This is a genomic window from Curtobacterium sp. AC273 (assembly GCF_979253735.1).
Genome location: NZ_CEEDDU010000008.1, coordinates 54876 through 111396, shown reverse-complemented (window position 1 = coordinate 111396; position 56521 = coordinate 54876). Strand labels below are relative to the sequence as shown.

Sequence of the window (56521 nt, the reverse complement as noted above, 5' to 3'; positions counted from 1 at the left end):
AGCGCCCCGTGCCGCTGCGTCGACCGCTGCCGCCCGGACGGTCTCGAGGTTGGCGTCTGGGTCGTCCCCGGGCGCGAACTCCGCCGCTGCGATCGTTGAGGGTGCCCATGCGCAGAGCGTACTGGCGGACCGCGCCCGAGTCTCGCGCACGCCGGCCCGAGACTCGTGCTGAGCGACGTCTCGCGCGCTCCGGAGCCCGAAGGTGTCGCTCAGGCCGAGAATCGGGCCCACGAATGAGTGCGCGCGTCCGACGCGGCACGCCGCGGCACGGCGGGCCGGGTGCCGGGCACACGAAGAAGGCCCCGGTCCAGTGGACCGGGGCCTTCTTCTTCGTGACGCTTGGTTGCGGGGGCAGGTTGAACCTACGACCTCTGGGTTATGAGCCCAGGCTACCGAACTGCTCCCACCCGCGGCACGTTGATAAGCCTACACGGGCCGTGGCGGGGCACAAATCGAGTGCCCCGCCACGGTGGCCAGTTCCCGTTCTCGGCTTCGGTGGCCGCCTGGATCGCGTCCTGCAGGCGCTGGTCAGCCTCGGCAGCGGCGACCAGGTCGTTGTCCGCGTAGGCGTCCTGACGGTCCTGCAGCGCCTGCTTGGCGTCGCTCAGGGCCTTCTGCAGCGCCTCCTTGTCGACGGTGCCGGTCGAGCCGCCGGTCGAGCCACCCGTCGAACCGGAGTCGGACGAACCACCGGTCGAACCGGAATCCGAGGCCCGAGTCGGACGACCCGGAGTCGGACGAACCCGAACCCGAACCCGAGTCCGACCCGCCCGCAGCGCCCTGGTCACCCGCGGCAGCGCCGAGGTCACCGCCGAACAGGCTGTTGAGCGCCTCGTCGAGGGTGTCCTCGAACGCGATCTTGTCGCCGAACGCCACGAGGACCTTCTGCAGCAGCGGGTACGAGCCGCTCGACGTCGACTGCACGTACACCGGCTGGACGTAGAGGAACCCGCCACCGACCGGGAGCGTCAGCAGGTTGCCCTGCTTCACGGTCGAGTTGCCCCGCTTCAGGATGTTCAGCTCCTGCGACACCGTGGTGTCCGAGTTGAACAGGTTCTGCACCTGCGCCGGGCCCGGGATGTTGTCCGTCTTCGGCATCGTCAACAGCGTGAGCTTGCCGTAGCCGGACCCCTTCTTCCCTTTGCCGGCACCACCGGCGTCGGAAGTCGACCGCCAGGTACCCGGTCAGCACGTTGCGGTTGTTCGCCAGCGGCTGCTGCGGGATGTAGGTCGTGTACAGCGTGTACGCGGTCCCCTGCCCCGGCACCTTCATCGTGAGGTAGTACGGGTCCTGCAGGTTCGCCCGTGGCGTGGTGGTCGTGCCGAGGGCGTTCGTGCCCGAGTTCGTCGTGGTCGACGTGTCGGCGGTGTCCGACGTGTCGTTCGTCCCCGAGGTCGGTTCCTGCGGCGTGTTCCACGCGTCGTCACCCGAGTAGAACGAGTTCGCGTTCGTCACGTGGTACGTGCCGAGGATGGACCGCTGCACCTTGAACAGGTCGGTCGGGTACCGGACGTGGTCGAGCAGCTGCGCACTCATCTGCGACACCGGCTTGACCGAGGTCGGGAAGATCTTCTGCCACGTCTTCAGCACCGGGTCCTTGGTGTCCCACGAGTAGAGGGTCACCTTGCCCGTGTACGCGTCGACGGTGGCCTTCACCGAAGTTCCGGATGTAGTTCACCTGGTCGGTGCGGTACGCCGAGCTCTCGGCGCCGGCGATGCTGTCCGACAGGCTCTGGCTCTGCGAGTACGGGTAGGCGTCGCTCGTCGTGTAGCCGTCGACGACCCACTGGATGCGGTGGTCGACGATGGCCGGGTACGCGTCGCTGTCGGTCGTCAGGTACGGCGCGACCTTCTGCACGCGCGCGATCGGGTCGCGGTCGTAGAGGATCTGCGAGTCCTTGTTCACCGCGTCCGACAGCAGGATCTGCTCCGACTGGAACTTCGCCGCGTAGACGAGGCGGTTGAAGAAGTTGCCGAGACTCGGACCACCGTTGCCGGCGTACGTCGTCGTGGCGTTGCCGCCGTTGTCGTCGTCCGAGCCGGACAGGTAGTCGAGCTCGACGTTCTTCGAGCCCTTCGGCGCACCGACGATCGAGTACGCCGGCGAGGTCTCGCCGAAGTACACGCGCTGCTGGAAGTCGCCCAGGGCGCCGTTCGACGGGATGCCCGACTCGAGGAACACCGGCTTGCCGTCGCTCGCGCGCTGGTTGCCGAAGGCCGCGGTGACGCCGTAGCCGTGGGTGTACACGGAACGCACGGTTGTACGGCGTGTTGGCCTGCGAGCTGAGGCCGTCGAGGTCGATGTCGCGGACCGCGATCACGGTGTCCTCGGTCTCGCCCTTCACGTCGTAGCGGTCGACGTCGAGCTCGTCCGGGAACTGGTAGTACTGCCGGTACTGCTGCAACTGGCTGAACGTGTCGGACACGATCTTCGGGTCGATCAGGCGGATGTTCGCCGTGGTCTGGGCGTCCTGCGCGAGGGCGCCGGAGCTCGCCTCGGTCGTGGCGTCGTAGTTCTGCTCCTGCACGCCGGAGACGCCGTACGCGTCACGGGTGGCCTTGATGTTCCGCTCGATGTACGCGGACTCGAAGGTGCGCTCGGACGGCTTCACCTGCAGGCGCTGGACGATCCACGGGTAGATGCCGCCGATGACGATCGCCGCGACGAGCAGCAGCCCGGTCCCGACGATCGAGATGCGCCAGCGGCCGATGACCGCGGTGACGATGAACAGGATCGCGACGATCGCCGCGATGCCGGCCATGATCTCGCGACCGGGGATGACCGCGTTCACCTCGGTGTACTGGGCACCGGTGATGAGCGAGTTCGACTTGGTCAGCGCCGCGTACTGGTCGAGCCAGAGGCTGACGGCTTGCAGGGCGATGTAGACGGCCGCGGTGATCGCCGAGCTGGACCCGCGCGGCCTTCGAGATGCGGACCTCGCGACCGCCGAAGCGCATCGCGCCGTAGAGGTAGCAGGCGGCGAGCGCGGCGAGGCCGGCGATGAGCACGACGGCGGACGAGTACGCCACGATCGAGCGCCAGAACGGCAGCTCGAACACGTAGAAGCCGATGTCGAGCCCGAACTGCGGGTCGGTCTTGCCGAACGGCGTCCGGTTGAAGTACTCGAGCACCATGCTCCAGCGCCCCGCGGTCGACCAGTCCGGCGAAGATGCCGAGGACGACCGGGATGCCGATCATCACGGCACGCCGCAGCGGCTCGATGACCTGCTGGTAGCGGTCCAGCTGCGAGTTCAGCTTTGCGTACACCGGCCGGAACCGGAACGCGATCGCGATGCTCGCGTACACGGGTACCGCCATGCCGAGGAAGCCGGCCAGGAACATCAGTGTCCCGGCGATCCACCGCGTGGTGAGGACCTGCTGGAAGCCGAGCTGCGCGAACCACGCGTAGTCGGTGTACAGGCTGGCGAAGATGAAGAAGGCGATCACCAGTGCTGCCAGCACGATGATCGTGACCACGATCGGGACCCGCGGCGATCGCCGCCCGGAAGGAGAAGAACCCGAGGTGGACGAGGTTGTCGTCACTTGATGTGCTCCAGACGTGTCGAACCGGCGGGCCCGGCGCGGCGGGCCGTCAGTGCATCGATCTTATGTGGCCCGACCTCGTCTGAAACTGTACGGCGACTCAGGAAGGCGACCCGCGCCTCCCGTCAGACCGCCTGGAGGGACGGATCGCGACCCGCACGCGCGTCGCGTGGACCGCGTGGCCGGCCCTACGACGTGCAGCGCGCGAGCTTCGCGGTGCTCTTCCCGGAGGCGATCGTCTGCAGGTCGGTGACCGCCTGGTCGAGGGTGGACACCTTGTAGACGTCGAGTCCGTCCGGGACGTGGCCGACGACCTCGCCGCAGTTGTCGGCGGGTGCCAGGAACACGGTCGCGCCGGCGTCGCGGGCCCCGTACAGCTTCTGACGGATGCCGCCGGATCGCACCGACCTCGCCGTCGGCGCTGATGGTGCCGGTGCCGGCGACGTGCTTGCCGCCGTTGAGCTTGCCCGGGGTGATCTCGTCGATGATCCCGAGGCGCGAACATCATGCCGGCGGACGGTCCGCCGACGTCCTGCAACTTGATGGAGACCGTGAAGGGGAAGTCGTACTGCTCGGTCACGCCGACGCCGATGAGCGCGGTGCCCTGCTCGCTGCGCGGGGTGAGCTCGACCGTCTTCTCGGAGCCGTCGCGCTCGACGACGACGGTGGCCGGCCCGGAGGTGCCGTGCTTCGCCACGAGTTCCCGCAGCGTCGTCGCATCGGCGTTGGTCGTGAGGGAGGTGCCGTCGAACGACCGGATGACGTCACCCTCCTCGATGACCCCGTCGGCCGCCGAGCCCTTCTGGACGGTCCCGACCTCGAGGTCGGTCGGCAGCTCGTAGCCCTGCTGGATGAGCGCCGCGGCGACCGCGGACTGCTGCGACTGCTGCATGTCGGCGGCGTCCTGCTGGTTCACCTGGTCCGTCGTCGTGCCGGTCGGGTAGATCGCCTCCGCCGGGATGACCGCCTGCGAGCGGCTGAACAGGGCACGGATCACGCTCGTCCAGGACGGCCGGTTCGTGGCGTCGCCCTGGATCCCCACCGTGAGCATGTCGAGCGCGCCCGCCGTCGGGTAGGTCGGGTGTCCACTGACCTGGATGAGCTCGACGTCCTTCGCGTCCTTGCCGGTGCCCTGCTTCTGCGTGCCGATGGTGTTGTACACGGGGCCTGGAACCTCGATGAGGTACGGGCTCGGCAGGATGCTCGCGAGCAACCCGAGGACCACGGCGCCGATCACGAACGCCCACCCGACCGTCCGGGTGCGCGAACGGCGACGGGGCTCGGCGGCGAAGAGGGTCACGGACGTCCTTCCAGGAGCGGGGTGTTCGCCCTCGGCGCAGCAGTTCGGGCGTTCCCACGGGGGCGTCCCAGGTGCGGCCCCGTGAGCAGCGATTAGCGTAGTCGTCATGCCTGATGAACCGCAGCCGGGGCCGGACGACGACTTCCAGGAGATGCTCCGGGAAGCTCCTGTCCGGCGAGGGCCAGATCGACCCGTCGCAGCTCGCCGGTGCCGCCGGCCTCGCCGAACGACCCGGCCTTCGTGGCGAACCTCATGAGCCAGCTGCAGCGTGCCGCGCAGTCCGGCGGGGACGGCATCGACTTCTCCGTGGCCGCCGAGCGCGCCACCGCCATCGCGCGGGACGGCGGGCACCCGTCGATCCCGCCACGTCGCAGGCTTCCGACCAGGCGTTCCAGGTCGCCGCCCTCTGGCTGGACGAGGCGACCACGGTCGCCGAACTCACCGCGACCCCGAGCCTGTACACCCGCGAGCAGTGGGCGAAGGCGACCACTCCGGTCTGGGCGCAGATCGCCGAGCCGGTGGCCCTGAGCATCGCCAACGCCCTGACCGAGGCGATCGAGCAGCGCGCCCCGGAGCAGCTGAAGGCGATGCTCGGCGACGTGTCGAAGGCGATGCGCGGCGTCGGTGGCGCGCTCTTCGCGATCCAGCTCGGCCAGGTCGTCGGGCAGCTCTCGAAGGAGGTCGTGTCCGGCGGCGACGTCGGCGTGCCGCTCCTCGACGAGCAGGTCGCCGCACTCCTGCCGCAGAACGTGGCCGAGTTCGCCGAGGGCCTCGACGTCCCCGAGGACGAGGTCCGCATCTACCTGGCGGTCCGAGAACTCGCGCACGCCCGGCTCTTCCGCTCCGCGCGCTGGCTCCGGCTGCACATCATCTCGTCGATCACCGACTACGCGCGGGGCATCCACATCCCGTTCGACCGGGTCGAGGAACTCGCGTCCGAGATCGACCCCACGAACCAGGAGCAGCTCCGCGACGCGCTCGCCTCCGGCGCGCTCATCCCGCCCCGCACCGACGAACAAGAGGCAGCGCTCGCCCGCCTCGAGGCGATGCTCGCGCTCGTCGAGGGCTGGGTCGACACGGTGACCGCCGCGGCCACCGCACGCCTGCCGAAGTCCGGCGCGATCGCGGAGATGGTCCGCCGACGTCGTGCGGCCGGCGGTCGGCGAGTCCGCGTTCGCCACCCTCGTCGGGTTGGAGCTGCGTCCCCGTCGTCTGCGCGAGGCCGCGGCGAGTGTGGCAGCACCTCACCGACGAGCTCGGCGCCGAGCAGCGTGACGCGCTCTGGTCGCACTTCGACGCCGTCCCGACCTCCGAGGACATCGACGCTCCGGAGGCCTTCGTGCTCCGGCTGCGGAACCCCGGGCGCTCCGCCGAGGACGACGAGTTCGACAAGGCACTCGAGGACCTGCTCAACGACACGACCGGCGACCGTCCCCGCGAGGACGAGGGCGGCCACGTCGACGAGACCGGCGACGATGGCGACGCTGGGTCCCGGTAGTCCTCCGGTTCTCCACAGATCGGCACCCGGCGCCCCACGCAGACGGCCCGGTCCGCCAGCGTGGGGGCCTGGGCATCCGCATCGATCCGACGCTCGAGTTCGTCTGGCGTGACCCGGCCACCGTCCAGCTCGGGGTCGACCCGCCGCGCGCGTCGTGGCCGTCCCGACCACCGCTGAGGAACGGTTCCACGGGCGCGCTGCGCCGCGAGACCGGCCGTGATGCCCTGTCCGGTGTCGCTGCGACGACCAGGTGCTCCGCCGGAGGTCGCCGCCCGCATCCTCGGTGCAGCGTCCCCGGCCGTCGTCGACGTGTTGCCGGAACCCTCGCCCGTGTCGAGGTGCACGGCACCGGTGCGTTGCCGGACGCGCTGGCGGAGCTCCTCTCCGGCGAGGGCGTGACGGTCGCCCGCACCCGGGCTCCCCGCGGCAGCCCGGTCTGTCCTGCCCGAGCAGGAACCGCGGCTCGCCGTCGTCGTCGCCGACCACGTCGTCGACCCGGCGCTCCGCGCGGCGTGGACGCGCCGGGGCGTGCCGCACCTGTCGGTCGTCGTCGGGGACGGTCGGGTCCGCGTCGGCCCGTTCGTCGTCCCCGGCGCCGGCCCCTGCCTGCAGTGCGTCAGTACGCGCGCGCCGACGAGGACCCCGCGTGGCCGGCGATCGCCGCGCAGGTCTGGGGCCGACCGGTGGCACCGCTCTCGCCCTACCGGATCGCGGCGGTCGCGGTCGCTGCCACCCGCCTGCTCGTCGAGCGGCTCCCCCGCACGACACAGCGACCGCGGGCCGAGCAGCTGGTGTTCGCGCGACGACCTGTCGGTCAGCCTCCAGCCGGTGCCGACCATCCGCGGTGTGCGTGCCGAGCGCTGCAGGAACCGACTCGCCGCCCGGGCGCCCCACGCGTGGAACCCAGTCGCGACCACGTGATCGTCACCGAGCGGCGGGCACGGGTCAGGCCGACGTAGAACAGCCGGCGCTCCTCGTCCACCGCGGTGTCAGCGGTGGCCTACGAGATCGGCAGCAGGCCCTCGGCCGCCCCGATCACCACGACGTTCGGCCACTCCAGGCCCTTCGACGAGTGCAGCGTGGCCAGCGTGACGGCGTCGAGCTCGGGCTCGTGGTGCGTCGCAGCGCGGTCGACGAGGTCCTGGGTGAACTGCTGCATCGTCGCCCCGGCCGGTACGTCCTCGGCGAAGGCCCATGATCGCCTGCAGCGCCTCCCACTGCTCGCGGACCGCGCCGGTGCCCTCGGGCAGGGTCGGGGTCCACCCGCTGACCGCCGCGCGAGGCCGACCCGCCGGGTGAGTTCGTCGTCGAGTCTGCCGGACGCCTCGCCGCGCATGTGGTGGACCGCGAGCTTGACCTCGGGACGGTCGAAGAACCGCTGCCGCCCTGCACCCGGTACGGGATGCCCGCGCGGCCGAGGGCCGACTCGATCGCCGCCGACTGGGCGCCGAGCCGGTAGAGCACGGCGCAGTCACCGTACGCCGCACCGCCGCCGACGAGCTCCGCGATCCGTCGGGCGACCGTCTGCGCCTCCTCGCCGTCGTGGGCGCAGGCGATCACGACGGGCTCAGGTCCGGGCTCGGGGTGCTGGGCGACGAGGTCGAGCGCGCCGGGCTGTCCGCGCATCAGCGCGTTCGCGGCGTGACGACCTCCGGGGTGGACCGGTAGTTCCGCTCGAGCCGCACCACCGACCCGCGCGGGAACTCCGACCCGAAGCCGAGCAGGTAGCGACTCGAGGCGCCGGCGAACGAGGTAGATGGTCTGGCTGGCGTCGCCGACCACGCAGAGGTCGTCGCGACCGCCGAGCCACGCCGCAGCAGGTCGTGCTGCACGGGCGAGACGTCCTGGTACTCGTCGACCACGAAGAACCGGTACTGCTGCCGGACGTACGAGGCCACGCGGGGTTCCGACTCGACCATGCCGAGGGTGGCGAGCAGGACGTCTCGAAGTCGATCTGCCGCCGGTCGTCCTTGAGTTGCTCGTACGCGCGCGCAGCGAGGGTCGAGCACCCGGCGCGGCGGGGTGTCCCGCGGCATCACGCGCTCGGCCGCCGCGGCCTCGTAGCTCCTCGTACGAGAGCATCTGCACCTTGCGCCACTCGACCTCGCCGGCCAGGTCGCGCAGCTTCGAGGCGTCCACCTGCAAGCCGACCGTGTCGGCCGCGTGCACGATCATCCGGCCCTTCGACTCGACGATCCGCGCGGGCGTGGCCGCAGGACGGTGTCCGGCCAGAAGCTGAGCTGCGCTATCGCCGCGGCGTGGAAGGTGCGCGCCTGCACGGTGCCGGCGCCGAGCGTGCGGAGCCGCGAGCGGAGTTCTCCGCGGCGCGGGTCGTGAAGGTCAGCGCGAGGACGTGGTTCGGGGCGTAGGTCCCCGTCGCGACGCCGTACGCGATGCGGTGGGTGATCGCGCGGGTCTTGCCGGTGCCGGCGCCGGCGAGGACGGCGACGGGGCCGAGCAGGGTGCGTGCGACGGTCTGCTGCTCGGCGTCGAGGGCGGCGAGGGCTCGTCCGGCGACGGTGGGCGGACGTCACCGGCAGCGCCACCACCGGCAGCGCGGGTACCGGCAGCGCGGGCACCGGCAGCGCGCCGCCGTCACCACGGGCAGGACCGGCACCGCGGGCAGCGCCGCCGCGCACGGGGTCGATCACGGCAGGTCCAGCGGCCCGCCGTACCACTCCTCGATGATGGCGCGGGCGATCGACGTCCGGCCGGGCAGCAGCAGGGTGTCCCCGGCGCGCTCACGGACGTCCTGGCGGGAGAACCAGCGGACGTCGAGGATCTCCACGCCGTCGGGTCGCGCGGTCGTCGGGTCGCCGTCGACGGCGCGGGCCCGGAAGCCGACCATGAGCGACGCCGGGAACGGCCACGGCTGCGACCCCAGGTACTCGGGCTCCTCCACGTGGACGCCGGACTCCTCGAGGACCTCGCGGCGGACGGCGTCCTCCAGGGACTCCCCCGGCTCGACGAAGCCCGCCGGCAGCGAGTACCGGTTCGCGTCCCACGCGGCGTTCGAGGCCGAGCAGGATGCGGTCGTCGGCGTCCGTCACGCCGACGATGATCGCGGCGTCGGTGCGCGGGAAGTGCTCGTGGCCCTCGGGATCACGGCGGACCCAGCCGCCGGTGACGACGTCGGTGGGCGAGCCGGTGCGCGGGGAGAACCCGTGGACGGCGTGCCAGTTCGCCATGGCGACCGCCTCGACCGCCAGCCCCTGGTCGCGCGCGGACAGCTCGGTGCCGAACCATCCGGAGGCTCACGCGTCGTCGTCCGGCTCGATCGCGGTCGCGGTCGCCGCGTCGACGAAGGCGGCGACGAAGCGGGTGCCGGCAGGCGCGTCCGGGGGCGTCGGACACCGCGCGGCCGAGGTAGAGGGTCACGGTGTCCGCCGGGACCTCGGCGGCCGTGACGAACCGCAGCGTGCCGTCCGCGTTCCGGAGCATCTCCGACCCGCACGGGCGGGAAGCCGCGTCTCAGGGGTCGTCCCGCAGCACCCGGTCGAGGTCGGCGGTCGCGCGGAACTCGCCGTCGCGGTCGAGTTCGTTTCGGGAGAGGGGCAGCCGGCTGGCGAACTCGACGGTCACGGCAGGGGGCTCCTCGGGTCGGATCTGGTCGGGCGAGTGCGGGACACCGCCCGCTCCGGCCGACGCGGGGGCCAGCGTGGCGCACGCTCGACCGCGGTCTGCGGACCTACCTCGATGTGCTGGCGGGATCCCAGTTCACTCTAGCCGCGTTGGCGACCACGGCCGTCCCCGGTCTCGTCGTCACGGGCACGCGCACGCTCGGCTCGGCGGCGTCCGGGGACTACGAATCGGCCGTCCTCCGCGACGCCGGCGGCGCTGGACGGCGATCCGCCGTCCACGCAACCAGCGGGCCGAGGCCCGGCAGTCGGCCGACCTCGTCGCGATCCGCGCGCTGAGCGCCGGGATCCGCACGCGCCTCCCGTTCGACGTGGCCGAGTACCGCGGCCAGGCGCCGATCGGCTCGACCCGCGCCATCGTCACCACCTACCTGCCGGGCTCGCACCCGACCCTCGGGACCCTCGTCGAGCGCCCCGAGCTCGCCACGAGCGTCGGCCGGGCGATCGCCGCGATCCACCAGCTGCCCACGAGCTTCGTCACCGACGCCGGGCTGCCGTCGCTCACGCCCTTCGAGGTGCTGCGCTCCGCCGTCTCCGTGATGGACCGCGCGGTCGCCACGAAGCTCGTGCCTGCCGCGCCAAGGAGCGCTGGGAGGGTGCCGCCCGCGACCAGCAGCTCTGGCAGTTCACGCCGACCGTCGTGCACGGTTCGATCGGCACCGAGACGATCCTCGTCGAGGGCGACGCGGTGTCCGCGGTCATCGACTGGGGCGAGCTGCGGCTCGGCGACCCGGCGAAGGACCTCGCCTGGGTGCTCGCCGGCCGGAAGGACGCGTTCGACACGGTCCTCAGCGCGTACGAGGCCAACGGCGGCGGCCGTGACCGTCAGCTCGCACAGCGCGCACGGGTGCACCACGAGCTCGAGACCGCGCAGTGGCTGCTGCACGGCGTCCAGGCGAAGAGCACCGAGGTCGTCGACGACGCGGTCGCGATGATGCACCGGCTGGTCGACGCGGTGCACGCGCCCAGCGCCGCCCCGGCTGCAGTCCGTCTCCCCGGAGACGATGGAGATCGGCGAGGTCGAGCAGCTGCTGTCGTCGACCGAGCGTCGGCACGGCTGACGGGACCATCCGCCCGTCGTGACCGTCGGGTGGTCGAGACGCACCCGTCTGCCCGGCCGGGAGGCGCGGTGCGGGCCCGCCACGCGCCTCCAGGCCCCGCAGCTGGTCGCGTCGCACCCGCGCGCGCTCAGCCGATCGCGCTCAGCCGATCGCGTTGAGCCAGGCCTGCTCGAGACCGGCGCGGTCGAGGAGTTCGCGGGGCCGGACCTCGAGGTCGTCGGCCACGAAGTAGAACACCGCGTCGACCTCGTCGAGTCGGCCGCCCGGTGAACTCCGCGTACGCCACCCGGTACAGGGCGAGCTGCAGCTGCCGCTTCGCGAGGTCGTCGGCACCCTTCGGCGCCTTGCCGGTCTTCCAGTCGACGACCTCGGCCCGGCCGTCGATCTCGTAGACGGCGTCCAGCTTGCAGACGACGCTGTGGCCGAGGAACGGGATGTGGATCTCCCGCTCGACCTCGATCGGGGTGAGTCCGGCCCACCGTGACCGGGCGAAGGTCGCCTGGAAGTCCGCCAGCCGTCGTGCGTCGTCGTCGGTGACCGCCGCGTCCGTCGACGCGTCCACCACGTCGTCGACGTCGAGGTCGAGTTCGCCGTCCCAGACGTCGAGCGTCTCGAGCGAGCCGCCGCTCCGGAGCGCGCTGCTCGACCCACTGGTGGAAGAGCGTGCCGAGCCGGGTCGCGCGGTACGGCCGTTCCGGCATCGGCCGGCGGAGTCGCTCGGCCACGGCGTCGGGCTCGGCGAGGTAGTCCTTGAAGCCGGACGCGGGCACGCGGTGCGGGACGACGACCCGGTGCCGGGCGCTGCGGTTCGCGGTCCGCTCGGCGAGCAGCAGGTCGATGTCCGCGGCGAACCGGCCGGCGGCGCCGGGGTTGGCGTTCCGCACCCGGTCGGCAGCGGCGACGACCCGGGCGGCGCGGTGCCCGAACGGCACGTGCGGCCACGACTGGGTGGCGCCGGCGTCGCCCAGGGGGTTCTCCTCGTGCTCGGTGGTGTCCGGGATCGCCGCAGCGTCGACGATACCCGCTTCGACCAGGTCGCGGAGGTACCGGCTCGGCTCGGTCGGCCGGACCCCCCCCGCCCAGAACGACCCGCTCACGAGCAGGTCGTGCTTGGCGCGGGTCAGGGCCACGTAGGTCAGCCGGCGCTCCTCGTCCTCGTTGCGGGCCTTCACCTGCTCCTTGTAGGCGTCAATCGCGAGTGTGACGTCCTTCTGGTTGTCGTGCCCGCGCCAGTCGAGCCGCGGGAGCTCCTCGGCGTCGCCGCGGAACTCGTACGGCAGCCGCCCGAAGCCGATCCAGCCGGACGAGCCCTCCTGCGGACGGGCCGGCAGCGCACCTCGACCAGGCGCGGCACCGCGACCGCGTCCCACTCGAGGCCCTTCGAGCCGTGGATGGTCAGGATCTGCACCGTGCCGGCCTCGGGCTCCTCGGGCGGGGGCCCATGTCGTCACGGCGGGCGGCGGCGTCGATCCAGCCGAGGAAGGCTCCGAGGTCGGCGCGCTCGTCGGTCGTGACGAAGCCGGCCAGCTCGTCGATGAACGCGTCGAGGAACGACTGCCCTGCTCGTGGGCGGCGACCTCGATGTCGAGGCGCATCTCCTGCACGACCAGGGTCACGAAGTCCACGAGGTCACCCGCGGCACGCGATCGCAGCGACGCGAGCTGCTGCCCGAGCTCGCGCATCCGGCGGCGACCGACGTCGCTGATCTCCGCAGGGCGCCGTGCTGGTCAGGTGCCGTGGCGACGAAGTCGAGCGCGTCGACGATCGACCCGTGCTCCCCGCCGCGACCGGCGCCCGGAACGCCGCGGTGAGGAGTCGTCGTCGAGGCGCTGCTGCGTGTGGTCGCGGCCGAACAGCCGCACCGGGCGAGGGCGTGCAGGGCGGCGATGTCCGCCATGGCGATCCGCCACCGCGCCCCGGCGCGGCAGCCGGATCAGGTCGTTGCCCGCGGGCCGGTCGTGGAGGCACTCGCGGGCGCGCGTCGGGATCGACGATCTCCGGGCCGCTTGAGCAGGCCTGCCCGTCCCGACGCACGTCGGCAGCGGCACGCGGCGCGGATCGCCGGGCGCAGCCCTTGGCGAAGGCGGCGAGGTCCTTTCCGGGAGCGCACGCAGCGGGCGTGAGCGACCCGCCCAGGTCGGCGGCGCGACGCTCGGTCGAACCTCTCGGCGAACGGCTGCGGCCTCTTCCGGTGAGGGTCTCCGGGAACACCGCATGGACGTTGCCGGCACGGTCGCCCGAGGGCGCGGGGACGAGCCGTTCGACGTCGACCTCGGAGGCCTCGGACAGCAGCGCGGCGACCGCGTTCGCCCCGGCGAGGACGTCGACGGGGTTCCGCCAGCTCGATCGAGAGCGCGAGGAGGTGGCCGGTCGCTCCCCCCGCTCGGGCTCGCCGAAGTCGCGGGGGACCCGGGCGAGGATTCGCCGCACTCGCGCCGCGGAAGCCTGTAGATGGACTGGTGCGGGTCGCCGACGGCCATCACCGGGTGTCCGCGGAACAGTCGGGCGAGGAACCGGGTCTGCACGACCGAGGTGTCCTGGTACTCGTCGAGCAGCACGACCTTGTAGCGCTGCCGCAGGTCGTGACCACGCTCGACCGGGGCCGACTCGGCCGCGGCGAGGGCCAGCGCGATCTGGTCGGAGAACTCCACGAAGCCGCGGTCGACCTTCTGCCGACGGAACTCCTCGACCAGGTCGACGAGCGGTTCGAGGGCGCCGATCGCGGCGACGGCGTCGGTGACGGCCTTGTACGGGGTGCCGCCCCGGGAGCTGCCGGGCGGTTCGAGCAGGCCGGCGAAGTCGATCGCGAACCGACGCAGTCGCTCGGGCTCGACCAGGTGCTCGGACACCGCTCCGGCGAGCGCCACGACCGCCGCGGTCACCGTGTCGACGTCGCGGTCGAGTCCGGCCAGTCGGTCGTCGCGCGCGCTGACGACCACCCGGCGGGCGAGCTGCACGCGGACGGCTCGGTGAGCACCTGCGATTCGCCGTCGCGGCCGACCAGCAACGCGTTCTCGCGGAAGACGGAGTTCGCGAAGGCGTTGTAGGTGGACACCGTGGGGGCCTCGAACGCGTCGCCGGCGTCGAGCAGTCCGACGTCCTCGAGCGCGCGGATGCGGTCGTTGATGCGGACCGACAGCTCGCCGGCGGCCTTGCGCGTGAAGGTGAGTCCGAGGATCCCGTCGGGGCGGACCATGCCGTTCGCGAGCAGCCACACCACGCGGGACGCCATGGTCTCGGTCTTCCGCTGCCGGCACCGGCCACCGAGCGCGGGCTGCAGCGGCGACTCGATCACGGCGCGCTGCTGGGCCGTAGGACGCGGGCGGCCGAGGGCGTCCGCGATGGTGTCGGCGTCGTGCAGCGGCCCGCTCGCGACTGCGGGCGCGGTCGCCGGTCCAGGCCGCGGGCGCGGGCGCGGAGGGCTCGATCACCTGTTCCTCGTTCACCAGGTCACCTCGCCGACGACGTGGATCCGGCGCTCGACGCCGGTCCGGGCCTTCTCGCAGTGGCCGTCGACGTTCGCCAGGAACGTCCGGCCGGCCATCCCCCGGGGCGACGGTGTGCAGTCGCTCGCGGTAGGCGTCACGGGCGTCGGCGTCGAACGCCTGCTGGGTGCGCTCGGAGAACGCGTGTCCGCCGCGGGGGTTCTGCACGAACACCAGGCGGGCGTCGGCCATCACGGACCCGGCGGGCACGCCCTCGACCGCGCCGTCCTCGACGGCCAGCTGGTACGCCCCGAGCTGCGGGTGCTCCGGCATGTCCTTCTTCTCGCTCGGCATCGACCGTCCGGTCTTCAGGTCCACGACGCTGACGCGCCCGTCGGGGTCGACCTCGATCCGGTCGATGCTGCCGCGCATCCGGGCCGGACCGGTGACGAGGGCGAACGACGTCTCCGCACCGAGCAGCCGACGTCCGGCACTGGCGAAGGTGCGGAGGTAGTCGCTCAGTCCCTCGACCATCCGACGGGTCCGCGCACGCTCGCGGTCGGCCACCCACGGCGACTCGAACGTGAGCTCGTCCCAGCGTCCTTCCACGTGGGCCCACAACGACTCGACGTCGACCTCGGTCGCGTGCTCCATCGCCTCGTGCACGATCGTCCCGATTCCCATCGCCGGGCTCGGAGCGCTGCCGCCGAACGTCTGCACGAACCAGTGCACGGGGCACTCCTCGAAGGTGCCGATGCGGGACGGGGACACCGACACGGTCAGGGCCACCGGCTCGCCGCCCTCGGGGTCGTCCGGGTCGGGGAGCGGCTCGGCGTCGAGGTCGACGAGTGGCGTCTCGGTCGAGGGCTCGGCCAGGCCGTACCAGTCGTCCGGCGACGCCCCCGGTACCTCGGCCTCGGACAGGCGCGCGAGTGCCGAGGCGGCCTCGTGGTCGCCCACGCGACGACCCGGCGCCGGAGCGAACCCGCCAGACCGCGCAGGGACAACGGGTGGGCGGTCGGCTGGCGGTCGGGCGGGACCGGCACGAGGCGCACGAACGGCGATGGAGCCTCGTCGTCGTTCGCGACCGTGCCGATGACGACCTGGGTGGTGGCGCGCGAGGCGGCCCGCGCGAAGAGCCGGAGTTCGTCGGCGATCACGGCGGCGGCGGTCGTCGACGGCGGCGTGGTCGATGCCGCCGCCGCCCGGACCAAGCCGTCCGGGTCGAGCAGGCTGCCCCGCACCCGGGTGTTCGGCCAGACGCCGTCCTGCAACCCGAGGACGACGACGACGTCGCACTCGAGGCCGATGGTCGCCGACGGGGTCAGCACGCGCACCTGACCCGCGGTCCGGTCGGGACCGATCGAGTCCTCGGGCAGGTCGGAGCCGAGCAGGTCGTCGACGAACACCCGGGCCGGGGCGTCCGGCGTGCGCTCGACGAAGCGCTTCGCCGCGGTGAAGAGCCCGACCACGGCGTCGAGGTGGCGGTCGGCCTCGGCCGCCGACCCCCACCGGATGCGGATTGCGCACCCCAGCTGCCGGCCAGTCCGCTGCGCTCCCAGAGCCCCCAGAGGATCTCCTCGATGCTGGCGTCGGCCGGCGTCGGCCCGTGCCTGCACCAGGCTCCGTGCGAGCCGGGTCGCCCGCCGCGCGAACCCGGCGTCGACCGTCGCGAGCCGCTCGGGCGCCCCGAGTGCGTCGACCAGCAGTTCGTCGGCGTGCGACTGCCCCCGCCGGCGAGCTCCTCGCGACGCAGCGCGAGCCGAGGGTCGGCGCATCGCCAGGGTGTCCAGGCCACCGAGCGGACCGGTCGCGAAGGCGGTCGCGAGGACCGCGTCCAGCGGCAGCACCCCGAGCGCCACGGCAGCGGCGTCGAGGAGCGACCGGGCGGCGGTGTCGTCGCGGGGACGGACGGGCGCGGCGCCGGCGGTCGCCGGGACCTCGGCCACGGAGAGCGCCCGGACCAGTTCGGGGATCGCGGCGCCGCTGCGGGTCACGACGGCCATCCGGTGCCACGGCACGCCGTCGAGCAGCCGGTGTTCGCGGAGCCGCCGAGCGACCGCGACGACGAGGGCCGCGCGGCTCGCGCCCTCGAGGTGGACCACGGCGTCGGGGCGGGCGTCCTCCGTCGTCGCCGTCGCCGTGCGCTGCCGTCCGGCAGCGGCCGTGCCGATGCGCGCGGTGATGCCGGCGACGAGGCGCCCGGATCGGCTCGGGGTACCGGTGCACCGTCGTCAGCACGACGTCATCCACGCGGTCGACGCCGAGCCGCACCGCCAGCCGCCCCAGGACGTCGGGCTCGGCACCGCGGAACGCCGAGGCGGCGATGTCCGGGTCGCCGAACGCCACGACCTGCACGCCGGACCGTGCGAGGGCCCCGAGCAGTGCGATCTCGCCCTCGACCAGCTCTTGGGTGTCGTCCACGACGACGAGCCGAGTGCCGCGACGCTCGCCGGGACCTGCCCGCGCAGGACGGCCGCGGTGGCGTACGCCACGAGCTCGGCCGCGTCGAGGCTGGTGGCGCGGAAGGCGGTCACGGCCGCGCGGTACTCGTCCACGAAGTCCCCGACGGCCCGCCACTCCGGACGCCCGGTGTCGTCCCCGAGCTCGCGCATGTCCTCGGGTTCGACGCCGGCGGCCACCGCACGCATCATGACGTCGCGGAGCGCCGTGCGGAACCCGGCGCGCTCGCGGACCACCGCCGTGATGGGTGCCGGCCAGTCGGGGCCGGTGCCGTCGAGCTCGTGTCCGTCGAGCAGGTCGGCGATGATGCGGTCCTGCTCGCCACCGGTGAGGAGGGTGGGGCGGTTCCTGCAGCTGCACGGCCGCGGCGTGCGCGACGATCTGGAACGCCAGGGAGTTCACGGTCCGCGCGAGCGCACCGGGGACGGCACGCTCCACCGAGGCCGCGAGCCGGTCACGCAGCGCGGTGGCCGCCGTCCGCGACGAGGTGAGGGCGAGCACGCCGGCGTGCCCGTCCGGGGAGATCCCGTCGGCACGACCGAGCCGCGCGGCGACCAGCCGCGCGAGCGTCGTCGTCTTGCCGGTGCCCGGTGCCCCGATCACGGCCGCGTGCCGACCGTCCGGCAGCGCGAGGACCGCGGCCTGTGACGGGTCCGTCGCCAGCGCACGCGAGACACCCTCGGGGGCGGGTGCGGGCGTCAGCGTGGTCGTGGGCACCCTCGTACGGTAACCGCCGCGACCGACACCGGCCGGCCGCCACGACCGCGGCCCGGAGACCGGTCGTCGGGCCACCGGCGCACGCGTCCCGTGCGCCTGCGGCGAACGTCCGATGTCCCGGTGGGGCGCTCGGATACGCTGTGCTCGTGGACATCAAGATCGGCATCACCAACAGCCCCCGCGAGATCGCCTTCGAGACCGCCCAGACCGCCGACGAGATCGAGAAGGCCGTGTCTGAGGCCCTCGCGGCGAAGTCGACGCACCTCTCCCTCCAGGACGAGAAGGGTCGCCGGTTCATCGTGCCGGTCGCCTCGCTCGCCTACGTCGAGGTCGGCGCCGAGGAATCCCGCCGCATCGGCTTCGTCGCCTGACGACGTGGAACTGCTCTTCGCGGTCCTCGGCGGTCTGATTGTCGGGGCCGTCGCCCACGTCGTGCTGCCGTGGCGGTCGACGCGTGGTTCCTGCTCGGCCCGGCGGTCGGCGGCGTCGTCGCCGCCGTCCTCTGGGAAGCGCTGAGCTGGGCGGGCTGGAAGTACGACGGCACGTGGATCTGGGTCGTCGCCCTGGTCGGCGCCGGCGTGCTCGCACTCGTCGCCGAGTGGGTCCTCGGCAAACCGTCGCACCGCGGCCGACACGGCCTACTACGAGCGGGTCAAGGCCCAGGGCGCCTAGCCCCGACGGGCCCAGCCTGACGGTGTCAGGCCGTCGAGGCCGAGGTGCGTCCATCCGCCGGGTGTGCGCGGCGATGAGCTCGGTCCAGACCGGCTCGAGCCGCTCCTGGTCCTCGCGCGCGTGCGACGCCAGCGCCGACCGGGCCACGAGCAGCGTGTCCCCGACGAGCCGCCGGCCCCACATCGCCAGGCGCGAACCGACCTGCGGTTCCTCGTCGATGCGGGCCGTCAGTTCCTCGACCACGGCCGCTTCCTCGCGCGCGTCGAACACGGTGCGGAGCCGCTGTCGGACGTCGGTCGGCAACGAGCGGAGCAGGCTGCCGAACAGGTCGTTCAGGATGCCGGCGGTCACGTACCCGGTGAGCATCGACTCGTACCAGTCCGCACCGCTCGTGCGCTCGAGGAAGAGGTCGATCGCCTCACGGTGGGGTGCCATCAACGCGGCGGGGTCTCCCCGGACCGCTCGATCTCTGCGACGATGGTCCGGTGCCGTTCGAGCGCGGTGGTGGCGAGCACGCCGGTCACCAGGCGTCCGGACAGCGTGGGGGCACCGGCTCCGGCGCGGCCCATGGTCTCGTAGAGCGACAGCTGCAGGTAGGCCGCCTGGCCGAGGTAGACGTCGAGCTCGGGGCTGACGTCGTCCAGCTGCAGGCGTTCCACGGGCGAGGCGTTCCGCGGGTTGCGCGACGCGAGCCACGCGGCGGCGAGCTGCGCAGCGCGCTTCCGGTTCCACCACGACACCACCCGAAGAGCATAGCGGAACCCACCCGCACCCACGCCCGACACGGCCCGTCGGTAGACTGGTCGGGACTTCCACCAGAACTAAGGTGATTCTTTGACTTTCTCAGACCTCAACATCGAGCAGGACATCGTCGATGCGCTCGCCGGCAAGGGCATCATCGAGCCCTTCCCGATCCAGCAGCAGACGATCCCGCTCGCCCTCACCGGCCAGGACATCATCGGCCAGGCCAAGACGGGTACCGGCAAGACCTTCGGGTTCGGCCTCCCCCTCATCCAGCGTCTCGGTGCCGACCCGGCCCCCGGCGTGAAGGCCCTCGTCGTCGTCCCCACCCGCGAGCTCGCGGTGCAGGTCACCGAGGACCTCGAGCTGGCTGCCTCGAACCGCCCCACCACGATCGTGTCGATCTACGGTGGCAAGGCGTACGAGGGCCAGATCGAGCAGCTCAAGGCCGGCGCGCAGATCGTCGTCGGCACCCCGGGCCGCCTGATCGACCTGCAGCGCCAGCGCATGCTCGACCTCTCCCACGTGCAGGAAGTCGTCCTCGACGAGGCCGACCGCATGCTCGACCTCGGGTTCCTGTCGGACATCGAGCGCATCTTCCAGGCCATCCCCGAGGTGCGGCACACGATGCTGTTCTCGGCGACCATGCCCGCTCCGATCGTGGCGCTCGCCCGCCGGTTCATGAGCCGCCCGGTGCACATCCGCGCGACCGACCCGGACGAGGGCCTCATGCAGGCCAACATCAAGCACCTCATCTACCGGGCGCACTCGCTCGACAAGGACGAGGTCATCGCCCGCATCCTGCAGGCCGAGGGTCGCGGCAAGACCGTCATCTTCACCCGCACGAAGCGTGCCGCGGCGAAGCTGGTCGAGGAGCTGAAGGACCGCGGGTTCAACGCCGCAGCGGTGCACGGCGACCTCAACCAGGAGCAGCGCGAGCGCGCGATGGCCGCCTTCAAGGCCGGCAAGCGCGACGTCCTCATCGCCACCGACGTGGCTGCGCGCGGCATCGACGTGGACGACGTCACGCACGTCATCAACCACACCATCCCGGACGACCCGGACACGTACCTGCACCGCGCCGGCCGCACCGGCCGTGCGGGCAAGACCGGCATCGCGGTCACGTTCGTCGACTGGGACGACCTGCACAAGTGGACGCTCATCGACAAGGCCCTCGAGTTCGGCATCCCCGAGCCCGTCGAGACCTACTCGTCGTCGCCGCACCTGTTCGAGGAGCTCGACATCCCCAAGGGCACGAAGGGTCGCCTCCCCGGCGCCTCGGCCCACGCCGCCTCCGCCGGCGGTCCCGCCGAGCGGAAGACGGGCGACCGACCGCCGCGCACCGGCTCGCGTCCGGCACGCAGCCGCACCCGGTCTGGAGGCACGGACACGCCCGCCTCGGAGGCCCCGGCATCCGAGTCCCCGGCTGCGGCATCCGCGTCCGGCCCGGCAGAGTCGGCCGAGGCCAGCTCGGCCGACGGCGCCGCGAAGCGTCGTCGTCGGCGTCGCCGCCGCGGGTCGGGCACCGGGTCGTCCGAGGCGACCGCCTCGGCACCGCAGGGCACGTCGGACGGCGAGTAGCGCCTCCAGGACGAAGGGTCCGTCGCTGACGCGACGGCCCCTTCGTCGTCCCCGCCGACCATGCTGGCCGAGACTCGGGTCGGATCAGGTCAGGCGCGAGCCCGCGCCGACGACCGGCGCGCTGCCGCTGGCCTCGGAGCGGATGGCGTCGAACGACACGAGGGCCGTCCGGTGTTCGCCGAGTCGGTTCGGCTTGCCGGTGCCGTGGTAGTCGCTCGACCCCGTCACGAACAGGCCGTAGCGCCCCGCCCAGTCGAGGAGCGTCCGCTTGCCGTGCGCGAGGTTCTCGCGGTGGTCGACCTCGAGCCCGCCGAGCCCGGCTTCGACCAGGTCGCGGAGCATCGGCTCGTCGATGACGATGCCGCGCGAGGACGCCGCCGGGTGCGCGATCACGGGCACACCGCCAGCCTGCCGGATAGAGCTCGACGCCACGGAGCGGGGTCGGGGCGTCGTGCGGCTCGTAGTAGCCCGAGGACGGGTGGAGGATGCCCCGGAACGCCGCGCTCCGGTCGACCTCGAGCCCGCGCGCGACGAGGGCGTCGGCGATGTGCGGGCGGCCGATGGTGGCACCGGCACGGGACTGCGCGATCACGTCGTCCCAGGTGATCGGGTGGTCGCGACCGATGCGGTCCACCATCCGACGGGCGCGCGCGAGTCGGCCGTCGCGGATCCGGCCGGTCTCCTCGACGAGGCCGGGGTGCTCGGGGTCGACCAGGTAGCCGAGGACGTGGACGCTGCGGTACCCGACGCGCGTGCTGAGCTCGAGGGCCGGCAGGAGGCGTGAGCGGCAGGTCGCGAGCGGTCGCCGAGGCCTCGGCCCAGCCCGCCGTCGTGTCGTGGTCCGTCAGGGCGACGGCGTCCAGCCCGGCGGCCGCTGCCGCTCGGACGAGGTCCGCGGGTCGCTCGGTGCCGTCGGAGACGCTCGAGTGCGCGTGCAGGTCGATGAACGGATCGGGCACGGCACAATGCTATCCACAGGTGAGGGAGGCGCACAGGACGAGGTCCTCCGGGCGGTGCGATGATGGGTGCATGTCCGACACCACGCCCCGCGCGACGAGCAACCGTTCCACGACCCCCGGGTCCTCGACGTTCAAGGACTACATCGGGTCGCAGTGGGCCGATCGCGACCGCCCGCTGCCCGAGCCGCGCGAGCAGGCCGCCTTCGCCGCCGAGCGACGCGCACGGATCTCCGAACTGCACCCCGGTCGCACCATCGTCGTGCCGGCCGGGCAGGCGAAGGTCCGCTCGAACGACTGCGACTACCCGTTCCGTCCGCACTCCACGTTCGCGCACCTGACCGGGTGGGGCACCGACACCGTCGTCGGCTCCGTGCTCGTCATGACGCCGAACGGCTCCGGGCACGACGCCACCGTCTACTTCCGGGCGACCGCCGGCCGCGACTCCGAGGAGTTCTACGCCAATCCCGAGATCGGCGAGTTCTGGGTCGGACCGCGCCCGTCGCTGGACGAGGTCGCAGCGGACCTCGGCCTCGCCACGGCCGACCTCGCCGCGTTCGACGCCGTGACCGCCGGGCTCGACACCTCGGCGCTCCTCGTGCGCGAAGCCGACACCGACCTCACCCGGGCGCTCGACGAGCGACTCGGCAGCGCGATCGGCGGCGCACCGGAGGCCGACGGCGTGCCGGCGACCGACGACGTCCTCGCCCGCGACCTGTCCGAGCTGCGCCTCGTGAAGGACGCGTACGAGGTGCACGAGCTCCGCAAGGCCGTCGACGCCACGAAGGCCGGGTTCGACGACGTCATCGCCGACTTCGACGCCGTGCTGGCGCACCCCCGTGGCGAGCGCATCGTCGAGGGCACCTTCAACCGCCGTGCCCGCGCCGACGGCAACACCGTGGGCTACGACACGATCGCCGCCTCCGGCCACCACGCCTGCATCCTGCACTGGACCCGGAACGACGGTGCGGTGCAGCCGGGCGACCTGATCCTCATCGACGCCGGGGTCGAGGTCGACTCGTTCTACACGGCCGACATCACCCGGACGCTGCCGGTCAGCGGCACGTTCACCGACGTGCAGCGCCTGGTGTACGAGGCCGTGCTCGAAGCCGCCGACGCCGCGTTCGCGATCGTGAAGCCCGGCATCACCTTCCGCCAGGTGCACGCCACCGCGATGGAGGTCATCGCGCGGAAGACCGCCGAGTGGGGCTTCCTGCCCGGCACCGCCGAGGAATCGCTGCAGCAGGACAACCAGTTCCACCGCCGCTACATGGTGCACGGCACCAGCCACCACCTCGGCCTCGACGTGCACGACTGCGCGAAGGCCCGTCGCGAGATGTACATCGACGGCATCGTGCAGCCCGGCATGGTCTTCACGATCGAGCCCGGACTGTACTTCCAGCAGGACGACCTGACCGTGCCGGAGGAGTTCCGCGGCATCGGCGTCCGGATCGAGGACGACATCCTCGTGACCGAGGACGGCGCCGAGAACCTGTCGGTCGGCATCCCCCGGACCCCCTCGGAAGTGGAGGGGGTGGATCGCCCGCTCCGGCCGCTAGGGCCTGAGCGGGTGACGACGCCCGAGGTCTCCCCCAGCACGAACCACAGCACGAACCCCAGCGCGAACCCCCGGCCAGCGCCCCGCCACCGCGGCGGGCGCCCCGGCCGTGTTCGTGATCGACGTCGAGCACTTCGACTCCCCCGACGCCCAGCGACTCCGTGCCGCCCAGCGTCTCGAGATCGACCGTGCCTACGGCGGTGACACCGAGCCGGGCGAGAAGCCCACGGCCGAGTCGATCGCCGTGTTCTTCCTCGCCCGCGACGAGGACGGCACACCGCTCGCCTGCGGCGGACTGCGGGTCGTGCAGGACGGCATCACCGAGATCAAGCGGATGTACGTCCGGCCGGAGTCGCGCGGGTCCGGTGTCGCTGCGGCCCTGCTGCGTCGGCTGGAGGAAGCCGCGCTCGACCTCGGGTCACCGGCCCTGGTGCTCGAGACCGGCACCGAGCAGAAGCGCGCGATCGGGTTCTACGAGCGCGAGGGCTTCTCGCGCATCGCGAACTTCGGTCCCTACGTCGGGGCCCCGCTCTCGATCTGCTACTCGAAGGTCCTGTAGCCCGCGATCCCGGTGCCGAGCGCACGGCCGCGGGCTCGCCCGTGAGATCGCACTTCTGCGGGCGTCACCGCCGCGGAACCCCGCGGGAGTGCGACCTCAGCGGGACTCGTCGTCCTTCGCCTCGGGCGCGGACGGCGGCGTGGAACCCGTGACCCGCTCGCCGTAGCGCGGCGGCTCGTCGTGTCGGGGGCTGTGCGGCAGCCGCGGGCTCGGCGGGAGCGGACGCGGGAGCCGTCGCCGAGGTCTCCCCGTACCGGGGCTCCCTCGTTCGTGCCGTAGCGCGGCGCGCCCGTCGGCGTTCCCGCCTGCGGGCCCGAGGCCGGCGTGCCGGGCTGCTGCGTGCTCTCCAGGCTGCTGGTGCGGTGTGGCGTGCCCACCGTAGGGCGACCCCTGGGTCTTGTTCGGCTGCCCGTTCTGCGGGCCGGGCCGCCACGGCTGCTGCGGGGGCTGCCCCTGGAAGCCGGCCCCCGGCGCTCCCGGTGCCCCGGGCGTGCCCGGGTTCCAGTGCGTCTGCGGGGCGACGCCGGCCTCGCCGAGGATGCGACGGGCCTGCCCGGTCAGCTGCGGGTCGACGACGATCTGGTAGTTCGTGGCGAGCACCTGGTGCACGCTCGTGAAGTCGCGCTGCCGCTTCGTGATCGCGAACGAGACGATGCCGTAGAGCATGCCGAAGGCCGCACCGATGATGGCGGCGGCGAGGATGAGGCCGCCGGCGCTCGGTGAGAACAGGGTGAGCACGATGCCGAAGAAGATGCCGAGCCAGAGGCCGGACAGCGCGCCGGCGATGGCGGCACGGCCGTAGGTCATCTTGCCGGTGACCCGCTCGACCGTCTTGAGGTCGTTGCCGACGATCGAGAGCTGGTTGACCGGGAAGTCGGCCTCGGCGAGACTTCGCCACGACGCGCTGGGCGTCGGGGTAGCTGTCGTAGGTGCCGAGGACGTCGCCCTTGGGCAGCGTCGGGAAGGCCTGGGCGGTCCTGCCGGCGAAGGGGCTCTGATTGCTCACCCAGCCATCATTCACCGAACACCTTGCGATCTGCACGTGCACCGCCGGGGAGGACGCCCGGACGCCGCGGCACCGTGCCGGGGAGGACGCCCGGACCCCGCGGCACCGTGCGGCCAGACGCAGCGACTACGCTGGGTCGGGTGAGCGCCACGAAGGTCTTCGTCGCCCGCCTCGCCGGGTGCTCCGTCTTCGACCCCGCGGGCGACCGCGTCGGCAGGGTGCGGGACGTCCTCGTCGTCTACCGCCGGGCCGACCCGCCGCACGTCGTCGGACTCATCGTCGAGGTGCCGGGCAAGCGCCGCATCTTCGTCAGCATCGGCCGGATCACCTCGATCGGCGCCGGGCAGGTCATCACGACCGGCCTCGTGAACATGCGTCGCTTCGAGCAGCGCGGTGGCGAGGTCCGGGTGATCGCCGAGATGCTCGGCCGCAAGGTCCTCATCAAGAAGGAGCGCATCCGCGCCACCATCGAGGACGTCGCGATCGAGGACCGCGGGCAGGGCGACTGGGAGGTCTCGCAGCTCTTCCTCCGCAAGCCGAAGACCACGCCGTCCCCGTTCGGCAAGGGCCCGACCACGTTCGCCACCTGGAACGAGGTGACCGAGGACGAGCTCCCCGGCGAGGCGCAGTCCGCCGAGCACGTCATCGCGGCGTACTCCGACCTGCTGCCCGCCGACCTCGCGTCGACCCTGCTCGACCTGCCCGAGGAACGCCGCTTCGAGGTGGCCGAGGAGCTCCCCGACGACCGTCTCGCCGACGTGCTCGAGGAGATGCCCGACCAGCAGCGCATCGAGATCCTCACCCGGCTCGAGGACTCCCGCGCGGCCGACGTCCTCGACCACATGCAGCCGGACGACGCGGCCGACGTCCTCGCGCAGTTCTCCGACGAGCGCAGTGAAGCCCTCCTCCAGCTCATGGAACCGGAAGAGGCGCAGGACGTCCGCATGCTCCTCGAGTACGAGCCGGACACGGCCGGTGGTCTCATGACGACCGAGCCCGTGATCGTCTCCGCCGACGCCACCGTCGCTGAGGGCCTCGCGCTGGTCCGACGCCACGAGCTCGCGCCGGTCCTCGGGGCCGCGGTCTGCGTCACGCTGCCGCCGTACGAGCCGCCGACCGGTCGGTTCCTCGGGCTCGTCCACTTCCAGCGGATGCTCCGCTACCCGCCGAACGAGCGGCTCGGCACGCTCATCGACCAGCAGACCGAACCGGTCCGGGTCGACGCGAGCGCCGCCGAGGTCACCCGCATCATGGCGACCTACAACCTGCTGTCCGTCCCCGTGGTCGACGACGCCCACCGACTCGTCGGGGTGGTGACGATCGACGATGTCCTCGACCACGTCCTGCCGGACGACTGGCGAAGTCAGGGCGAGGGGAACCCTCACCGCTCCCACGCCAACGCCCGCGCAAGACGCCCGTGACGACGGGAAGGAGGACCACCCGTGGCCCGAACGGATGAGAACCGCCAGGAGCGCCTGGATCGTCAGGAGCGCCTCGACTCCCCGAAGGGCATGCGCACGCGCGTGCTCCCGACCCGCCGCCGCTCCGGTCGCGGCGACACCTTCGGTCGCGCCACCGAGGGCATCGCGCGTGGCATGGGGACGCCCTGGTTCCTGATCGGCCTGACGCTCTTCTGCCTGGTCTGGATGGGCTACAACACGCTGGCGCCGAAGCCGTGGCAGTTCGACTCGGCCGCGATCGGCTTCACGGCCCTGACGCTCGTGCTGTCGCTGCAGGCCTCGTACGCCGCACCGCTCATCCTGCTCGCCCAGAACCGGCAGGACGACCGCGACCGCGTGCAGTTCGAGCAGGACCGGCAGCGTGCCGAACGGAACCTGGCGGACACCGAGTACCTCGCCCGCGAGGTCGTCGCCCTCCGCCTGGCGATGCGCGACATGGCGTCGAAGGACTTCATCCGCGCCGAGCTCCGGTCACTGCTCGAGGAGCTCGACCGGCGTGACGCGCAGGACACCGACTTCGCCGGTGACCCCGGCAGCACCGCCCGTGGCTGAGGACGACCAGGCCCTCGGTTCCGCCGTCCTCGCTGCGCTCGCCCGCGTCATCGACCCGGAGATCCGCCGGCCCGTCACGGAGCTCGACATGATCCGCGGGGTCGACGTGCAGCCTGGAGGCGCGGTACGCGTCGACCTGCAGCTCACGATCGTGGGGTGCCCGGCCGCCGACACCATCGAGCGCGACGTCCGTGCGGCCGCCGGTTCCGTGGACGGCGTGTCCACGGTGGCGGTCGACGTCTCCGTGATGGCCTCGGCGACCCGGGCCGCCCTGACCGAGCGGCTGCGCGCCGGACGTCCCCGTGGCGTGCAGTTCACGCCGGACTCCCTCACCCGGGTGATCGCGGTGACGAGCGGCAAGGGCGGCGTCGGCAAGTCCACCGTCACCGTGAACCTCGCCGCGGCCCTCGCCGCACGGGGGCAGCGCGTCGGCATCGTGGACGTCGACGTGCACGGCTTCAGCGTCCCGGGGCTGATGGGCCTCACCGACGAGCACGGCGTGGCGCCGCGGCCGACCCGGGTGGACAGCATGATCCTGCCGCCCGTCGCCCACGACGTGAAGGTCGTCTCGATCGGGATGTTCGTCGACGACGTCTCGACCGCCGTGTCCTGGCGCGGGCCGATGCTGCACCGCACCGTCTCGCAGTTCCTGACCGACGTGTTCTTCGGCGACCTCGACGTCCTGCTGCTCGACCTGCCACCGGGCACCGGCGACGTCGCGATCTCGGTCGGCCAGCTCCTCCCGCACGCCGAGGTGCTCGTCGTCACCACGCCCCAGGCCGCCGCCGCCGACGTGGCCGAACGGAGCGGCATCGTCGCCCGGCAGACCGGGCAGCGGGTGATCGGCGTCGTGGAGAACATGGCGGGCCTCGTGCAGCCCGACGGCTCCGTGCTGCACCTGTTCGGCGAGGGCGGCGGCGCCGAGACGGCCCGGCGGCTCTCCCGCGACCAGCAGTCCCCCGTGCCGGTGCTCGGCAGCGTGCCGCTCTCGGTCCCGTTGCGCGAGGGCGGCGACGCCGGCGTACCCGTGGTGCTCGGCGCGCCGTCCGATCCGGCCGCCGTCGCGCTCGACGCCGTCGCGGACCGGATCACCACCATGGGCCGCGGGCTGTCCGGCCGGAAGCTCGGGCTCTCCCTGACCTCAGGCTCAGTTCCATGAGCACCGACCACGTCAGCGTCGACTGGGCGCACGCCCGCGACACGAACCGCGCGAACTGGGAGGACCGGGTCCCGATCCACGAGGGCGCGTACGAGATCGACGCCCTCGCGGACCCCGACCACCGGTCGACGGTCGTCCGGGACGACCTGCCGGCGCTCCTCCCCTGGCTCCCCGGAGGCTCGCTCGCCGGCCTCGAGGTCTGCCACCTGCAGTGCCACATCGGCACCGACACCGTGTCGCTCGCGCGCGAGGGTGCCCGGCTGACGGGGGTCGACTTCTCCCCCGCCGCCCTCGCCTCCGCCGCCGGGCTCTCCGAACGGCTCGGCCTCGACGTCACCTGGGTCGAGACCGACGTCCTCGACGCCCGGGCGGCCGTGGTCGGTGACTTCGACGTCGTCTACACGAGCATCGGCACGATCACCTGGCTCGCCGACCTCGACCGGTGGGCGGCGCAGGTCGCCGCGCTGCTCCGGCCCGGCGGGGTGTTCTTCATCCGCGACGGCCACCCGGCGCTCTACGCGCTCGACGAAGCCGCCGACGAGCTCGTCACCCGGTACCGGTACTTCCCGGACGGCACCGCACAGCAGTGGGACGACGCGGCCACGTACGCGGGCGAGGGAACGGTGGCGAACGCCCGGACGTACGAGTGGCCGCACCCGCTGTCGGAGATCGTCACCGCGCTGCTCGGCGCCGGACTCCGACTGCGACGCCTCGACGAGGGCCGGACGCTCCCGTGGCGCTTCAGCTCGCGGATGGAGGACACCGGCGACGGCTCGTGGGCGTGGCCCGAGGCCGACCGCGACCGCGTGCCGACGACCTTCACGATCGTCGCGACGAAGGACTGACCCGAAGCCCGGGTCGAATCGGGCGTACTCGGTGGTTCCTTCTCACCGAGTACGTCCGATCCGTCGTTCCATCGCGGCCGTCCTGGGAAGGAACGTCGCGCCGCAACCGCTGACGGACTGGAGGCGCGGTGCCAGCTGGCACCGCGCCTCCAGTCCGTCAGCTGGTCACGTGACGGGCGTCAGGTCGCTTCCGTGTCGAAGGGTGCGGCCTCGCCCGCGGCGAGCGGCACCACCGGTGCCGTCGCGCGCACCTTGGACGCGGTGACCTGCGCCGTCTGCACGGCGGCTGCGCTGCCACCGGAGTCGAGCAGGGCGTCGCGGATGATGCGCCGCGGGTCGTACTGCCGCGGATCGAGCTTCTGCCAGTCGACCTCGTCGAACTCCGGACCCATCTCCTCGCGCATGCGGTCCTTCGCGGTGTCGGCGAAGCGACGGACGGCCTTCACGAACTCGGCGAGCTTCTGGGCGTACATCGGCAGCCGCTGCGGCCCGAGCAAGAGGACGCCGATGATCCCGATCACCAGGAACTTCTCGAAGCCGTCGAACACGGTACGAGCGTAACCCGTCCCGGCCGCACGGCACCTCGTAGAGTTGTCACCCGAACGGAGTGTGCGTGTCAGAGAAAGAGTCGAACTGGAAGTTCGCCGAGGACATCGTCTCGGAGTCCGAGGTGATCGCCCGAGCGCGTGAGCACTCCCTCGAGCTCGGGGTCGAGGCGATCTCACCCGCGATCGGCGCGCAGATCGGCGTCGTCGCCGCCGCGTCCCGCGCGACGAGCATCATCGAGATCGGGACCGGGCTCGGCGTGTCCGGGCTGTACCTGCTCGGCGGTGCCCCGAACGCGACGCTCACCACGATCGACGTCGAGGTGGACCACCAGCAGTACGCGCGCGACGCCTACATCGCCGCCGGTTCCGCCCCGTCCCGCATCCGGCTCATCCCGGGCCGCGCGAACCAGGTCCTGCCGCGGATGAACGAGGCGTCGTACGACGTCGTGCTCGTCGACGCCGACCCGGAGCACGTCATCGAGTACGTCGAGCACGGGTTGCGGCTCGCGCGGCTCGGCGGGACGGTGCTCGTGCCGCACGCGCTCTGGCGCGGGCGTGTCGCCGACCCGGTGAAGCGGGACCGCGCGACCACCGACTTCCGGCTGCTGCTCACCGAGGTGTCGACGTCCGGTGCGGTCATCAGCGCGCTCTCGCCGGCCGGTGACGGGCTGCTGCAGATGACGAAGGTCTCCGACTAGCGACGGCTCCGGTCGTCAGGACAGGTGCCGCAGGTAGCGCTCCGGCGACTCGAGGAACGACCGCTGGTGCCGCACGAGGTCGAGGTCGGCCCAGTCGGTGCGACGGAGGCCCCACTCGCCGACCTCGTGGATGGTCGCGCCGGGGAAGGCCGCGAGCACGGGCGAGTGCGTCGACAGGATGACCTGCCCGACGCCGCTCTCGACGATCGACTGCAGCAGTCCGATGAGCGCCAGACAGCCGGAGAAGGACAGCGCCGACTCGGGCTCGTCGAGGATCCACAACCCGGGCCACCGCGCCCGGTCGATCACGAAGTCGAGGAAGGACCTCGCCGTGGCTGCGTTCGTGGAAGACGGGCTCGGGTCGTGACCGGTTCGGGTGTTCCTCGAGGTAGGTGAAGAACCCGTGCATGGTCTCGGCCCGCAGGAAGAACCCGCCCCGCGGCGCGCCGAAGTCCCTCCGGATGGCGATGTGCTCGCAGAGTGAGGACTCGGACGGACGCGTCGAGTGCTGCGACCCGGTCCCGCCGCCCTCGGGTCCCATGCCGAACTGCAGCGCGATCGCCTCGACGATGGTCGACTTGCCGACGCCGTTCTCCCCGACGAACACCGTGACCGGGTCGAGGTCGAGCCCCTCGTCGAGGAGCTGCCGCACCGGGGCCAGGGTCGCCGGCCAGACGTCGCGGGGCATCGGGTGCGGGTCGCAGAACTCCTCGACGCGACGGATCGGCATGTGGGTCCTCGGCACGGACGCCATCATGCCGTGCGCGGCCGACACCGGGCCCCGCGCCGGCATCGGGACTGGTTCCGGCTCCTGCTCCGGCTCCGGCTCCGGCTCCGGCTCCGGACGGCGGAAAGCCCGGAACGTACGCGTTCCGGGCTCTCCGTTCGGTGCTTCGACGTACTAGGCCGAGACGACCTCAGCGAGTGCGTCGTGGAGTTCCTTGGCCTCGGCATCGTTGACCGAGACGACCAGGCGGCCTCCACCTTCGAGCGGAACCCGCACGATGATGAGTCGACCCTCCTTAACAGCCTCCATCGGCCCGTCACCGGTCCTCGGCTTCATGGCTGCCATCAGATGTCCCCTTTCGTGCAGTACATGCACGCCCATTATCTCGTATCGATGGGGGAACTGCGAAACCGCCCAGGTTGGGGGTGGCGAATCGGGACGTTCTCGCGGCTCGGAATGGTCACCTTGGCGTATGCCGAACATCCGCTCCATGCGCAATCGGACCCCTCGGGACGAGGCCGCCGTCCCCGTGCCGACCGACGACGCGGTCCCGGCGGGGATGCGGATCGCCGGTGCGTTCTCGTGGCGACTGCTGGTCGTCGGCGCCCTGCTCGCCGTCGTGGTGGCGCTCGTCGTCCTGCTGCAGGACATCGTCGTGCCGTTCCTCGTCGCCCTGCTCGTCTGCGCACTCCTCGCTCCGATGTCGGCGTTCCTGCAGCGCCACCGCTGGCCGAAGTGGACGGCGGTGCTGTCCTGCTTCGTCGCGATCGTGCTGGCCATCGGCGGCCTCGCACTGATCGTGACCGCGCAGATCCGGTACGACCTGCCCTCGCTCGAGCACCGGCTGCACCACAGCGTGCGGTCCTTGCAGTCGCTCCTCGACAGCGAGCCCTTCGGCATCACTGCGCGTGACGTGAACCGGTGGGTGTCCGACGGCACCGACTACCTGCAGACGCACGCCTCGTCGATCCTGTCGGGCTTCCAGGAGGCGGGCTCGGGAGCGGTGCACGCGTTCGAGGGCCTGTTCATCATCGTGTTCACGACGCTCTTCGTGCTCATCGACGGACCACGGATCTGGGCCTGGGTGGTCCGGCTGTTCCCCGGTCGTGCGCGCCCGCGCATCGACGTCGCCGGGCACGCCGGGTGGAAGACGCTGACCAGCTTCATCCGGATCCAGCTCCTCGTCGCGGTCACCGATGCGCTCGGCGTGGTGATCGGGGCCCTCATCCTGCAGGTGCCGCTCGCCGTCCCGATCGGCGTGATCGTGTTCCTCGGGGCGTTCATCCCGGTCGTGGGCGCGATCGTCGCCGGGATCGTGGCCGTGCTCATCGCGCTGGTGTTCAACGGGTGGGTGACGGCGCTGATCATGCTCGGGGTCGTCGTGCTCGTGCAGCAGCTCGAGAGCCACGTGCTGCACCCGTTCCTGACCGGTCAGGCCGTCAGCGTCCACCTGCTCGGCGTGGTCCTCGGTGTCACCGCGGGCACGACGATCGCCGGAGTCGTCGGGGCGTTCTTCGCGGTGCCGTTCATCGCGACGGTGAACGCGATGGTCACTGCGGGCCGCGGCGTGGCGGCCGGGTGACGACGCCCCGTCGGGTCAGCCCGAACCGATCACGGCGGGGTCCAGTCGTAGCCGTCGACCCACCAGCAGAAGTACAGCCACGCCCACTGCGCGGCGATGCAGGCGACCACGGCCGCGACCCGGTAGACCCCGCGACCGCGGCAGCGCCACGATCCCGAGGAGCGGCGCGATCGGCAGCAGGATGCGCCAGGTGCTCGACTGCGGGAAGAACACCGCGAGCAGGTAGACGAGGTAGGCGACGCCCCAGAGCCGCAGCTCGAGCCCGATGCGGCGCGCAGCGGGCAGGAACACGAACGCCGCGAACCCGACGACGACCACGGCGAGCAGGATCCCGCCGGCCGGCTGGCGGAACTACCACCCGAAGCCCTGGATCCAGGGCGCGAAGGGCACCGAGCTCCTTCCAGCCGATGTACGACGACCGCCAAGCCAGCTCGGTGTCCGTGTAGGCCTTCGGCACTCCCGTCACCGCCCAGGCGATCGCCGGCCAGGCCAGCCCGACCACCCCCGAGACGACGGCGACCACGGCGGGCGGCACGAACCGTCGGAGGGTCAGGGTTCTGACGACCGGACCCAGGCCGGCCGGACGAACCACGCGCCGAGGAACAGCACCACGAGCAGCGCGAACGCCAGCCCCGTCGGCCGGGTCATCCCGAGCAGCAGCACCACGGCAGCGTGGTCCACCAGCGCCGGTCGACCATGAGCAGCAGCGCGACGAGGAGCAGGAACAGCCCCATCGACTCGGCGTAGGCGACCTGGAACATCGCGGACACCGGCGCGACGCAGAACAGCACCGTGGCGAACGTCGCACGCGCCGGGTCGAGGAAGCGCCCCATCAGCCGGCGGAACACCAGCGCCGCACCCCAACCGCACAGCAGCGAGACCGAGACCGCGACGAACTCGAACGACGCCCCGGTCAGCGCCATCAGCGCCTCGCACCAGGAACGGGTACGCCGGCATGAACGCCCACGCGTTCTCGGTGACGTGACCGGCGGCGTCCACCGGCAGGGTCGACGGGTACCCGTTCGCCGCGATCACCCGGTACCAGGCGCCGTCCCAGATGGACGCGAACGACAGGTACGACGGGTGCTGGACGGTGAAGGAGTTCGCCGCCTGCACGCTCGCGAACGCGGAGAACATCGCGCCCGTGACGAGCCGGGCGAGGACGTAGACGACCGTGATCCGCACCCACCACGGCACCAACCGGTAGCGGGCGTGCCACCGGGCGCGGGCGGGGCTCAGCCGGGTGGACCCGGCCGTGGTCAGGCCGTCAGCCACCGACGCAGACCGTCCTCGACCGAGGTGATCTGGTCGACGGGGACCTGCTCGTCGTCGTGGTGGGCGAACACGGGCTCGCCGGGGCCGTAGTTCACGGCGGGGACGCCGAGCGCCGAGAAGCGGGCGACGTCGGTCCAGCCGCACTTCGGGGCGGGGCGCCGGGCCGCCGACCGCCGCGACGAAGTCCTGCGCGAGGGGCGCGTCGAGGCCCGACGTGCGCCGGCCGCGAGGTCGACGATCTGCACGTCGTACCCGTCGAAGAGCTCGCGGATGTGCGCCACGGCCTCGTCGGCGCTGCGCGACGGCGCGAAGCGGTAGTCACGTGCACCATCGCCTCGTCGGGGATGACGTTGCCGGCGATGCCGCCCGTGATGCCGACGGCGTTGAGGCCCTCGCGGTACTCGAGCCCGTCGACCGTGACCGTGCGGGCCCGTACGCCGCCAGCGTCGCCAGGATCAGCGCGGTCTTGTGGATCGCGCTTGTCGCCGATCCAGCCGCGGGCACTGTGCGACCGCTTGCCGAACGTGCGGATCTCGGCGCGGAGGTTGCCGTTGCAGCCGCCCTCGATCTGGGCGCCCGAGGGCTCCCCCAGGATGGCGAAGTCGCCGGCGAGGAGCTCGGGACGCGTCCGGGCCAGACGACCGAGACCGTTGAGCGAGTCGCTCACCTCCTCGTGGTCGTAGAACACCCAGGTCACGCCGACGCTCGGCGCGGACAGGTCGTGGGCGAGCTTCAGCTGGACCGCACACCCGCCCTTCATGTCGACCGTGCCGCGGCCCCAGAGGATCTCGGTGCCGTCCTCGGCCGTCCGGAACTCCGTCGGCAGGTTGCCGTTGAGCGGGACGGTGTCGATGTGCCCCGCGATGACGACCCGACGGTCGCGGCCGAGGTTCGTCCGCGCGACGATCGAGTCGCCGTCGCGGATCACCTCGAGGTGGGCGAGCGGCGTCAGGGCCGCTTCGATCGCGCCGGCGAGGGGTCCTTCGTTGCCGGACACCGACTCGATGTCGCAGATGGCACGGGTGATGTCGATGGACGAGGCGGTGAGGTCGAGCTGCTCCGGCATGGACGCAGCCTACCGGCCGGCCCTTGCGGAGACCGCCGAGGCGACCACCTGTGGACGGGCCGGGTCTGTCCACAGCACCCGTGCCTCCAGGCCCGGAGGCGCGGTGCGTCCGGCGGACCCGTCCGGACGGACGGGTGGTCGCCTCCGATCGCTGGGTACCCTGGTGCGGTGACCGACACGACCGCTGCCACCGACCGCCCGACCACCGCGTGGGGCCACGGCCTCGCGACGATCGCCGCCGACGGCACGACGCTCGACACCTGGTACCCGGAGACGCACCTCGGAGCGCTGCCGGCCGACGCCGCCTTCCCCGCCGAGCTCCGCGCGCACGTGGCCGACGACCCGCGCCGCGAGGTCCGCATCGAGGCCGTCACCACCGAGGTCACGATCGACGCGCCCCTGTCCAGCACCGAGGACGCGTACCTCCGCCTGCACCTGCTGAGCCACCTGCACGTGCGCCCGAACGAGATCAACCTCGACGGCGTCTTCGCGCACCTGCCGATCGTCGCGTGGACGAACGCCGGCCCCGTGCACCCCGAGTCCCTCACGCGCCTGCGTCCGGGCCTGCAGCGGGCCGGCATCGCCGTGCACGCCGTCGACAAGTTCCCGCGGCTCGTCGACTACGTCGTGCCGGACCGCGTCCGCATCGGCGACGCGAACCGCGTCCGTCTCGGAGCGCACCTCGCGCCGGGCACCACCGTCATGCACGAGGGCTTCGTGAACTTCAACGCCGGCACCCTCGGCGACGCCATGATCGAGGGCCGCGTCTCGCAGGGCGTCGTCGTCGGCAACGGCACCGACATCGGCGGCGGAGCGTCCATCATGGGCACGCTGTCCGGCGGCGGCACGCACCGGGTGTCCCTCGGCGAGCGTGCGCTCCTCGGGGCGAACGCCGGCCTCGGCATCTCGCTCGGCGACGACTCCGTGATCGAGGCCGGACTCTACGTGACGGCCGGCACGAAGGTCGTCCTCGTCGGCGCGGCGCCGAACCCGGACGGCACCCCGAGGACGGTCAAGGCCGCGGAGCTCTCCGGCACCCCGAACGTCCTCTTCCGCCGCAACTCGCTCTCCGGCGCCGTCGAGGCGCTCCAGCGCCAGGGGCAGGGCATCCAGCTCAACACCGCGCTGCACGCGTAAGGCGGGGCGCTCCGCGCGTAGCGCGGCCGCTCGGGAGGCGCGGTGCCGGTCCACGGCACCGGCACCGCGCCTCCAGGCGGTTGCGCCCTCGTGCGCTGCCGCTCGCGCCGTGCCCGTTCGCGCGCGCCCGTCCTTCCTTCTTTCTTTCTTTCCTTCCTTCCTTCCTTTCCGCGAGCGGGCGGAACGCCGCAGTGCGTGCGCCAGCCGACGCCGCGCCTTCGCCCGCTCGCCTCGCCCGCGCCCGCCCGCGCCCGCTGGCGAACGACGAGCGGGCGGAATGCCGGCGTGCGCCCGCGACCGGACCCCGGGTATTCGCCCGCTCACGCCCGGCCAGCCCCCGCGAACGACGAGCGGGCGGAACACCGGCGTGCGCCGCCAACGCGACCGAGGTACTTCGCCCGCTCGACCTCGGCCGGTCCGCCCCCGGACGACGAGCGGGCGGAATGCCGGCGTGCGCCCACTACCGGACCCCGGGAATCCGCCCGCTCACGCCCCGCCAGCCCCCGCAGGCGACGAGCGGGCGGAACACCCGCGTGCGCCACCAACGCGACCGAGGCACTTCGCCCGCTCGACCCGGTCCGCCCGTCCGCGAACGACGAGCGGGCGGATCACCGGCGTGCGCCCAGTACCGGACCGCGGGAATCCGCCCGCTCGACCTCCGCTTCCCGCTCGCGGCCCGCGGCGGGGCGGCGCGGCTCGCGGCGGTGCGCGCAGAGGGGCGCGAGATGCCCGGGCGCACACGGACGAGCGCCCCGCGCCACGGATTCGTGGGGCGGGGCGCTCGTGGGTGGGTCAGTGCTTCGGGAGGTCGCGCTCCGGGTACCCGACGTAGAGCTGCTGCGGGCGGCCGATCTTGTTGAGCGGGTCGTTGTTGAGCTCGCGCCACTGGGCGATCCACCCCGGCAGACGCCCGATCGCGAACAGGACCGTGAACATCCGCGGCGGGAAGCCCATCGCCTTGTAGATGATGCCCGTGTAGAAGTCGACGTTCGGGTAGAGCTTGCGCTCGATGAAGTACTCGTCGGAGAGCGCGATCTGCTCGAGCTCCTTGGCGATGTCGAGCAGGTCGTCCTGCACGCCGAGCGACTCGAGGACCTCGTCCGCGCTCTCCTTCACGAGCTTCGCGCGCGGGTCGTAGTTCTTGTAGACGCGGTGCCCGAAGCCCATGAGCTTCACCCCGCGCTCCTTGTTCTTCACCCGCTCGACGAAGCGCTGCACGGGCTCGCCCGAGTCCTTGATCTGCTGGAGCATCTCGAGGACGGCCTCGTTCGCGCCACCGTGCAGCGGACCGTACAGGGCGTTGATGCCAGCGGAGATCGACGCGAACATGTTCGCCTTCGTCGACCCGACCATGCGGACCGTGGCGGTCGAGGCGTTCTGCTCGTGGTCCTCGTGCAGGATGAGCAGCCGGTCGAGGGCCTTCGACAGCACTGGGTCCGGCTGGTACGTCTCGGCCATGGTGCCGAAGTTCAGCCGCAGGAAGTTGTCCACGAAGGACAGCGAGTTGTCCGGGTACAGGAACGCCTGCCCGATCGACTTCTTGTGCGCGTAGGCGGCGATGACCGGCAGCTTCGCGAGCAGCCGGACGGTCTGCAGCTCGACCTTCTCGGGATCGTCGACGTCCATGTCGTCCTCGTAGTAGGTCGACAGGGCGCTGACGGCGCTGGAGAGGACGGACATCGGGTGAGCCGAGTGCGGGAGGGCGTCGAACAGACGACGCAGGTCCTCGTGCAGGAGCGTGTGGCGGCGGATGCGGGCGTCGAAGTCGGCGAGCTCGGACTCCGAGGGCAGTTCGCCGTAGATGAGGAGCCAGGCGACCTCGAGGAAGGTGCAGTTCGAGGCGACCTGGTCGATCGGGTACCCGCGGTAGCGCAGGATGCCCTGGTCGCCGTCGATGTAGGTGATGGCGCTCTTGGTCGAGCCGGTGTTCACGAAGCCGTAGTCGAGCGTGTTCATGCCGGTCTGCTTCTTGAACGTCGAGATGTCGACGGTCGACGCGCCGTCGACGCTCGGCAGGATCGGGAACTCCGCGGTGCCGCCCGGGTACGTCAGCGTCGCGGTCTCGGTCGTCTGCTCGGCAGCGGGACTCACGGGGACGGGCGTGGTGGGCGGTGTGGCCGTCTTCTGAGCGTCGTTGGCAGTGTCAGTCACGAGGACAGCTTAATCGCGCTGTGTGGAGGGTGTGCACACAGCGAGGCTTCGGATGTGGTGCGAACCGTCGCTTGCGGTGCACGAGCAACGCCCCGCATCGCGTTCGATGCGGGGCGTTGCTCACCGGTCACCGGCTGAAGTCGTACTGGAACGAACGCGGCTCGGAGAACTCGTCGCCCGAGATCTGGCTGAGGGTGATGTCGTTCTTCCCCTGGACGAACTCGACGGTGTACTCCGCGATGCCCTCGGCGTTCGCCTGCTTCGTCTGGACGACACCGTTCACGGCGTAGTTGATCGTCGCATCCGGCAGGCCCTGGACCGTGATCGTCTGGGTGAGCGCTCCGTTGTACGCCGCGAGCTGCTGCGTGTAGGACGTCAGGTCCGTGGGTGAATCGAGCGTCGCTGCCGACTGGGACGCGGCCGGCGCGGGTGCGGGCGTGGCCGCGTTCGCCGCGACCGGGGTGAGCACGAGGCCGAGGCCGAGCAGGGCCGAGGCGCCGATGAGGGACTTGCGCATGAGATCTCCTTGGTAGGTGCCGCTTGTGCGACGAGCCCATCCTGTCGGAGAAATACTGGACATTGCATACCAGTCCAGCACGAGTGGGGTCAGTCAGCGCTCCGTTGGCGCGTCACCGCGACCAGCCTCGACGCGGCCGCAGCGATCCGCTCGTCCGTCGCGGTCAGCGCCACTCGGACGTGCTGCTCCCCCGCTGTGCCGTAGAAGGTGCCGGGCGCCACGAGGATGCCGTGCTCCGCCAGCCAGGCGACGGTGTCCAGCGCCGGCTCGCCGCGGGTCGCCCAGAGGTACAGGCCAGCCTCGCTGCGGTCGACCCGGAAGCCGGCTCCTTCGAGTGCCCGTCGGAGCATGTTCCGGCGGGCGCGGTAGAGCACCTTCTGCTGCTGCACGTGCGACTCGTCGGCGAGGGCGACGATCATGGCCTGCTGGACGGGCAGCGGCGGCATCATGCCGGTGTGCTTCCGGACGGCGAGCACGTCGGCGAGGATCGCGGCGTCGCCGGCGACGAAGGCCGCGCGGTAGCCGGCGAGGTTCGACTGCTTCGACAGCGAGTAGACGCTCAGCACGCCGTCGAGCGAGTCACCGACGACGCGGGGGTCGAGGATGGTCGGGGTCGGCTCCGTGTCGTACGGCGCTTCCCAGCCGAGTTCGGCGTAGCACTCGTCGCCCACGATCACGGCCCCGAGCTCGCGTGCACGGGCTACCGCGGCGCGGAGGTCGTCGACGGACAGCACACGGCCGTCCGGGTTGCCCGGCGAGTTCAGCCACACGAGCTTCGTCGTGACGGGCCAGGAGGCCGGGTCATCGGCGGCGAGGGCGTCGGCGCCGACGAGGGCGGCACCGAGTTCGTACGTCGGGTACGCCGCCTCGGGGAAGACGACGGTGTCGCCGGCGCCGATGCCGAGCCAGAGCGCGAGCCCGGCGATGAACTCCTTCGAGCCGATGGTGGGCAGCGTGTTCGCCTCGGTCAGCCGGACGCCGTGCCGTCGGCCGTACCAGGCGGCGATGGCCTCGCGCAGTGCCGGGGTGCCAGCGACCTGCGGGTAGGCGTGCGCGTCGGTCGCCTCGGACAGTGCCGTGCGGATGACGGCCGGGGTCGGGTCGACCGGTGAGCCGACGCTGAGGTCGACGATGCCGCCTTCGTGCGCCGCTGCCTGCTGCTTGAACGGGACCAGCTGGTCCCAGGGGAAGTCGGGGAGGTCGAGCGCCACGTGCGTGCTCCGCGTCAGCCGCGGGGCGGTTCGGCCAGGACGACCGGGTGGTCCTTGTGGATCACACCGACCTTCGCGGCACCGCCGGGCGAGCCGACCTCTTCGAAGAACTCGACGTTGGCCTTGTAGTAGTCGGCCCACTCTTCGGGGAGGTCGTCCTCGTAGTAGATCGCCTCCACCGGGCAGACGGGCTCGCAGGCACCGCAGTCGACGCACTCGTCCGGGTGGATGTACAGGGAGCGGTCGCCCTCGTAGATGCAGTCGACCGGGCATTCATCGATGCAGGCGCGGTCCTTGACGTCGACACAGGGCTGGGCGATCACGTACGTCACGGCTGGGGTGCTCCCTTCGGACTGAGCGTTGTCGAGTCTACTCGCGACGGGCGGGCGCCCCTGACCGCGGGGCGGCAGCGTCGGCGCGCGCCCCAGCCGCAGCGTCGGCACGTGCCGCAGCCGCAGCAGCCCGCACCCCGGACAGGTCCGGCCATGCCAGCACGAGCGCCGCGACCACGGCGGGCCCGAACGTCCACACGTACCCGGCCGTGTTCGCCAGCACCAGCGGCGAGCTCTGTCCGCCGACCGAGACGAGCACCTGCGTCGCGGCGATGACGCCGATCCCGACGGCGGCGACCATCGCCCGCGAGCGGTACAGCAGCCGGAGCCCCACGGTCAGGCCGACGACGATGAGCGTGGTGAGGAGCATCCCGATCGGGAACACGCCGAGGGTCTGCTGGTGCGTGACCGTCCCGAGGCCACCCGCGACGAGCCCGAGCACGAGGGCGACGACGACCGCCGTGGCCTTGCCCTGCCGGGACATCTCCGCGTAGGTCTGCGGTGCCGGGGTCGCGGGCGCGTCGGCGTGCCGGAACGCCTCGACGGCCGGCGCCGGGTGGCGGGCGCCGTGCGGCATCACCCACGACAGCGCCGTCGGGTCGGCGGGGTCGACCGGGTCGACGGTCACCTGCGACCGGTACTGCTCGACCGCGGCACGGACCTTCGCCCGCACCGGGATCACGTCGACGGTGACGTCCGCCTCGGTGGTGGCCGGGTCGACGATCATCGAGAACGGCAGCTCTTCGGCGCGTGCGGCGTACCGCGCGGCGTGGTGGACGCGGACGTGGTCGGGGTGGCCGTACCCGCCGTCGTCGTCGTAGCTCACGACGGCGTCCGCCCCGGTCGACCGGATCGCGGCGCGGATGTCGTCGACGACCTCGCCGAGGTCGGCCGCGGTCAGCGAGTCGGCTGGGGCGTCGTCGGCGGCGACGGCCCGGCCGTCGGGTCCCCACTGCATGCCGGAGTCGGTGTAGCGGCGCTCGGGCAGGTCGGTCGGACGTGCCCCCGGTCCGCCGAGCCACAGGTGCCGCGGGCCGCCGAGGGCAGCGAGCGCCCCGGCGATCTCGGTCTCGCGGTGCGCTGCGACGCGCGGACCGTCGCCGTACATCGGCGCGAGCGACGCTGTCAGCATCTCCCCGCGCTCACCGCGGGTGGCCGTCAGCACCGTCACGTCGGCGCCGAGCTCGAGCAGGGTGGCGATCGTCCCGCCCGACGCGAGCGTCTCGTCGTCGGGGTGGGCGTGCACGAACAGGACGCGCTCGGGGCGGGGTTGCGGGGACCTTCGACATCGCGTCCAAGCGTACGGGCTAGCGGGGCGTCGCGATGTAGGTCGCGGTGACGCCGTCCTGTCCATCCGAGAAGGTCAGCACGACCCGGTAGGCGTCGCTCCGGAACATCCCGAAGGCGCTCGACGAGTCGGCGCGCTTGGCCGACTCGGTGAACCCGGCGTCGGTCAGCTGCTGGTCGGCCGCTGCGAAGTCGTCCACCGACGACGCACGGACCTGGGTCACCCACCCGGAGTCGTTCGGTCCGGCGCCGCCACCGAGCACGGTGCCGTCGACGAGCGGGACGTCCTGCGAGGGGAACCCGGCGGGGACCTTGCCGTCCGACGTCACGTCGGTGCCCTCGAGCGCCGTGTCGAGCGCGCCGTCGATGCCGCCGGCGACCGAGGACATGCCGTCCTGGATCGCCTTGCCGTCGATGCCCCGCACGCCCTCGGCGACGCTCGACGCGACCGAGGACCCCAGGTCCGTGGCCTGCTCGACCGCGTCGGTCGAGCAGCCGGCCAGGCCGGCGAGGGTGATGCCGGCAGCGACGGCGGCGATCAGGGTGCGGGTGGTGGTGCGCATGCGCAGCACCCCAGGGGGCCAGCCGGGAGGCGCGGCGTGAGTCCCCTGGGAGCTCGCCCCCGCAAGACGCAACGTTCACGGCTGCTCGCAGCGCTACTCCCCTGCGAGCAACCGCCGAGGTTGCGTTTTGCGGGGTTGAGCGGCGGGTCAGGCGACGTAGGCGCGGGTCGCCGCCACGAACGCGTCGACGCCGACCGGGATCGCGGTCTCGGCCTGGGGCGCGTAGAACGGCGAGTGGTTGCTCGGGATGTCCTCGCCACGACGGAAGAGCTCCGGGTCCGTGATGCCGGTGAACCAGTACACGAGCGGCGCCCCCGCGGCTGTGGCGAGCTGCCCGACGTCTTCCGACGCCATCGCGAGCCCGATCTCGAGGTCCGGGCACCGGGAACCTCGGCACGGATCGCGTCGAGCACGGTCGCGGCGGCCTCGGCGTCGTTCACGGTCACCTCGGCACCCGGCGCGCGGGTGATCGTCGACTCCGACAGCCCACCCGCCTCGCTCTCGGCCCGGACGATGCGCTCGATCGACGCGATGATCCGCGCGCGGGTCTCCTCGTTGCGTGCGCGGGTGGAGATCTCGATGACGGCCTCGTCGGGGATGATGTTCGCCCGGGTGCCGGCGTGGAAGCTGCCGACGGTGACGACGCCGGCGTCGCTCGGCGAGACCTCGCGGGACACGACGGTCTGCAGGCGGACGACGGCCGACGCGGCGGTGACGACCGGGTCGAGCGAGGCCTGCGGCGCGGAACCGTGCGCACCGCGGCCGTTGAACGTGACGGTGAGGCGGTCGCTCGACGCCATCACCGGGCCGCTGCCGACCGCCACGATGCCGACCGGCGCCGGTGCGGAGTGCTGGCCGAGCACGACGTCGGGCTTCGGGAAGCGGTCGACCAGGCCGTCCTCGATCATGGCCCGCGCGCCCGAGATGACCTCTTCGGCGGGCTGGAACACGGCGACGACGGTGCCGTGCCAGTCGGTCGTGGTGGCGGCGAGCCGCTCGAGCGTGCCGAGCAGCCACGTCACGTGGATGTCGTGCCCGCACGCGTGCATGGTCGGCACGTCGTTGCCGTCCTCGTCGGTGCCGTGGTGCTCGCTGGCGTACGGCAGGCCGGTGCGCTCCTGCACGGGCAGCCCGTCCATGTCCGCGCGGAGCCACACGACGGGCCCCTCGCCGTTCGCGAGCACGCCGACGACACCCGTGCCGCCGACGCCCGTGGTCACGTCGATCCCACCGATCTCCGCGAGCCGGTCGGCGACGATGCCGGCGGTGCGGTGCTCCTGGAAGCCGAGCTCGGGGTGGGCGTGGAGGTCCTGGTACAGCGAGAGGAGGTCGAGAGTCACGCGCCCCACCGTAACGCGCCGCTCAGACCGAGTGCACCCGACGGGTCTTCCGGTTGCCCGCGAGCACTGCTAGAACTTGATACATGAAATGCATTCGTATCACCGTCGCTACGTTGTCCGCCCTGCTCGTGAGCACCGTCGCCGGGATGGCGGCGGCACCGGCCCAGGCCGCCGCCGACTCCGCCCGACCGGACGCTGCCGTCGCAGCGATGCCGTCGACCACCAGGACGGTGTCGTGCACGGCCGGGGGGATGACCGGAGAAGCCCGCCTCGCTCTCCACGGACGGCAACCGCTGGGTGACGACCGTCGACTCCTACCGCATCACTGACAACGGCAGGAGCAAGGGGAACGTCGACGCCTGGGTCCTCGGACGGAACTTCGTCGGTCAGATCACCCTCGACGAGCAGACCGACTCGCGCGACGCCATGATCCAGGACGGCGCCTGGCACGCCCTCGGCACCACGGTCGACGTCTCCGCGCTGCCGTGGGGTTCCATCTCGCAGTACTCCGGCACCGGAGTCAAGTTCATCTTCGACAAGTCCGGCTCCGACCCCCGCTGCACCGCCTCGACCTCCTCGCTGGGGACCACTCGGACGTTCCAGGGCCTGACGGAGGAGCAGCACGCCACCGACCGGTCCCACGAGCTCGTCTCGTGCAGGGCGGAGACGGACGACCAGGTCTGCTCGATCGCGCAGACGACCGCCACCTCGAGCACCGTGACGATCGGGGCGTCGATCAACCCCACCGGCGGGTACCTCGAGTGGCTCACCGGGAACATCAGCCAGTCGTGGACGGCCTCGCGATCCGTCGACGTGCGGTGCACGTCCCCGGAGATGTCCGCCGGGCAGCGCTTCGTCGCCTACCCGCTCGGCACACGCACGACGTTCACCGTCCACTTCAGCGGGTTCGGTGTCCAGATCGCGGCACCCGGGAGCTCGTTCGAAGTGGACGGCGGCATCGCCTGCGCCATCGTCTGAGACGTCGTCGGCGACGACGCCCAGGACGACACCGGCCCGGCCACCTCGATGAGGTGACCGGGCCGGTGGTGGAGGGCGTGCCTCCAGGCTGTCGCTTACGCGTCCTGACGCTTCAGGCGAGCGTACGAGCGCTGGCGGGCCTGCGCGTCGAGCTCGACCTTGCGGATGCGCACGGCGTCGGGGGTGACCTCGACGCACTCGTCCTCACGCGCGAACTCGAGGCATTCCTCGAGCGAGAGCTGACGCGACGGCGTCATCGACTCGAACGTGTCGGCGTTGGCCGACCGCATGTTCGTGAGCTTCTTCTCCTTGGTGATGTTCACGTCCATGTCGTCGGCGCGCGAGTTCTCGCCGATGACCATGCCCTCGTAGACCTCTTCGGTGGGGTTGACGAAGAACGTCATCCGCTCCTGCAGGTTCGTGATGGCGAACGGCGTGACGACACCCGAGCGGTCGGAGACGATCGAACCGTTGATGCGGGTCTGGATCGCGCCGGCCCAGTCGTCGTAGCCGTGCGAGATCGCGTTGGCGATGCCGGTGCCGCGGGTCTCGGTGAGGAACGACGTGCGGAAGCCGATCAGGCCACGCGACGGGACGATGAACTCCATGCGCACCCAGCCGGTGCCGTGGTTCGTCATGTTCTCCATGCGGCCCTTGCGCGCCGCCATGAGCCTGCGTGATCGCGCCGAGGTACTCCTCCGGCGTGTCGATCGTCATGTGCTCGTAGGGCTCCTGCAGCTTGCCGTTCTCGTCACGCTTCGTGACGACCTGCGGCTTGCCGACGGTGAGCTCGAAGCCCTCGCGACGCATCTGCTCGACCAGGATGGCGAGCGCGAGCTCACCACGGCCCTGGACCTCCCACGCGTCCGGGCGACCGATGTCGAGGACCTTGAGCGAGACGTTGCCGATGAGCTCGCGGTCGAGGCGCTCCTTGACCATGCGGGCGGTGAGCTTGTGGCCCTTGACCTTGCCGACGAGCGGCGAGGTGTTCGTGCCGATCGTCATCGAGATCGCCGGGTCGTCGACCGTGATGGTCGGCAGCGGGCGGACGTCCTCGGGGTCGGTGAGCGTCTCACCGATGGTGATCGTGTCGAAGCCGGCGACGGCGACGATGTCACCGGGGCCAGCCGACTCGGCCGGGTAGCGCTCGAGCGCCTTCGTGATGAGGAGCTCGGTGATGCGGGCGTTCTGGACGGTGCCGTCGTGCTTGACCCACGCGACCGTCTGACCCTTCTTCATCGTGCCGTGGAAGATGCGGAGCAGCGCGAGGCGACCGAGGAACGGCGACGCGTCGAGGTTCGTGACGTGGGCCTGCAGCGGGTGCTCGTCGTCGTACTTCGGCGCGGGCACGTGCTGGAGGATCGCCTCGAACAGCGGCTCGAGGTCGTCGTTGTCGGGCAGCGAGCCGTCGGCCGGCTTGTTGCGGCTGGCGGCACCGGCACGACCCGAGGCGTACACCACGGGGACGTCGAGGATCGCGTCGAGGTCGAGGTCGTCGACCTCGTCTGACAGGTCGGACGCCAGGCCGAGGAGCAGGTCCTGCGACTCGGAGACGACCTCGTCGATGCGGGAGTCGGGGCGGTCCGTCTTGTTGACGAGCAGGATCACCGGGAGCTTGGCGGCGAGCGCCTTGCGGAGCACGAAGCGGGTCTGGGGCAGCGGGCCCTCGGACGCGTCGACGAGCAGGACGACGCCGTCGACCATGGAGAGGCCGCGCTCGACCTCACCGCCGAAGTCGGCGTGGCCGGGGGTGTCGATCACGTTGATGGTGATCGGACCGCCCGCGCCGAACTCACTGGCGTGCTTGCCGTTGTAGAGCACCGACGTGTTCTTCGCGAGGATCGTGATGCCCTTCTCGCGCTCGAGGTCGTTCGAGTCCATCATGCGGTCTTCGCCCTCGAAGTGGGCGTCGAACGAGTTGGTCTGCGTGAGCATCGCGTCGACGAGGGTGGTCTTGCCGTGGTCGACGTGTGCCACGATGGCGACGTTGCGCAGGTCGGACCGGGTGGCGAGCGCCATACAGGACATCCTTCAATTTCTTGGGAAGAGTCGGGCCGGCAGCATCGGCGCCACGCCCGCGGGCAGAACGCCCGACACGCCAGTCTACCGGTAGTTCGCAACCGACAGGAGTACAGACGATGAGCCGTCGGCGAACGTGGGTCGAGATCACCATCGTCCTGATGCTGTCGCTCGGCGGCAGCGCGCTGTACTCGGTGCTCCAGATCATCGACGACCTCTCCCAGACGACGCCGCTCGGGCAGCAGTCCACGGCGCTCAACACGTCGACGACCACGGTGCAGTACGTCGACCTCGCGCGGCAGCTCGTGGGCATCGCCGTCGACCTGGCCCCGGTCGCGCTGGTGTGCTTCCTGCTCTGGCGCACGACCCGACCGCACCTCGGTCGCCTCGGCATCGACCGCTTCCGGGTCGGACCCGACCTCGGCGGTGCCGCCCTGATCGCGCTCGGCATCGGGATCCCGGGGCTGGCGCTGTACTTCACCGGCCGTGCGCTCGGGTTCACCGTGAACGTGAACCCGGCGGCGCTCGACTCCTACTGGTGGACGATCCCGGTCCTGCTGCTCTCGGCGATCCGCTCCGGGCTGCAGGAGGAGGTGATCGTCGTCGGGTACCTCTACGAACGGCTCGGCGGCCTCGGCTGGGGGCGCTGGCAGGTGATCCTCTCCACCGCGGTCCTGCGCGGGAGCTACCACCTGTACCAGGGGTTCGGCGCCTTCGTCGGGAACGCCGTGATGGGTATCGTGTTCGGCTGGATCTACACGAAGTGGGGCCGGCTGCTCCCCCTGGTCATCACGCACTGCCTGCTCGACGCCGCGGTGTTCGTCGGCTACCCGTGGGTGGCCCACGCGTTCCCCGCGTTGTTCCGCTGACCCGTGGTCGCGCGCGGCGGGGTGGAGCGCCACCTCGACGGGCGACACCCCCGTTCGGGCGTCGGCGATGCTGTGGACCCGCACGACCCCGGTCCGGCGAACCCACGGGGAACCCACAGCGCGCCGCAGCGCACCGCCGATCCCGCAGCCCTAGCGTTGCGGCATGAGCATCCCCGAGGTGGGCGACCCCGCGCCGCGCTTCACCCTGCCCGGCATGATCGTCCGCGACGGGAACCGGCTCGACGACGAGTACTCGCTCTCCGCCGAGATCGGCCGGACCCTCGTCCTCGCCTTCTACCCCGGCGACGCGACCCCGGTCTGCACGGCGCAGCTCTGCAGCTACCAGGAGGAACTCGATGACTTCGGCGGCCTCGGCGCCGTGGTGTGGGGCGTCAGCCCGCAGGCGCTCGACTCGCACGAGGCCTTCGCCCGCGGATCCTCGCTCACCTTCCCGCTCCTGAGCGACACCGCCGGGGACGTCATCCGTGCGTACGGCGTGCGGGCGCCCGGCATCAGGCTCCGCCGGTCGGTGTTCGTGATCGGGCCGGACGGGGTGGTCCGGTGGCGGCACGTCGGGCTGGTCGGACTCCGGTTCCCGAAGGCCGAGACGATCCGGGAGCAGATCGAACTCCTGGTCGCGTGAGCGCGCGCTCGATACGCGTGCATGCAGATAACGCGGATACGGCGCGGCGATCCCTGGAATTTCTCGTCGTGGGGTATTGACACCCGAACGGGGGGACGAGGACCATTGGTGGAACGAGAGGTCCACACAGGATCTGCCTCCCCGGGAAATCGGGTCGTCCGGAGATACGCGACGGTGTGTCACACCCGCTCTCCGGGCGTTCCCGGGGAGGCATCTCGTAACCTCGTTGCTCTCCGGGCGTCACAGCGCCGACACGGGTCGGCATCTCGTGACCTCGTCGCTCTCCGGGCGTCACGGCGCCGACACGGGTCGGCATCTCGTGACCTCGTCGCTCTCCGGGCGTCATGGCGCCGACACGGGTCGGCATCTCGTGACCTCGTCGCTCTCCGGGCGTCACAGCGCCGACACGGGTCGGCATCTCGTGACCTCGTCGCTCTCCGGGCGTCACGGCCCCGACACGGGTCGGCATCTCGTAACCTCTTCCAGTGACCACGATCCTCGCCCCCGGCATGCGCACGCTCGCCGTCGTCCTGTGGGTCGTCGCCGTCGCGCTCATCCCCCTCGCCCTCGTCGGTGACGGCATCCGCTGGCTCGCCCCGGTCCCGAGCCTCTTCATCGCCTTCGTCGCCTGGGCGGTCCTCTGGCGCCCCCGGTTCGAACTCACCCCGGAGCACCTCCCGCATCGTCGACGTCCGCCGCACCAGCACCTACACCTGGCGTCGCGTCACCGAGGTCCGCACCAAGTACGGCATCGAGATCCTCTCGAGCGAGGGCGTCCGCCGCACCTGGCTCGCCACCCGCAGGGTCGGCCCGCCTCAGCGCCGTGGTCGAGGGCCAGCCGGGAGGCGCGACCCCCCTCGACGTCGACGCCGCGGCCGAGCGCATCCGGGCCTTCGTACCCGCCCCGCCCGCGCAGGACGGCCCACCCCCGGCGACGGTGACGGCTGCGCCGATCTCCCACCGCCCGCACGCGTGGACGATCGTCGGGATGATCGTCCTCGGCGTCGTGGCGACCATGGCGGCCGCCCAGCTGTAGGCCGCGGCCCACGAGGCGGGGCCGCGCCGCGCCTCCAGGCCTGCCCGTCGGGTCGTTCCGTGCATACCTGGTCGTTTCGGGCGTACTCGGCCGGTTCTTCCACCCGAGTACGCCCGATCCCGCTTCCTACCGCGCGTGCGATGGGAAGGAACGGGCGCACATGTGACGGACTGGAGGCACGTGGCGGCCTGGCAACGCGCCTCCCGGGCCGTTCCGTGCGTACCTGGTCGAACCGGGCGTACTCGGCCGGTTCTTTCGTCCGAGTACACCCGATCTCGCTTCCTACCGCGTGTGCGATGGGGAAGGAACGGGCGCACACGTGACGGACTGGAGGCACGTGGCGGCCTGGCAACGCGCCTCCCGGGCCGTTCCGGGCATACCTGGTCGAATCGGGCGTACTCAGTCGGTTCTTTCGCCCGAGTACGCCCGATCCCGCTTCCTACTGCGCGCGCGATGGGAAGGAACGGGCGCCCGAACGGCGACATCCCCGACGTCGTGTGACGTCGGGGATGTCGTTCTGGGTGAGTCCCTACTCGTCCGCGCCGGCGGCGAGGATCTGGCGACGCAGCTCCCGGCGCTCGCGCTGGACGTCCGGGTCCGGCAGGGGCACCGCCGCGATGAGTCGCTGCGTGTACGGGTCCTGCGGGTCGCGGAGGATCTGGTCACGTGTGCCGACTTCGGCGAGGTGCCCGTGGTGCAGCACCGCGATCCGGTCGGCCAGCACGTCGATGACCGCCAGGTCGTGCGTGACGAACAGGCAGGCGAAGTCGAACTCGCGCTGCAGGTCCTTCAGCAGCTCGAGCACGGTCGCCTGGACCGACACGTCGAGTGCCGACGTCGGCTCGTCCGCGATGAGCAGCTTCGGCCGGAGCGCCAGCGCACGTGCGATGCCGATGCGCTGCTTCTGACCACCCGAGAGCTCGTGCGGGAAGCGGGTCGAGTACGAGGTGGGGAGGCGCACGGCCTCGAGCAGGGACTCGACCTCGCGCTCGAGCTCGCGGCCCTTCATGCCCTTGCCGAGCAGCAGCGGCTCGCCGATGGACTGACCGATCGTCATGCGCGGGTTCAGCGACGACGACGGGTCCTGGAAGACGATGCCCGCGTTCTGGTGGACCTGACGCACGAGCGAGCGCGTCGGCTTCGACAGGTCGACACCGGTGACGTCGAGCTGGCCCGACGTGATCGGGAGGAGGCCGATCGCGGCACGGCCGAGGGTCGACTTGCCCGAACCGGACTCGCCGACCAGGCCGACGACCTCGCCCTCGTGCACCGTCAGGTCGACGCCGTCGATGGCGCGGAACGCCTTCACGCGGCCGCGGCCCGGGTACTCGATGACGACGTCCTTGAACTCGAGGACCGCCGGGCCGAGCGTCTGGACGACGTCGGTGTGCAGCAGCGTCTCGTGGACCTGGACGGGGGCCTCGTGCTCGACGACCGACTCGAGCGTCTCGGTGAGGTCGATGACCACGTCGCCCGCCTGGCCGAGGCGCGGCACGGCGTCGAGCAGGGTCTTGGTGTAGTCGTGCTTCGGCGCTGCGAAGACGTCGCGCACCGTGCCGGTCTCGACGGCCACGCCCTGCTTCATCACGACGATGCGGTCGGCCAGGTCGGCGACGACGCCCATGTCGTGGGTGATGAGGAGGACGGCACTGCCGAGCTTGCCGGCGAGGTCGCGGATGAGGTCGAGGATCTCGGCCTGGACCGTGACGTCGAGGGCGGTGGTCGGCTCGTCGGCGATGAGGAGCTTCGGGTCGCAGGAGATCGACTGGGCGATCATCGCGCGCTGCCGCTGCCCGCCGGAGAGCTGGTGCGGGTAGGAGTCGAACGCCTTCTGCGGGTCGGGCATCTCCACCATTGTGAGGAGCTCGATCGCACGGACCCGCGCCTCGCTCGGCGAGATGCCGTAGTGGATGCGGAGCGTCTCGACGATCTGCGATCCGACGGTGAAGACCGGGTTCAGGGCGGTCATCGGCTCCTGGAAGATCACCGCGATCTCCTTGCCGCGGTACTCGCGGAGCTGCGCCGAGCGGAGCCCGAGGAGCTCGGTGCCCTGGAACTCGATCGAGCCGTTCACGCGGGCGTTCCGGGGCAGCAGGCCGAGGATCGACATCGAGCTCACGGACTTGCCGGAGCCGGACTCACCCACGAGGGCGAGGACCTCACCGGACTGGATCTCGTAGGACAGCTGCTTGACGGCGGGGGTCCAGACGTCGTCGACCGCGAAGTCGACGTCGAGCCCGGAGACCTTGACGACGGGGTGCTGGTGGCGGCCGGGGTGGTGGCCGCGGAGGCGGGCGTGCTCAACGACGTCCGGTCCTTTCCCGGTCGCTCGTGACGACCGCGTGGGTGGTGATGGAGGAGCGCTGACGGCGGGGGTCCAGGCGTCGGGCGCGGAGGCGCCGACCTGCGACGATGGAGGCATGCCTGCCACCCCGACGACGCGCGATGTGTTCGTGTCCAAGTTCAACCGCGGACTCGCGATCGCCCTCTGGCTGATCGTCGCCCTGCTCTTCGTCACGACCGTGCTGAACGACGCGACCTGGCCGGACCGCGCCCTCGCACCTCGTGCCGACGGCGTTCGGCGTCCTGCTCGGCTGGGTGGCGCTCTGGCGGCCCCGGTTGGCGGTCGACGACGACGGCATCGAGGTCGTCAACGTCTTCCACACGGTCCGGGTGCCCTGGGCGGCGCTCGTGCACGTCGACACGCGCTTCGCCCTGACGCTCGTCACGCCGAACCGGCGCGTGGCGGTCTGGGCTGCTCCGGCGCCCGGTCGTGCCGGCGTCGCCCTGGCCCGCCGGCAGAACCAGCGGCACGGACGCGTCGTCCCCGAGGCGGAGGACGGCAACCGCCGCGCGGGCGACCTGCTGTCCACCGCGTCCGGCGACGCCGCGTACCTGATCCGGCAGCGCTGGCACGACCTGCGCGAGCGCGACGCCATCGAGCTCGGCACGGCGGACAGCGTGCGCGTGCCGGTCACCCTGCACTGGCTGTCGATCGTGCTGCTCGCGGCGACCGCCGTCGGCGGCTGGTTCGCCATCGCGGCGCGCTAGGACACGGGGGGACGTCACGCGCTGATCATCTCCGAGCCGGACGTGTTCTCCGGCGCGCTCGCCTCGCGGGTCTTGCGGAGGCTGAACCGCTTCGAGCGCGGGTCGAACGCGTCGCGCAGACCGTCACCGATGAAGTTCACGCAGAGCGCGAGCAGCACGATGAACGAGGCCGGCCACCAGAACAGGTACGGACGCGTCTGGAACGCCGACTGGTTCTGGCTGATGAGCAGACCGAGCGACGAGTCCGGCGCCTTGATGCCGTACCCGAGGTAGCTCAGCGCCGTCTCGAGCAGGATCGCAGAGGCGATGAGCAGCGTCGCGGAGACGATGATCACGCCGATCGCGTTCGGCAGGATGTGGCGGAAGATGATCCGGATGTCGGACGCTCCGGCAACCCGGGCCGCCTCGACGAACTCGCGCTCACGGAGCGACAGGAACTCGGCGCGGACCAGACGGGCGATGACCATCCAGGACACCAGACCGAGCAGGAGCGCGAGGCCCCACGCCCCGAGACCGTTGGCCGTCTTGCCGACCACGGCACCGATCACGATCGCCGGGATGACGATGAAGATGTCGGTGATGCGCATCAGGACCGCGTCGACGACGCCGCGGAAGTAGCCCGCGACCGCGCCGACGACGACGCCGATGAACGTCGCGAAGAGGCCGATGACGATCATCACGAGCACCGAGTTCTGGATGCCGCGCATGGTCAGGGCGAAGTAGTCCTTACCGATGCGGTCCTGCCCGAACGGGTGGTCCGAGGTCGGCGCGCCACCGTTCTGCAGTGTCTCGAGGCTCTGGTACGAGTAGTGCCACCAGCCCGGGATCGGTCCAAGGCCGACGGCGGAGACGGCGAAGACCAGCACGAGGATGTAGACGACGAGGGCGACGACCGCCAGACGGTTCGCGAGGAAGCGGCGGAGGATGATCCGCCCCTGGCTCTCACCGATCTGCTTCTCGTGCGAGTCCGGGGTGTTCCCCGTCTCGATGCCGTCGCCGATGTTGGGTTCGAGCGGAGCGCCGCCCTGGATCGTGCTCATCGGATTCCCTCCTGGGGGTGCACTGCCGTGGAGTGGCCGACCGCGTCGGTCGTCGTCCGCAGCGCGGTCATCGGACACGCACCCGCGGGTCGAGGGCCGAGTAGGCCAGGTCGGCGAGGAAGTTGAACGCGATCGCCGTGATCGCGATGACGAGGAAGTACCCCATCACCGGGTTCACGTCGGTGATCGACAGCCCGCTGTTGAACAGGCTGCCCATGCCCGAGATCGCGAAGACCCGCTCGGTGATGATCGCGCCACCGAGGAGTGCGCCGACGTCGGTCGCCACGAGCGTCGCGATCGGGATGAGCATGTTGCGGAGCGCGTGGCGCACGATGACGGTGCGCTCCGGCAGGCCCTTCGCACGCGCGGTACGCACGTAGTCCTGGTCGAGGACCTCGAGCATGCCCGAACGCGAGTACCGCGTGTAGCTCGCGAAGCTGATGAGCAGCAGCGAGATCGTCGGCAGCAGCAGGTGGGTGTAGCTGTCGATCCCGGTGATCCAGAAGTCGCCGGTGAGCCCCGGTGTCTGCGAGCCCACCGTCGCGATCGGACGCGACACGTAGTTCTGCGTGTAGTCGATCCACGAGCGCATGAAGCGGTCGAGCAGGATGACGCCGGCGCTGAGGAACGCGGTCAGCGCACCGATCCGCATCATCAGCCCACGGTCGTGGCCGCCGACGAAGAAGCCCGATGCCAGGCCGACCAGGACGGTCACGACGGCGAGGATGAAGATCGTCGCGCCGGACGACACGTTGAGCAGGCCCTGCAGCGCGAAGTAGCAGATGATCGCGACGAGGACGTTGATCCCGGCGACCAGCCACGCGGCGGTTCTTCGTGCCGGCGAGCAGCGCGACCATGGCGAGGCCGATGCCGGCGCTGAACAGGATCACGAAGACCGGGCCGAGCGACGGGTTGGTGAACCAGCCCGTGGCCTGCATGAGGAGCAGCATGCCCGCGGTCACGACGGCGCTGATCGCGCCGACCATGAGCCGTCGCTTGAGGACGCCGCCCACGATGAGCTGGATGACGAGGCCGACGATGACCGCGATCAGCACCAGCGTCACCGGTGGGATCTTCGGGTCGACCAGGAAGTTGTTGTAGTCCAGCGCGATGAACGACTTCAGGAGCACGGCCATCAGGAAGGACGGCAGCGAGTACAGGAAGAAGCTGACCAGCGTGATCGAGTAGTCGAAGCCCGAGTAGACGCGGAGGGCCGTGACGACGCCGAGACCGATGCCGAAGACGATCGCCAGGATGAACGAGAACGTCACCAGCTGGATGGTCGAACCGACGGCCTGCGGGAGGAGCTCCGCGACGGGCTGGTTGCTGAACGTGGTGCCGAGGTCGCACTGACCGATCACGCACTTGCCGACGCCGGTGATCCAGATGCCCCAGCGGAGCGGCGGGATGACGTCGAGGTGCTGTGCCGCGGTCCGTGCAGCGATGAGCTGGTCACGGTTCGGCGAGTTGCTGCTCTGGAGGTCCTGCAAGGGGTTCCCCGCGATCGCCGCCAGGTTGTACATGATGAACGACGCGGCGATGAGGATGAGGACCGAGACGAGGATCCGTCTCGCGATGAAACTCACCATGGGCGATGGGTGCCTCTCCGGTGTGGTGGATCGTACTGCTGGTCGTCCGATCGGGCGGCCCGAGCAGCAAGAGTACTGGGTCCCGCGTTGCGGTCTTCTTCGACATCGCACAGCGGTGGGTGCCGGGGTCTCCGGCGATGGAGGGTGCCGGACAGGGTCCCGGCTCACGGGAGGGCGCCGGACTCGTCGAGTCCGGCGCCCCTCGTGTGTGGTGCTGATCAGCGACCGGTCAGGATCACTTGGTCCAGTCCCAGACGTTCCAGAAGATGCCCGTCTGGCCGCCGAAGTAGTCGACGCCCTTCAGGTTCGCACCGGTGGCGAACAGCCCCGGGCTCTGGAACAGCGGGAGCCCGTAGGCCTGGTCGAAGGCGATCTTGTCGATCTGCTGCTTCATGTCGTCGAGCTTCGACGCGTCCAGCGTGGTCTGCGTGTCCACAGCCAGCTTCGAGGCCTGCTCGTTGGCGAACTTGTTGTAGTTGCCCGAGTTGTTGGTCTGGAAGAGCTGCGGGATCGCGGCGTTGCCGGCACCCGGGTTGACCCAGCCGAAGATCGACGCGTCGTAGTCGCCGCCCGCGAGGAGCGAGGACCAGTCAGGCGAGCCGCCGTCGACGACCTTGATGCCGGCCTTCTTGGCCGAGGCCTGGATCGCCTGGAACGTGTCCACGCGGTTCGGGTTCTCGGTGTTGTAGAGGATCTTGATCGACGGGGTGGCGCCCTTCAGGAGCTGCTTCGCCTTGTCGATGTCGACCTTCGAGTACTCATCGGAGTCGTTCGCCTTGACGGCGTCCTCGTAGCCGTCCTGGCCCGGCAGGTAGAGCTGCGAGTCGAGGACCTTGGCGTCCTTGTTGATCGGGGTGACGATCGACTGGAGGATCTGGTCGCGCGGGATGGTGAGGAGGAACGCCTTGCGGACGTTCTCGTCCTTGAACACGGACGCGCCGAAGTTCAGGTCGAGGTGGTCGTAGGCGACCTGTGCACCCTCGATGACCTTCACGCCGGAGGCCGCGTCGAGCGCCTTCACCGTGTCGGCGGAGGCCTGCGGCTGGATCGCGTCGACCTCACCGTTCTGGAGGGCCGTGACCTGGGCGTTCGCGTCACCGATGAAGCGGACGACGAGCTTGCCGAACTTGACCTTGTGGTCGCCCGTGTACTCGGGGTTCGGAACGAGGGTCATCGACTGCTTCGGGGTCCACGCGGAGACCATGAGCGGACCGCCGGAGACGAGGAGCTTCTTGTCGCTCGGCAGGCTGGTCTTGTCGTAGCCGGTGTTGACGAAGTCGGCGACCTTCTTGAGGGTCTCGTTCGCCGCGGCGGGCTTGGCCGGGTCACCAGCGGGGTGTCCTTGAGCGCCTTCAGCAGGTCGTCGGTGGTCGTGCCCGCCTCGTCCGCGACGACGTGCGCCGGGAACTGGATCGGGTTGACGAGGTTCCAGTCGACGTACGGCTCCTTGTACTTGAGCGTGATCGACGTCTTGGTGATGTCGCTCGGGTAGTCCGTCTTGAACGGCGAGGCCGAGGCGAGGGAGAAGTACTGCGTCCCGCTCGTGACCTTGCCGTCGGCGTCCTGCGTGGCCGAGTCGTAGTAGCCGGACGCCTGCGCCCAGCCGAGGAGGAGGTCGTCAGAGGTGATCGCCTTGCCGTCGGACCACTTCGCGTCCTTGTTCAGCGTGTACTTGACCGTCAGCGGGTCGTCGCTGATCTTCTTCATCGTGCCGAGGTCGGTGTTCGGCGTGATCTTGTAGTCCGACCCCAGCGTCACGAACTGCGGCTGGGTCATGTAGTTGATCATGCCGTTCATGTCCAGGTTGCCCTGGGGGGTGTTGTAGTTGAACGACGTGACTTCGTTGACCTGCGCGACGGTGACGGTCTTGTTCGACGCCGAACCGGACTCGTTGGCACTCGGAGAGGTGGTGCAGCCGGCGAGGGCGATCGCTGCCGCCCCGGCCAGGGCGACGGCGCCGAGCAGCTGGCGTCCCCGCTTCTTGGTGATGTTCACTCTGTGATCCTCCTGATGGAATGTGATCGAACGTGCAGGAGGCAGGACCCACGGCGCGTTCCCCAGAACCATAGGTGCGGGTCGGAAGGCGCTCAAAATCTCCGACGAAGTTGTTACACATCGGAAACGTG

At 71.3% G+C, this 56521-nt stretch carries 51 protein-coding genes, 1 tRNA gene and 14 pseudogenes; 20 read left to right on the top strand and 46 right to left on the bottom strand.

What is annotated here, in order from left to right; all coding sequences use genetic code 11:
* Positions 1–340: 340 nt before the first annotated feature.
* The 8 genes and pseudogenes from ACZ8AI_RS13485 to ACZ8AI_RS13450 form a co-directional block, all read right to left on the bottom strand.
* A tRNA-Met gene (locus ACZ8AI_RS13485) sits at positions 341–412 on the bottom strand.
* 116 nt (positions 413–528) lie between these two features.
* The gene (locus ACZ8AI_RS13480) at positions 529–876 is read right to left on the bottom strand and encodes a hypothetical protein (RefSeq protein ID WP_464858828.1); all 348 of its coding nucleotides are present in this window, start codon (positions 874–876) and stop codon (positions 529–531) included.
* A gap of 349 nt (positions 877–1225) precedes the next feature.
* Positions 1226–1624 (bottom strand): annotated as a pseudogene (locus tag ACZ8AI_RS13475) (UPF0182 family protein); the annotation flags it as partial.
* A gap of 97 nt (positions 1625–1721) precedes the next feature.
* Positions 1722–2249 (bottom strand): annotated as a pseudogene (locus tag ACZ8AI_RS13470) (UPF0182 family protein); the annotation flags it as partial.
* Between the two features lie 67 nt (positions 2250–2316).
* Positions 2317–2877 (bottom strand): annotated as a pseudogene (locus ACZ8AI_RS13465) (UPF0182 family protein); the annotation flags it as partial.
* Positions 2878–2971: 94 nt separating this feature from the next.
* Positions 2972–3136 (bottom strand): annotated as a pseudogene (locus tag ACZ8AI_RS13460) (UPF0182 family protein); the annotation flags it as partial.
* An 85-nt stretch (positions 3137–3221) separates the two neighbouring features.
* Positions 3222–3449: pseudogene (locus tag ACZ8AI_RS13455) on the bottom strand (UPF0182 family protein); the annotation flags it as partial.
* A gap of 196 nt (positions 3450–3645) precedes the next feature.
* Positions 3646–4845: a YlbL family protein gene (locus tag ACZ8AI_RS13450; protein ID WP_464858645.1), complete on the bottom strand. Its 1200-nt coding sequence runs from the start codon at positions 4843–4845 to the stop codon at positions 3646–3648.
* A 106-nt stretch (positions 4846–4951) separates the two neighbouring features.
* On the opposite strand from ACZ8AI_RS13450, the pseudogene ACZ8AI_RS13445 reads away from it, so the two are divergent.
* Positions 4952–6343, top strand: a pseudogene (locus tag ACZ8AI_RS13445) (zinc-dependent metalloprotease).
* 338 nt (positions 6344–6681) lie between these two features.
* Complete coding sequence (locus tag ACZ8AI_RS13440; RefSeq protein ID WP_464858827.1) at positions 6682–7302, top strand: hypothetical protein; 621 nt, start codon at positions 6682–6684, stop codon at positions 7300–7302.
* A gap of 11 nt (positions 7303–7313) precedes the next feature.
* On the opposite strand, the pseudogene ACZ8AI_RS13435 reads toward ACZ8AI_RS13440, so the two are convergent.
* The 6 genes and pseudogenes from ACZ8AI_RS13435 to ACZ8AI_RS13410 form a co-directional block, all read right to left on the bottom strand.
* Positions 7314–7394, bottom strand: a pseudogene (locus tag ACZ8AI_RS13435) (hypothetical protein); the annotation flags it as partial.
* Entirely contained in the window at positions 7379–7969 is a 591-nt protein-coding gene (locus ACZ8AI_RS13430) for a 3'-5' exonuclease (RefSeq protein ID WP_464858644.1), read from the bottom strand. The gene ACZ8AI_RS13430 and the pseudogene ACZ8AI_RS13435, both read right to left, overlap by 16 nt.
* Positions 7969–8379, bottom strand: a complete 411-nt coding sequence (locus ACZ8AI_RS13425) for a UvrD-helicase domain-containing protein (protein ID WP_464858643.1) — start codon at positions 8377–8379, stop codon at positions 7969–7971. Before ACZ8AI_RS13425 ends, ACZ8AI_RS13430 begins: the two co-directional genes overlap by 1 nt.
* Before the next feature lie 135 nt (positions 8380–8514).
* Complete coding sequence (locus ACZ8AI_RS13420; RefSeq protein WP_464858642.1) at positions 8515–8994, bottom strand: hypothetical protein; 480 nt, start codon at positions 8992–8994, stop codon at positions 8515–8517.
* Entirely contained in the window at positions 8991–9293 is a 303-nt protein-coding gene (locus tag ACZ8AI_RS13415) for an NUDIX domain-containing protein (protein ID WP_464858802.1), read from the bottom strand. The genes ACZ8AI_RS13420 and ACZ8AI_RS13415 overlap by 4 nt, the downstream gene beginning before the upstream one ends.
* A 152-nt stretch (positions 9294–9445) precedes the next feature.
* Complete coding sequence (locus ACZ8AI_RS13410) at positions 9446–9784, bottom strand: hypothetical protein (RefSeq protein WP_464858641.1); 339 nt, start codon at positions 9782–9784, stop codon at positions 9446–9448.
* 396 nt (positions 9785–10180) lie between these two features.
* On the opposite strand from ACZ8AI_RS13410, the gene ACZ8AI_RS13405 reads away from it, so the two are divergent.
* On the top strand, positions 10181–11200 hold the full coding sequence (locus ACZ8AI_RS13405; protein ID WP_464858801.1) for a phosphotransferase: 1020 nt from the start codon (positions 10181–10183) through the stop codon (positions 11198–11200).
* Here ACZ8AI_RS13405 and ACZ8AI_RS13400 read toward each other — a convergent pair.
* From ACZ8AI_RS13400 to ACZ8AI_RS13375, 6 genes and pseudogenes are all read right to left on the bottom strand, one after another.
* Entirely contained in the window at positions 11170–11604 is a 435-nt protein-coding gene (locus ACZ8AI_RS13400; RefSeq protein WP_464858640.1) for a PD-(D/E)XK nuclease family protein, read from the bottom strand. The two genes, ACZ8AI_RS13405 and ACZ8AI_RS13400, sit on opposite strands and share 31 nt — an antisense overlap.
* Positions 11605–12769: 1165 nt before the next feature.
* Entirely contained in the window at positions 12770–13693 is a 924-nt protein-coding gene (locus tag ACZ8AI_RS13395) for a UvrD-helicase domain-containing protein (RefSeq protein ID WP_464858800.1), read from the bottom strand.
* A 227-nt stretch (positions 13694–13920) separates the two neighbouring features.
* Positions 13921–14238, bottom strand: a complete 318-nt coding sequence (locus ACZ8AI_RS13390; RefSeq protein ID WP_464858799.1) for a UvrD-helicase domain-containing protein — start codon at positions 14236–14238, stop codon at positions 13921–13923.
* A 415-nt stretch (positions 14239–14653) separates the two neighbouring features.
* A pseudogene (locus tag ACZ8AI_RS13385) lies at positions 14654–15178 on the bottom strand (RecB family exonuclease); the annotation flags it as partial.
* Between the two features lie 68 nt (positions 15179–15246).
* Positions 15247–16572 carry a DEAD/DEAH box helicase gene (locus ACZ8AI_RS13380; RefSeq protein ID WP_464858826.1) on the bottom strand — a complete coding sequence of 442 codons (1326 nt, stop codon included), beginning with the start codon at positions 16570–16572 and terminating at the stop codon, positions 15247–15249.
* A gap of 265 nt (positions 16573–16837) precedes the next feature.
* A pseudogene (locus tag ACZ8AI_RS13375) lies at positions 16838–17533 on the bottom strand (UvrD-helicase domain-containing protein); the annotation flags it as partial.
* Between the two features lie 260 nt (positions 17534–17793).
* On the opposite strand from ACZ8AI_RS13375, the gene ACZ8AI_RS13370 reads away from it, so the two are divergent.
* Together ACZ8AI_RS13370 and ACZ8AI_RS13365 are read left to right on the top strand one after the other, a co-directional pair.
* Positions 17794–18018, top strand: coding sequence for a DUF3107 domain-containing protein (locus tag ACZ8AI_RS13370; RefSeq protein WP_464858639.1), 225 nt, complete (start codon positions 17794–17796; stop codon positions 18016–18018).
* A gap of 69 nt (positions 18019–18087) precedes the next feature.
* Complete coding sequence (locus tag ACZ8AI_RS13365; RefSeq protein ID WP_464858825.1) at positions 18088–18339, top strand: hypothetical protein; 252 nt, start codon at positions 18088–18090, stop codon at positions 18337–18339.
* Positions 18340–18502: 163 nt separating this feature from the next.
* On the opposite strand, the pseudogene ACZ8AI_RS13360 reads toward ACZ8AI_RS13365, so the two are convergent.
* Both ACZ8AI_RS13360 and ACZ8AI_RS13355 read right to left on the bottom strand, forming a co-directional pair.
* A pseudogene (locus tag ACZ8AI_RS13360) lies at positions 18503–18754 on the bottom strand (ferritin-like fold-containing protein); the annotation flags it as partial.
* Positions 18754–19062, bottom strand: a complete 309-nt coding sequence (locus ACZ8AI_RS13355; RefSeq protein WP_464858638.1) for a hypothetical protein — start codon at positions 19060–19062, stop codon at positions 18754–18756. The pseudogene ACZ8AI_RS13360 and the gene ACZ8AI_RS13355, both read right to left, overlap by 1 nt.
* A 91-nt stretch (positions 19063–19153) precedes the next feature.
* On the opposite strand from ACZ8AI_RS13355, the gene ACZ8AI_RS13350 reads away from it, so the two are divergent.
* The gene (locus ACZ8AI_RS13350) at positions 19154–20641 is read left to right on the top strand and encodes a DEAD/DEAH box helicase (RefSeq protein WP_464858637.1); all 1488 of its coding nucleotides are present in this window, start codon (positions 19154–19156) and stop codon (positions 20639–20641) included.
* A gap of 84 nt (positions 20642–20725) precedes the next feature.
* Here the strand turns inward: ACZ8AI_RS13350 and ACZ8AI_RS13345 are convergent.
* Positions 20726–21600: pseudogene (locus ACZ8AI_RS13345) on the bottom strand (PHP domain-containing protein).
* Between the two features lie 70 nt (positions 21601–21670).
* Between ACZ8AI_RS13345 and ACZ8AI_RS13340 the strand changes: the two are divergent.
* A complete protein-coding gene (locus ACZ8AI_RS13340) occupies positions 21671–23359 on the top strand; it encodes an aminopeptidase P family protein (protein ID WP_464858636.1) in 1689 nt (562 codons plus the stop codon).
* Positions 23271–23714: a GNAT family N-acetyltransferase gene (locus tag ACZ8AI_RS13335; RefSeq protein ID WP_464858635.1), complete on the top strand. Its 444-nt coding sequence runs from the start codon at positions 23271–23273 to the stop codon at positions 23712–23714. Before ACZ8AI_RS13340 ends, ACZ8AI_RS13335 begins: the two co-directional genes overlap by 89 nt.
* A gap of 96 nt (positions 23715–23810) precedes the next feature.
* Here the strand turns inward: ACZ8AI_RS13335 and ACZ8AI_RS13330 are convergent, their stop codons facing one another.
* Positions 23811–24566 (bottom strand): general stress protein, encoded by a 756-nt coding sequence (locus ACZ8AI_RS13330; protein ID WP_464858798.1) that lies wholly within the window; start codon positions 24564–24566, stop codon positions 23811–23813.
* 294 nt (positions 24567–24860) lie between these two features.
* Between ACZ8AI_RS13330 and ACZ8AI_RS13325 the strand changes: the two genes are divergently transcribed.
* From ACZ8AI_RS13325 to ACZ8AI_RS13310, 4 genes are all read left to right on the top strand, one after another.
* Entirely contained in the window at positions 24861–26141 is a 1281-nt protein-coding gene (locus ACZ8AI_RS13325; RefSeq protein WP_464858634.1) for a magnesium transporter MgtE N-terminal domain-containing protein, read from the top strand.
* Between the two features lie 90 nt (positions 26142–26231).
* Entirely contained in the window at positions 26232–26732 is a 501-nt protein-coding gene (locus ACZ8AI_RS13320) for a DUF1003 domain-containing protein (RefSeq protein ID WP_071292767.1), read from the top strand.
* Positions 26725–27891 carry an Mrp/NBP35 family ATP-binding protein gene (locus tag ACZ8AI_RS13315; protein WP_464858633.1) on the top strand — a complete coding sequence of 389 codons (1167 nt, stop codon included), beginning with the start codon at positions 26725–26727 and terminating at the stop codon, positions 27889–27891. Before ACZ8AI_RS13320 ends, ACZ8AI_RS13315 begins: the two co-directional genes overlap by 8 nt.
* Positions 27888–28736, top strand: coding sequence for a class I SAM-dependent methyltransferase (locus ACZ8AI_RS13310; protein ID WP_464858632.1), 849 nt, complete (start codon positions 27888–27890; stop codon positions 28734–28736). The genes ACZ8AI_RS13315 and ACZ8AI_RS13310 overlap by 4 nt, the downstream gene beginning before the upstream one ends.
* A gap of 179 nt (positions 28737–28915) precedes the next feature.
* Here ACZ8AI_RS13310 and ACZ8AI_RS13305 read toward each other — a convergent pair whose 3' ends face one another.
* The gene (locus tag ACZ8AI_RS13305; RefSeq protein ID WP_440689519.1) at positions 28916–29284 is read right to left on the bottom strand and encodes a twin-arginine translocase TatA/TatE family subunit; all 369 of its coding nucleotides are present in this window, start codon (positions 29282–29284) and stop codon (positions 28916–28918) included.
* A 65-nt stretch (positions 29285–29349) separates the two neighbouring features.
* On the opposite strand from ACZ8AI_RS13305, the gene ACZ8AI_RS13300 reads away from it, so the two are divergent.
* Entirely contained in the window at positions 29350–29982 is a 633-nt protein-coding gene (locus tag ACZ8AI_RS13300) for an O-methyltransferase (protein ID WP_071292713.1), read from the top strand.
* Positions 29983–29997: 15 nt separating this feature from the next.
* On the opposite strand, the gene ACZ8AI_RS13295 is transcribed toward ACZ8AI_RS13300, so the two are convergent.
* The 3 genes and pseudogenes from ACZ8AI_RS13295 to ACZ8AI_RS13285 all read right to left on the bottom strand — a co-directional run bounded on the left by ACZ8AI_RS13295 (position 29998) and on the right by ACZ8AI_RS13285 (position 31054).
* Positions 29998–30291, bottom strand: coding sequence for a hypothetical protein (locus ACZ8AI_RS13295; protein ID WP_464858824.1), 294 nt, complete (start codon positions 30289–30291; stop codon positions 29998–30000).
* Positions 30292–30556: 265 nt separating this feature from the next.
* Positions 30557–30670: pseudogene (locus ACZ8AI_RS13290) on the bottom strand (AAA family ATPase); the annotation flags it as partial.
* Positions 30671–30883: 213 nt separating this feature from the next.
* Positions 30884–31054, bottom strand: coding sequence for a DUF3117 domain-containing protein (locus ACZ8AI_RS13285; RefSeq protein WP_017887054.1), 171 nt, complete (start codon positions 31052–31054; stop codon positions 30884–30886).
* Between the two features lie 145 nt (positions 31055–31199).
* Between ACZ8AI_RS13285 and ACZ8AI_RS13280 the strand changes: the two genes are divergently transcribed.
* A complete protein-coding gene (locus ACZ8AI_RS13280) occupies positions 31200–32291 on the top strand; it encodes an AI-2E family transporter (RefSeq protein ID WP_464858631.1) in 1092 nt (363 codons plus the stop codon).
* Between the two features lie 15 nt (positions 32292–32306).
* Here ACZ8AI_RS13280 and ACZ8AI_RS13275 read toward each other — a convergent pair whose 3' ends face one another.
* The 3 genes from ACZ8AI_RS13275 to ACZ8AI_RS13265 form a co-directional block, all read right to left on the bottom strand.
* Positions 32307–32609, bottom strand: coding sequence for a hypothetical protein (locus tag ACZ8AI_RS13275; protein WP_464858630.1), 303 nt, complete (start codon positions 32607–32609; stop codon positions 32307–32309).
* Positions 32610–32840: 231 nt separating this feature from the next.
* Positions 32841–33566 carry a hypothetical protein gene (locus tag ACZ8AI_RS13270; RefSeq protein WP_464858629.1) on the bottom strand — a complete coding sequence of 242 codons (726 nt, stop codon included), beginning with the start codon at positions 33564–33566 and terminating at the stop codon, positions 32841–32843.
* Between the two features lie 91 nt (positions 33567–33657).
* The gene (locus tag ACZ8AI_RS13265; protein ID WP_464858628.1) at positions 33658–34632 is read right to left on the bottom strand and encodes a M20/M25/M40 family metallo-hydrolase; all 975 of its coding nucleotides are present in this window, start codon (positions 34630–34632) and stop codon (positions 33658–33660) included.
* A 168-nt stretch (positions 34633–34800) separates the two neighbouring features.
* Here ACZ8AI_RS13265 and dapD point away from each other — a divergent pair, with 168 nt between their 5' ends.
* On the top strand, positions 34801–35769 hold the full coding sequence (dapD, locus tag ACZ8AI_RS13260; protein ID WP_464858627.1) for a 2,3,4,5-tetrahydropyridine-2,6-dicarboxylate N-succinyltransferase: 969 nt from the start codon (positions 34801–34803) through the stop codon (positions 35767–35769).
* 792 nt (positions 35770–36561) lie between these two features.
* Here the strand turns inward: dapD and ACZ8AI_RS13255 are convergent.
* From ACZ8AI_RS13255 to ACZ8AI_RS13220, 8 genes and pseudogenes are all read right to left on the bottom strand, one after another.
* Positions 36562–37860 carry a citrate synthase gene (locus ACZ8AI_RS13255; RefSeq protein ID WP_464858797.1) on the bottom strand — a complete coding sequence of 433 codons (1299 nt, stop codon included), beginning with the start codon at positions 37858–37860 and terminating at the stop codon, positions 36562–36564.
* 187 nt (positions 37861–38047) lie between these two features.
* Positions 38048–38437: a hypothetical protein gene (locus ACZ8AI_RS13250; protein WP_464858626.1), complete on the bottom strand. Its 390-nt coding sequence runs from the start codon at positions 38435–38437 to the stop codon at positions 38048–38050.
* 89 nt (positions 38438–38526) lie between these two features.
* Entirely contained in the window at positions 38527–39648 is a 1122-nt protein-coding gene (gene dapC / locus ACZ8AI_RS13245; RefSeq protein ID WP_464858625.1) for a succinyldiaminopimelate transaminase, read from the bottom strand.
* A gap of 14 nt (positions 39649–39662) precedes the next feature.
* A complete protein-coding gene (gene fdxA / locus ACZ8AI_RS13240; protein WP_071292706.1) occupies positions 39663–39980 on the bottom strand; it encodes a ferredoxin in 318 nt (105 codons plus the stop codon).
* A gap of 37 nt (positions 39981–40017) precedes the next feature.
* On the bottom strand, positions 40018–41226 hold the full coding sequence (locus ACZ8AI_RS13235; protein ID WP_464858624.1) for a PIG-L family deacetylase: 1209 nt from the start codon (positions 41224–41226) through the stop codon (positions 40018–40020).
* Between the two features lie 61 nt (positions 41227–41287).
* Entirely contained in the window at positions 41288–41830 is a 543-nt protein-coding gene (locus tag ACZ8AI_RS13230; protein ID WP_464858623.1) for a hypothetical protein, read from the bottom strand.
* Between the two features lie 147 nt (positions 41831–41977).
* Positions 41978–43170: pseudogene (locus tag ACZ8AI_RS13225) on the bottom strand (amidohydrolase).
* Between the two features lie 22 nt (positions 43171–43192).
* The gene (locus ACZ8AI_RS13220; protein ID WP_464858622.1) at positions 43193–43411 is read right to left on the bottom strand and encodes a hypothetical protein; all 219 of its coding nucleotides are present in this window, start codon (positions 43409–43411) and stop codon (positions 43193–43195) included.
* A gap of 56 nt (positions 43412–43467) precedes the next feature.
* Here ACZ8AI_RS13220 and ACZ8AI_RS13215 point away from each other — a divergent pair, with 56 nt between their 5' ends.
* Positions 43468–44148, top strand: a complete 681-nt coding sequence (locus ACZ8AI_RS13215) for a hypothetical protein (protein ID WP_464858621.1) — start codon at positions 43468–43470, stop codon at positions 44146–44148.
* A 95-nt stretch (positions 44149–44243) separates the two neighbouring features.
* Here ACZ8AI_RS13215 and typA read toward each other — a convergent pair.
* Positions 44244–46167, bottom strand: a pseudogene (gene typA / locus ACZ8AI_RS13210) (translational GTPase TypA).
* A 119-nt stretch (positions 46168–46286) separates the two neighbouring features.
* Between typA and ACZ8AI_RS13205 the strand changes: the two are divergent.
* The 3 genes from ACZ8AI_RS13205 to ACZ8AI_RS13195 all read left to right on the top strand — a co-directional run bounded on the left by ACZ8AI_RS13205 (position 46287) and on the right by ACZ8AI_RS13195 (position 48620).
* Entirely contained in the window at positions 46287–47036 is a 750-nt protein-coding gene (locus tag ACZ8AI_RS13205) for a CPBP family intramembrane glutamic endopeptidase (protein WP_071292702.1), read from the top strand.
* Between the two features lie 163 nt (positions 47037–47199).
* Positions 47200–47679: a peroxiredoxin gene (locus tag ACZ8AI_RS13200; protein WP_464858620.1), complete on the top strand. Its 480-nt coding sequence runs from the start codon at positions 47200–47202 to the stop codon at positions 47677–47679.
* A 485-nt stretch (positions 47680–48164) separates the two neighbouring features.
* Entirely contained in the window at positions 48165–48620 is a 456-nt protein-coding gene (locus tag ACZ8AI_RS13195) for a hypothetical protein (protein WP_464858618.1), read from the top strand.
* A 624-nt stretch (positions 48621–49244) separates the two neighbouring features.
* Here the strand turns inward: ACZ8AI_RS13195 and ACZ8AI_RS13190 are convergent.
* Positions 49245–51137, bottom strand: coding sequence for an ABC transporter ATP-binding protein (locus tag ACZ8AI_RS13190; RefSeq protein ID WP_464858617.1), 1893 nt, complete (start codon positions 51135–51137; stop codon positions 49245–49247).
* Between the two features lie 143 nt (positions 51138–51280).
* On the opposite strand from ACZ8AI_RS13190, the gene ACZ8AI_RS13185 reads away from it, so the two are divergent.
* Positions 51281–51766 carry a PH domain-containing protein gene (locus ACZ8AI_RS13185; RefSeq protein ID WP_464858615.1) on the top strand — a complete coding sequence of 162 codons (486 nt, stop codon included), beginning with the start codon at positions 51281–51283 and terminating at the stop codon, positions 51764–51766.
* Positions 51767–51780: 14 nt separating this feature from the next.
* Here the strand turns inward: ACZ8AI_RS13185 and ACZ8AI_RS13180 are convergent, their stop codons facing one another.
* The 5 genes from ACZ8AI_RS13180 to ACZ8AI_RS13160 all read right to left on the bottom strand — a co-directional run bounded on the left by ACZ8AI_RS13180 (position 51781) and on the right by ACZ8AI_RS13160 (position 56390).
* On the bottom strand, positions 51781–52806 hold the full coding sequence (locus ACZ8AI_RS13180) for an ABC transporter permease (protein ID WP_083402830.1): 1026 nt from the start codon (positions 52804–52806) through the stop codon (positions 51781–51783).
* 67 nt (positions 52807–52873) lie between these two features.
* On the bottom strand, positions 52874–53398 hold the full coding sequence (locus ACZ8AI_RS13175; RefSeq protein ID WP_464858796.1) for an ABC transporter permease: 525 nt from the start codon (positions 53396–53398) through the stop codon (positions 52874–52876).
* A 119-nt stretch (positions 53399–53517) separates the two neighbouring features.
* Positions 53518–54171 (bottom strand): hypothetical protein, encoded by a 654-nt coding sequence (locus tag ACZ8AI_RS13170; RefSeq protein WP_464858614.1) that lies wholly within the window; start codon positions 54169–54171, stop codon positions 53518–53520.
* 459 nt (positions 54172–54630) lie between these two features.
* Complete coding sequence (locus ACZ8AI_RS13165; protein WP_464858795.1) at positions 54631–55641, bottom strand: ABC transporter substrate-binding protein; 1011 nt, start codon at positions 55639–55641, stop codon at positions 54631–54633.
* Entirely contained in the window at positions 55566–56390 is an 825-nt protein-coding gene (locus ACZ8AI_RS13160) for an ABC transporter substrate-binding protein (RefSeq protein WP_464858613.1), read from the bottom strand. Before ACZ8AI_RS13160 ends, ACZ8AI_RS13165 begins: the two co-directional genes overlap by 76 nt.
* Positions 56391–56521: the final 131 nt, after the last annotated feature.

Bases quoted from the DNA above. Each gene is read 5' to 3' on its own strand.
- ACZ8AI_RS13430 (WP_464858644.1), bottom strand. From the start codon at position 7,969: ATGCGCGGACAGCCCGGCGCGCTCGACCTCGTCGCCCAGCACCCCGAG.
- ACZ8AI_RS13425 (WP_464858643.1), bottom strand. From the start codon at position 8,379: ATGCCGCGGGACACCCCGCCGCGCCGGGTGCTCGACCCTCGCTGCGCG.
- ACZ8AI_RS13410 (WP_464858641.1), bottom strand. From the start codon at position 9,784: ATGCTCCGGAACGCGGACGGCACGCTGCGGTTCGTCACGGCCGCCGAG.
- ACZ8AI_RS13390 (WP_464858799.1), bottom strand. From the start codon at position 14,238: ATGGTCCGCCCCGACGGGATCCTCGGACTCACCTTCACGCGCAAGGCC.
- ACZ8AI_RS13340 (WP_464858636.1), top strand. From the start codon at position 21,671: ATGTCCGACACCACGCCCCGCGCGACGAGCAACCGTTCCACGACCCCC.
- ACZ8AI_RS13320 (WP_071292767.1), top strand. From the start codon at position 26,232: ATGCGCACGCGCGTGCTCCCGACCCGCCGCCGCTCCGGTCGCGGCGAC.
- ACZ8AI_RS13310 (WP_464858632.1), top strand. From the start codon at position 27,888: ATGAGCACCGACCACGTCAGCGTCGACTGGGCGCACGCCCGCGACACG.
- ACZ8AI_RS13285 (WP_017887054.1), bottom strand. From the start codon at position 31,054: ATGGCAGCCATGAAGCCGAGGACCGGTGACGGGCCGATGGAGGCTGTT.
- ACZ8AI_RS13280 (WP_464858631.1), top strand. From the start codon at position 31,200: ATGCGCAATCGGACCCCTCGGGACGAGGCCGCCGTCCCCGTGCCGACC.
- ACZ8AI_RS13265 (WP_464858628.1), bottom strand. From the start codon at position 34,632: ATGCCGGAGCAGCTCGACCTCACCGCCTCGTCCATCGACATCACCCGT.
- ACZ8AI_RS13250 (WP_464858626.1), bottom strand. From the start codon at position 38,437: ATGCGCAAGTCCCTCATCGGCGCCTCGGCCCTGCTCGGCCTCGGCCTC.
- ACZ8AI_RS13230 (WP_464858623.1), bottom strand. From the start codon at position 41,830: ATGCGCACCACCACCCGCACCCTGATCGCCGCCGTCGCTGCCGGCATC.
- ACZ8AI_RS13205 (WP_071292702.1), top strand. From the start codon at position 46,287: ATGAGCCGTCGGCGAACGTGGGTCGAGATCACCATCGTCCTGATGCTG.
- ACZ8AI_RS13200 (WP_464858620.1), top strand. From the start codon at position 47,200: ATGAGCATCCCCGAGGTGGGCGACCCCGCGCCGCGCTTCACCCTGCCC.
- ACZ8AI_RS13190 (WP_464858617.1), bottom strand. From the start codon at position 51,137: ATGCCTCCATCGTCGCAGGTCGGCGCCTCCGCGCCCGACGCCTGGACC.
- ACZ8AI_RS13180 (WP_083402830.1), bottom strand. From the start codon at position 52,806: ATGAGCACGATCCAGGGCGGCGCTCCGCTCGAACCCAACATCGGCGAC.
- ACZ8AI_RS13175 (WP_464858796.1), bottom strand. From the start codon at position 53,398: ATGCGCTCGTGGATCGACTACACGCAGAACTACGTGTCGCGTCCGATC.